The 57,671-nt window shown below is 39.3% G+C and carries 53 protein-coding genes; 24 read left to right on the top strand and 29 right to left on the bottom strand.

Translation table 11 applies throughout. The features are described from left to right. Nucleotides 1–85: 85 nt before the first annotated feature. Nucleotides 86–454, bottom strand: a complete 369-nt coding sequence (locus tag L1283_RS16340) for a MerR family DNA-binding protein (RefSeq protein ID WP_286850212.1) — start codon at nt 452–454, stop codon at nt 86–88. A gap of 123 nt (nt 455–577) precedes the next feature. Here L1283_RS16340 and L1283_RS16335 point away from each other — a divergent pair, with 123 nt between their 5' ends. Then, nucleotides 578–1,465, top strand: coding sequence for an alpha/beta fold hydrolase (locus L1283_RS16335; RefSeq protein WP_120334570.1), 888 nt, complete (start codon nt 578–580; stop codon nt 1,463–1,465). 104 nt (nt 1,466–1,569) lie between these two features. Here L1283_RS16335 and L1283_RS16330 read toward each other — a convergent pair whose 3' ends face one another. The 4 genes from L1283_RS16330 to L1283_RS16315 all read right to left on the bottom strand — a co-directional run bounded on the left by L1283_RS16330 (nt 1,570) and on the right by L1283_RS16315 (nt 7,406). Continuing rightward, the gene (locus L1283_RS16330) at nt 1,570–4,260 is read right to left on the bottom strand and encodes a hypothetical protein (RefSeq protein ID WP_312352746.1); all 2,691 of its coding nucleotides are present in this window, start codon (nt 4,258–4,260) and stop codon (nt 1,570–1,572) included. Next, on the bottom strand, nt 4,241–5,017 hold the full coding sequence (locus tag L1283_RS16325; RefSeq protein ID WP_286849076.1) for a GLPGLI family protein: 777 nt from the start codon (nt 5,015–5,017) through the stop codon (nt 4,241–4,243). Before L1283_RS16325 ends, L1283_RS16330 begins: the two co-directional genes overlap by 20 nt. Nucleotides 5,018–5,084: 67 nt before the next feature. Further along, nucleotides 5,085–5,399, bottom strand: coding sequence for a hypothetical protein (locus L1283_RS16320; protein ID WP_286849075.1), 315 nt, complete (start codon nt 5,397–5,399; stop codon nt 5,085–5,087). A 1,074-nt stretch (nt 5,400–6,473) separates the two neighbouring features. Beyond that, entirely contained in the window at nt 6,474–7,406 is a 933-nt protein-coding gene (locus L1283_RS16315) for an SPFH domain-containing protein (RefSeq protein WP_286849073.1), read from the bottom strand. 285 nt (nt 7,407–7,691) lie between these two features. On the opposite strand from L1283_RS16315, the gene L1283_RS16310 reads away from it, so the two are divergent. From L1283_RS16310 to L1283_RS16295, 4 genes are read left to right on the top strand one after another with little or no spacing between them, the layout of a single operon-like run. Beyond that, complete coding sequence (locus tag L1283_RS16310; protein WP_286849071.1) at nt 7,692–8,093, top strand: PAS domain-containing protein; 402 nt, start codon at nt 7,692–7,694, stop codon at nt 8,091–8,093. A gap of 36 nt (nt 8,094–8,129) precedes the next feature. Then, on the top strand, nt 8,130–8,348 hold the full coding sequence (locus L1283_RS16305) for a histidine kinase dimerization/phospho-acceptor domain-containing protein (RefSeq protein WP_312352745.1): 219 nt from the start codon (nt 8,130–8,132) through the stop codon (nt 8,346–8,348). Then, nucleotides 8,320–8,625, top strand: coding sequence for a hypothetical protein (locus tag L1283_RS16300; RefSeq protein WP_286849069.1), 306 nt, complete (start codon nt 8,320–8,322; stop codon nt 8,623–8,625). Before L1283_RS16305 ends, L1283_RS16300 begins: the two co-directional genes overlap by 29 nt. Continuing rightward, complete coding sequence (locus L1283_RS16295) at nt 8,570–8,842, top strand: ATP-binding protein (protein WP_376747323.1); 273 nt, start codon at nt 8,570–8,572, stop codon at nt 8,840–8,842. Before L1283_RS16300 ends, L1283_RS16295 begins: the two co-directional genes overlap by 56 nt. 59 nt (nt 8,843–8,901) lie before the next feature. On the opposite strand, the gene L1283_RS16290 is transcribed toward L1283_RS16295, so the two are convergent. From L1283_RS16290 to L1283_RS16280, 3 genes are all read right to left on the bottom strand, one after another. After that, nucleotides 8,902–9,702, bottom strand: coding sequence for an inorganic diphosphatase (locus tag L1283_RS16290; protein ID WP_286733434.1), 801 nt, complete (start codon nt 9,700–9,702; stop codon nt 8,902–8,904). 115 nt (nt 9,703–9,817) lie between these two features. Further along, the gene (locus tag L1283_RS16285; protein WP_286849068.1) at nt 9,818–10,069 is read right to left on the bottom strand and encodes a hypothetical protein; all 252 of its coding nucleotides are present in this window, start codon (nt 10,067–10,069) and stop codon (nt 9,818–9,820) included. 3 nt (nt 10,070–10,072) lie between these two features. Beyond that, nucleotides 10,073–10,273, bottom strand: a complete 201-nt coding sequence (locus L1283_RS16280; RefSeq protein ID WP_312352744.1) for a hypothetical protein — start codon at nt 10,271–10,273, stop codon at nt 10,073–10,075. Between the two features lie 269 nt (nt 10,274–10,542). Between L1283_RS16280 and L1283_RS16275 the strand changes: the two genes are divergently transcribed. The 5 genes from L1283_RS16275 to L1283_RS16255 all read left to right on the top strand — a co-directional run bounded on the left by L1283_RS16275 (nt 10,543) and on the right by L1283_RS16255 (nt 15,563). Beyond that, nucleotides 10,543–11,040, top strand: a complete 498-nt coding sequence (locus L1283_RS16275; RefSeq protein WP_286849064.1) for a DinB family protein — start codon at nt 10,543–10,545, stop codon at nt 11,038–11,040. 88 nt (nt 11,041–11,128) lie between these two features. Continuing rightward, nucleotides 11,129–11,725: a DUF4142 domain-containing protein gene (locus tag L1283_RS16270; protein WP_286849063.1), complete on the top strand. Its 597-nt coding sequence runs from the start codon at nt 11,129–11,131 to the stop codon at nt 11,723–11,725. 286 nt (nt 11,726–12,011) lie between these two features. Continuing rightward, complete coding sequence (locus L1283_RS16265; RefSeq protein WP_286849061.1) at nt 12,012–12,827, top strand: alpha/beta fold hydrolase; 816 nt, start codon at nt 12,012–12,014, stop codon at nt 12,825–12,827. Between the two features lie 134 nt (nt 12,828–12,961). After that, nucleotides 12,962–14,686 carry an NPCBM/NEW2 domain-containing protein gene (locus tag L1283_RS16260; protein WP_429626344.1) on the top strand — a complete coding sequence of 575 codons (1,725 nt, stop codon included), beginning with the start codon at nt 12,962–12,964 and terminating at the stop codon, nt 14,684–14,686. Between the two features lie 277 nt (nt 14,687–14,963). Continuing rightward, complete coding sequence (locus tag L1283_RS16255; protein ID WP_286851004.1) at nt 14,964–15,563, top strand: DNA-3-methyladenine glycosylase; 600 nt, start codon at nt 14,964–14,966, stop codon at nt 15,561–15,563. A 20-nt stretch (nt 15,564–15,583) separates the two neighbouring features. Here the strand turns inward: L1283_RS16255 and L1283_RS16250 are convergent, their stop codons facing one another. After that, nucleotides 15,584–16,036, bottom strand: coding sequence for a hypothetical protein (locus tag L1283_RS16250; protein ID WP_286851005.1), 453 nt, complete (start codon nt 16,034–16,036; stop codon nt 15,584–15,586). Between the two features lie 535 nt (nt 16,037–16,571). On the opposite strand from L1283_RS16250, the gene L1283_RS16245 reads away from it, so the two are divergent. The 3 genes from L1283_RS16245 (at nt 16,572) to L1283_RS16235 (ending at nt 19,862) form a co-directional block, all read left to right on the top strand. Further along, a complete protein-coding gene (locus L1283_RS16245) occupies nt 16,572–18,452 on the top strand; it encodes a DEAD/DEAH box helicase family protein (RefSeq protein ID WP_429626343.1) in 1,881 nt (626 codons plus the stop codon). A 42-nt stretch (nt 18,453–18,494) separates the two neighbouring features. Next, nucleotides 18,495–19,244, top strand: coding sequence for a hypothetical protein (locus tag L1283_RS16240; RefSeq protein WP_286851008.1), 750 nt, complete (start codon nt 18,495–18,497; stop codon nt 19,242–19,244). A 75-nt stretch (nt 19,245–19,319) separates the two neighbouring features. Continuing rightward, nucleotides 19,320–19,862 carry an SMI1/KNR4 family protein gene (locus tag L1283_RS16235; RefSeq protein ID WP_286851010.1) on the top strand — a complete coding sequence of 181 codons (543 nt, stop codon included), beginning with the start codon at nt 19,320–19,322 and terminating at the stop codon, nt 19,860–19,862. A gap of 11 nt (nt 19,863–19,873) precedes the next feature. Here L1283_RS16235 and L1283_RS16230 read toward each other — a convergent pair whose 3' ends face one another. From L1283_RS16230 to L1283_RS16220, 3 genes are all read right to left on the bottom strand, one after another. Then, a complete protein-coding gene (locus tag L1283_RS16230; protein WP_286851011.1) occupies nt 19,874–20,446 on the bottom strand; it encodes a glutathione peroxidase in 573 nt (190 codons plus the stop codon). 339 nt (nt 20,447–20,785) lie between these two features. Next, entirely contained in the window at nt 20,786–21,658 is an 873-nt protein-coding gene (locus tag L1283_RS16225; protein ID WP_286851012.1) for a glycoside hydrolase family 71/99-like protein, read from the bottom strand. Beyond that, a complete protein-coding gene (locus tag L1283_RS16220; RefSeq protein WP_286851013.1) occupies nt 21,655–22,074 on the bottom strand; it encodes a hypothetical protein in 420 nt (139 codons plus the stop codon). Before L1283_RS16220 ends, L1283_RS16225 begins: the two co-directional genes overlap by 4 nt. Nucleotides 22,075–22,560: 486 nt before the next feature. On the opposite strand from L1283_RS16220, the gene L1283_RS16215 reads away from it, so the two are divergent. The 5 genes from L1283_RS16215 to L1283_RS16195 all read left to right on the top strand — a co-directional run bounded on the left by L1283_RS16215 (nt 22,561) and on the right by L1283_RS16195 (nt 28,960). Then, entirely contained in the window at nt 22,561–23,382 is an 822-nt protein-coding gene (locus L1283_RS16215) for an ATP-binding protein (protein ID WP_286851014.1), read from the top strand. A 24-nt stretch (nt 23,383–23,406) separates the two neighbouring features. Further along, nucleotides 23,407–25,149 carry an ABC transporter ATP-binding protein gene (locus L1283_RS16210; protein ID WP_286851015.1) on the top strand — a complete coding sequence of 581 codons (1,743 nt, stop codon included), beginning with the start codon at nt 23,407–23,409 and terminating at the stop codon, nt 25,147–25,149. Further along, a complete protein-coding gene (locus L1283_RS16205) occupies nt 25,149–26,954 on the top strand; it encodes an ABC transporter ATP-binding protein (protein ID WP_286851016.1) in 1,806 nt (601 codons plus the stop codon). The genes L1283_RS16210 and L1283_RS16205 overlap by 1 nt, the downstream gene beginning before the upstream one ends. A gap of 176 nt (nt 26,955–27,130) precedes the next feature. After that, the gene (locus L1283_RS16200) at nt 27,131–28,027 is read left to right on the top strand and encodes an SDR family oxidoreductase (protein ID WP_286851017.1); all 897 of its coding nucleotides are present in this window, start codon (nt 27,131–27,133) and stop codon (nt 28,025–28,027) included. 9 nt (nt 28,028–28,036) lie between these two features. Then, a complete protein-coding gene (locus L1283_RS16195) occupies nt 28,037–28,960 on the top strand; it encodes a helix-turn-helix domain-containing protein (protein WP_286851018.1) in 924 nt (307 codons plus the stop codon). A gap of 154 nt (nt 28,961–29,114) precedes the next feature. Here the strand turns inward: L1283_RS16195 and L1283_RS16190 are convergent, their stop codons facing one another. The 8 genes from L1283_RS16190 to L1283_RS16155 all read right to left on the bottom strand — a co-directional run bounded on the left by L1283_RS16190 (nt 29,115) and on the right by L1283_RS16155 (nt 37,487). After that, complete coding sequence (locus L1283_RS16190) at nt 29,115–29,468, bottom strand: YtxH domain-containing protein (protein ID WP_312352735.1); 354 nt, start codon at nt 29,466–29,468, stop codon at nt 29,115–29,117. A gap of 198 nt (nt 29,469–29,666) precedes the next feature. Beyond that, complete coding sequence (locus L1283_RS16185) at nt 29,667–30,182, bottom strand: hypothetical protein (RefSeq protein WP_286851020.1); 516 nt, start codon at nt 30,180–30,182, stop codon at nt 29,667–29,669. A gap of 259 nt (nt 30,183–30,441) precedes the next feature. After that, nucleotides 30,442–31,308 (bottom strand): AraC family transcriptional regulator, encoded by an 867-nt coding sequence (locus L1283_RS16180; protein WP_286851021.1) that lies wholly within the window; start codon nt 31,306–31,308, stop codon nt 30,442–30,444. Between the two features lie 132 nt (nt 31,309–31,440). After that, nucleotides 31,441–33,321 (bottom strand): MGH1-like glycoside hydrolase domain-containing protein, encoded by a 1,881-nt coding sequence (locus tag L1283_RS16175; RefSeq protein WP_286851022.1) that lies wholly within the window; start codon nt 33,319–33,321, stop codon nt 31,441–31,443. Nucleotides 33,322–34,084: 763 nt separating this feature from the next. Further along, entirely contained in the window at nt 34,085–36,025 is a 1,941-nt protein-coding gene (locus L1283_RS16170) for a family 43 glycosylhydrolase (RefSeq protein ID WP_286851023.1), read from the bottom strand. Between the two features lie 256 nt (nt 36,026–36,281). After that, a complete protein-coding gene (locus L1283_RS16165; protein WP_312352734.1) occupies nt 36,282–36,707 on the bottom strand; it encodes a hypothetical protein in 426 nt (141 codons plus the stop codon). A 1-nt stretch (nt 36,708) separates the two neighbouring features. Next, nucleotides 36,709–37,053, bottom strand: a complete 345-nt coding sequence (locus tag L1283_RS16160; protein WP_286851025.1) for a GIY-YIG nuclease family protein — start codon at nt 37,051–37,053, stop codon at nt 36,709–36,711. A gap of 17 nt (nt 37,054–37,070) precedes the next feature. Beyond that, nucleotides 37,071–37,487: a MarR family winged helix-turn-helix transcriptional regulator gene (locus L1283_RS16155; protein ID WP_286851026.1), complete on the bottom strand. Its 417-nt coding sequence runs from the start codon at nt 37,485–37,487 to the stop codon at nt 37,071–37,073. A gap of 181 nt (nt 37,488–37,668) precedes the next feature. Between L1283_RS16155 and L1283_RS16150 the strand changes: the two genes are divergently transcribed. Further along, a complete protein-coding gene (locus L1283_RS16150) occupies nt 37,669–38,136 on the top strand; it encodes a hypothetical protein (RefSeq protein WP_286851027.1) in 468 nt (155 codons plus the stop codon). 95 nt (nt 38,137–38,231) lie between these two features. Here L1283_RS16150 and L1283_RS16145 read toward each other — a convergent pair whose 3' ends face one another. From L1283_RS16145 to L1283_RS16115, 7 genes are all read right to left on the bottom strand, one after another. Continuing rightward, the gene (locus L1283_RS16145) at nt 38,232–39,698 is read right to left on the bottom strand and encodes a sigma 54-interacting transcriptional regulator (RefSeq protein WP_286851028.1); all 1,467 of its coding nucleotides are present in this window, start codon (nt 39,696–39,698) and stop codon (nt 38,232–38,234) included. A 6-nt stretch (nt 39,699–39,704) separates the two neighbouring features. Further along, nucleotides 39,705–40,826 (bottom strand): vWA domain-containing protein, encoded by a 1,122-nt coding sequence (locus L1283_RS16140; RefSeq protein WP_286851030.1) that lies wholly within the window; start codon nt 40,824–40,826, stop codon nt 39,705–39,707. Between the two features lie 273 nt (nt 40,827–41,099). Further along, nucleotides 41,100–43,187 carry a DUF7594 domain-containing protein gene (locus tag L1283_RS16135; RefSeq protein ID WP_429626342.1) on the bottom strand — a complete coding sequence of 696 codons (2,088 nt, stop codon included), beginning with the start codon at nt 43,185–43,187 and terminating at the stop codon, nt 41,100–41,102. A 268-nt stretch (nt 43,188–43,455) separates the two neighbouring features. Beyond that, the gene (locus tag L1283_RS16130) at nt 43,456–45,333 is read right to left on the bottom strand and encodes a RagB/SusD family nutrient uptake outer membrane protein (protein ID WP_429626341.1); all 1,878 of its coding nucleotides are present in this window, start codon (nt 45,331–45,333) and stop codon (nt 43,456–43,458) included. Nucleotides 45,334–45,347: 14 nt separating this feature from the next. Continuing rightward, entirely contained in the window at nt 45,348–48,698 is a 3,351-nt protein-coding gene (locus tag L1283_RS16125) for a SusC/RagA family TonB-linked outer membrane protein (RefSeq protein ID WP_429626340.1), read from the bottom strand. Nucleotides 48,699–48,775: 77 nt separating this feature from the next. Next, nucleotides 48,776–49,903 (bottom strand): FecR family protein, encoded by a 1,128-nt coding sequence (locus tag L1283_RS16120; protein WP_429626339.1) that lies wholly within the window; start codon nt 49,901–49,903, stop codon nt 48,776–48,778. A gap of 67 nt (nt 49,904–49,970) precedes the next feature. After that, nucleotides 49,971–50,522, bottom strand: coding sequence for an RNA polymerase sigma factor (locus L1283_RS16115; RefSeq protein WP_336834774.1), 552 nt, complete (start codon nt 50,520–50,522; stop codon nt 49,971–49,973). A gap of 293 nt (nt 50,523–50,815) precedes the next feature. On the opposite strand from L1283_RS16115, the gene L1283_RS16110 reads away from it, so the two are divergent. Then, entirely contained in the window at nt 50,816–51,232 is a 417-nt protein-coding gene (locus L1283_RS16110) for a DUF1801 domain-containing protein (protein ID WP_075992087.1), read from the top strand. A gap of 27 nt (nt 51,233–51,259) precedes the next feature. Here L1283_RS16110 and L1283_RS16105 read toward each other — a convergent pair whose 3' ends face one another. Then, nucleotides 51,260–52,072: a class I SAM-dependent methyltransferase gene (locus L1283_RS16105; protein ID WP_429626338.1), complete on the bottom strand. Its 813-nt coding sequence runs from the start codon at nt 52,070–52,072 to the stop codon at nt 51,260–51,262. Between the two features lie 216 nt (nt 52,073–52,288). Here L1283_RS16105 and L1283_RS16100 point away from each other — a divergent pair, with 216 nt between their 5' ends. The 4 genes from L1283_RS16100 (at nt 52,289) to L1283_RS16085 (ending at nt 57,164) form a co-directional block, all read left to right on the top strand. Then, nucleotides 52,289–53,113 (top strand): helix-turn-helix domain-containing protein, encoded by an 825-nt coding sequence (locus tag L1283_RS16100; protein WP_429626337.1) that lies wholly within the window; start codon nt 52,289–52,291, stop codon nt 53,111–53,113. A gap of 74 nt (nt 53,114–53,187) precedes the next feature. Beyond that, nucleotides 53,188–54,495 carry a serine hydrolase domain-containing protein gene (locus L1283_RS16095; protein WP_429626336.1) on the top strand — a complete coding sequence of 436 codons (1,308 nt, stop codon included), beginning with the start codon at nt 53,188–53,190 and terminating at the stop codon, nt 54,493–54,495. Nucleotides 54,496–54,699: 204 nt separating this feature from the next. Beyond that, nucleotides 54,700–55,923 (top strand): hypothetical protein, encoded by a 1,224-nt coding sequence (locus L1283_RS16090; protein ID WP_429626335.1) that lies wholly within the window; start codon nt 54,700–54,702, stop codon nt 55,921–55,923. 182 nt (nt 55,924–56,105) lie between these two features. Then, entirely contained in the window at nt 56,106–57,164 is a 1,059-nt protein-coding gene (locus tag L1283_RS16085) for an alpha/beta hydrolase (protein ID WP_317667185.1), read from the top strand. Nucleotides 57,165–57,180: 16 nt separating this feature from the next. On the opposite strand, the gene L1283_RS16080 is transcribed toward L1283_RS16085, so the two are convergent. Further along, on the bottom strand, nt 57,181–57,606 hold the full coding sequence (locus L1283_RS16080; protein WP_429626334.1) for a hypothetical protein: 426 nt from the start codon (nt 57,604–57,606) through the stop codon (nt 57,181–57,183). Between the last annotated feature and the right edge of the window lie 65 nt (nt 57,607–57,671).

Genomic DNA, 57,671 nt, shown 5'->3' with positions numbered 1-57,671 from the left:
ACGGTTGACAATCCAATAGCAATTTTGTATTCTTTCATCTTTTTCATTTCAATGAGCTAGGAGTAGGTAAAGCCGGAAACATAGGTTATCGACTTAAACCATTTTGGATATTGCTTTTACATTGTTCGATTTGCTTTTTCATTACTTTAAGTTCCCTTATCTTAGCATCTATCTGTTTCAATTTAAGATCGAGCACTTCCATTTTACTTGTCTGAGTTAGCTCTTTTTGATACCATGCATCAATAACCTGCTTAATTTCGGCTAACGTAAAACCTACAGCTTTTGCCATCTTTATGAACCTCAGTTTTTCGGTTACTTCATCATCATAATAAACGTAGTTATTGGATGTTATATCCTTTTTTGTCTTGCCAGAAATGAGTCCACTCTTTTCATAAAAACGTATAGTTCCAATAGGTATGTTCGCTTCCCTCGCTAGTTGACCAATTAATTTCACTTGATAATCAATAGTTTAAAAAAATATCACAAGTATAAAGTATACTTCATACTTGTTGGTTGTAAAAATACAGTTTAAATTTGTCTATAGAAAATCAATGGTCGCTATAAATATCTTTTTATCATGAAAACAGCATATTCCGACAAAGAACTTATTAAACTTGTACCCGGCTTCACAAGCAATTTTATCGTAATAAATGACATTTCAATCCATTATGTTCACGGAGGCAAAGGAGACCCCATAATTCTTATTCCGGGTTATCCAGAAACATGGTGGGCGTATCATCATGTAATGCCTATATTAGCAGAAAGCAACCAAGTATTTGTAGTTGAAATTAGAGGAATGGGTAGCTCAGATAAACCGGAAAATGGTTACGACAAAAAGAACATCGCCAAGGATATCTACAAATTAGTAAAGCATTTAGGCTTGGACAGCGTTTTTATTGCAGGTCACGATATCGGTGCACATGTTGCTTTTAGTTTTGCTTGTAATTATCCTCAAGCAACTAGTAAATTGATACTGCTGGATACACCACATCCAGACCCAAGCATGTATCAGCTTCCTATGCTACCTGTTTTGGGGGGAACTTATCTATATCCATGGTGGCTAGCTTTTAACCAAGTCAAAGAATTACCGGAAAGGTTACTTGAGGGGCGCATGTCAATCGTCATCTCTTGGTTATTTGACAACCTGCTGATTAATAAAGATAGCATAAGCCAATTTGATAAATCTGTTTATAGTGAAGCTTATGACAATAAAGATGCTATTCGTTGTTCCAATGCATGGTATCAAGCCTTTCCACAGGATATTAAAGATTACGCGAGCTACAGTAAATTAGAAATGCCAGTCCTGGCGATTGGTGCAAGTGGCTATGACCTACTTCTACATTCTTTACCGGAAATCACCCGTAATCTAACACTTAAAAAAATTGAAAACTGTGGCCATTTTATTCTTGCGGAAAAACCTATTGAAACCGCTGAATTGATCAAAGCGTTTTTATTGACAATCTAATTTCGGATGAAATCAACTTGTAATAAAAAGCAACGGTTGCAGGCCTATCCTGAAATAATTATTCATCTTCGAGGATATGTTATGTCCTGGTTTCGAGATAAAACTTAAAAGCTATAATCTACCCCAAAACTGATATAACCCGGCAAAAGTTTATATTCGGTGCTGGTATTATAAAGGTCTGTCAATTCAGCATTTCTGAAAAAGCGAGTATTAAAAATATTTTTTGCTGTCATAGTAAATCTTGTCCTATGTTGCGGCAATTCATAAGATAAAGAGAAATCCGAAAAATAATAGGTCTTGGAATCCTGCCCAAGGAAACTGCCAAAGCGATAGGATTCATTCTTTAGATTACACTGTATATTTTTTCCCATATTCAAAAATACATTCAGAAATCCGCGGCTATTATTGAGTGTAGTTTTGCTATCTGACCGATAAGTAACCGACTGCAGGGCATAACCTGTATAAATATTCAATCTGGATTTCCATGCACTTCTAAACGATAGTCCATAATCGTATGTCTCTGTGTGAATTTGACGATTGCCCACGCCCACCACCAATGTTTCGTAATCTGCCGTGTTTGCACCTAAGTCCAGACGGAAATTTCCACCTACAAATTTCAGGTAATAATTGAGATCTGCCTTGTAATTGCTGCTCTTTTTGTTTTTAAGCAATACTTGTTGCACAAGGCTAAAATTGGGGTCTAAACTGCTTTTTGTACCAACATAATCAAACAAAATCTGATGTCCGGCCGAGAGGTTTGCAAAAAAACGATCTGTCATGCTGCCATAGGTGTACATCAGCGTGCCACCAGAACTACTTAAGGTCGCTAGATTATCCGTTCCCCGAATAAAGTTTCGAACCCCTGTCGTATAATAATGGGGAATTAGCTCGGTGAGTGAGGTATTCTGTTGCTGAAAATAGAGATCTGTTTCCAGTCGCCCTTTTGGGTGGATAACCCATTTTCCCGATAGTCCTGGAGAAAGCAACAGGTTATTTTTATGTTTGGGTTTCCCAAAATCTGTAAACCTGTTCTGTACAAGACCTGCCTGCAAGCGGGGTGTCAATTCCCATTTATTTCGTTTAAAGGTATACTTGGAAATAAGGTTCGTCTGAAACACGTTTAAGTCCATCGCATTGGAAAATTCCGAAGGAGATGCTGCTGTCCCACCCAACTCGTCTGGATTTGATAACAACTTCAATTCGGTGTTGAGCTGTTGCTGCTGGTAGGCCATATTGAAGGCCAACTCAAAAAAATCGCCATTTTTCTTTCGGCTTACATAGTGTGTAGTAGCACCCAGATACTGCAGATTATTTTCAATATGTTGTTTTACCGCATGGATATCTTTACCTCCAAACAAGTCTTCATAATAGTATTGATTGATACTGTAGTCCAATGGCGACTGCTGCTTTATCCAACGTAGTGAGCTGACCAGTACATCCCGCTCCGAAAATTTGTAGCTATAACTCATACTATGGTTGGTCAAATATCCTTTACTTTTGGTCAGTTCCTCACTTTGAACACCATTAAACAGTAATGCACCCAAATCATTTTTTCTCAGAGAACCTAGTGTGCCTGAATAGCTCAACAGTGTGCGCTTATTGGGCTCCAACTGCAATTCCAGTTTCGTGAAGTAGTTATCGATGTTTCTGGTAAACTGATAATCTTCGGTATTGGTAAATTGAATATCCTCCAAATGATAATTCTGCACGGTATTTCGATAAAATGATTTTTTAGTAGGATTTGCAAAACCCAGCCATTTGATCTTTAACTGTGGGGTCGGACTTAAAATGGTATTCAAGGACAACAGCTTATCGTTATTGAAATTCGTTCTTTTATAATCAAAACCGGGCAAATTTGGCGTATTATCTATCAAAGTAGGTGTTGTTATTCCGACACCAATCTGACCTGGTTCATCAGGAGAACCAGACTGGATCAGGTGGTTAATACTGCTTACGGCATCGACTCCATTATTGTTAGCAGCACCTAATAGGTAATATTTGTTCTTTTTTCCAAAATTCATCAAGTTCGCATTGGCCTGATAATATTTTGGACCGATGGGAACCACCTGCGCATCCACCGAGCCAAGCCACTGTGCCCTGCTTTCCTCCTTAAGTTGCAGATTTAGTGCAATTTTGTCCGAATTTTCGATACCTTTCAGCTGTTTATTATTAGAATACCGCTGCAATATCTGAATTTTTTCCAAGGGACGAACGGACATACTTTGTGTCAGCAGGCGATAGCCCTTTTCAAAAAAATCGTCCCCTTCCACCATCACTTTTTCTACTTCTTTATTGCCTATTTTGATACTCCCATCGGTCCCCACCTGAATGCCGGGAATCTTTCGAAGAAGATCCTCTACTGTACGCTCGTCACCCTGCAAAAAGGATTTCACAGCAAGCTCAATGGTATCTCTGCCCCGGCGGTAGGGGCCTTTGGAATGGACAATCACTTCCTGCAATTGCTCCACCCCTCCTGCTGATAACTGTACATCAATCAGCGTGTCGGCCTGCGTAGGCGTAATCGAAAGGGAAGCTGGCTTAAAGCTCAGCGCCTTGAATAGCAATGTAAATGGTCCACTTTGGGCCGTTTGCACATGATATTTGCCTTGGCCGTCGCTAAACGTATAAGCCAACATTTTGTTATCGCCATCACGCCGTAAATCGATACGTACCCCTCCTAACGCTTTTCCCTCAGTACTAACGCTTCCATGGATAACAACCTGTCCATGTACGGCCATAAACAACAGACAAAAGCTGAATAAAGCCGCTATCCGCTTATTGATGCTCCCATTCATACACTTGCTCTACACTACCTCTAACTTTTTGCTTATCAACGCTTACACCTTCCATCATTGGCATTTTGCTGTACATAATACGCATTTGCTCTTCATTGATCTGGTCGTCTTTCTTGACAAATTCTTCCAGGCTCAATTTGGGTAAAGACTGGATATATTTATCATTTACGGGAATATTTCCCGCATAGGGATAATTTACCTCCTTCAGGTACCAATAGTTCGGATTGGCACTTTCGTTATACAGCATCACAATAAGGCCCGGCAAGCCACCAAATTTCGATGGTCCCACAGGTACGGGAATATCATTGGTATAATAAGCGACCAAAGTAGTTCCACGATAAGAGGCCGTTGCTTTGTGGCATACATGTTTGCCTAACGTATCCACATCGGTGTAATCGGTATTCCAGACCAATGCCGGAAATTTGTCCGTCACCAAATAGTTAACACCTTGAATGGAACGGGTTTCTAGCTGTTGGTCAGCCTTATTTTGATGGATCACGACCCTGTTATACCTCTTGCCAGATCCGATTGTTATCGAAAATGAGGACGCTACTTCATCATCGCCATCTTTGTTGAGCTCCTGCTTGCGTATTGGCATCGAATCACGAACAGCAATCTTCACTGTTCCATCATAATAGACATCTTCTTTAAAAGTAGCCATGGCTGATGGGATGTATTCATATATCGCATGAAGCCGCTGTGCAGAAGATAATCTGGAAAAGAATAGAAATAAAAAGAATATATAATATTTACGCATGATAATTTAGTTTAGAGAGACGGGGTCAAAGCCCCGCTTTTATTTTTGTGTAAGAATGAATAAAGGTTTAGTTGTTTGCAACCCAGTCATGCATTGCTGCAAAGAAATTAGCACAGCCGCCAGCTGAAGAAGCATAATCTGTGTAGACAGCGCTGCCTAATAAAACACCATCACAGCTATAAATACTTACTTTAAAATTACAGCGTACGAATGCCGCATTCGTTTCTTTGGTTGCCTCGGTAAACCTAACCGTATTGTTAGCCAGGCGCTGGGAAGTTGTTTTCACAGATGTATTTCCGTTGACTATTGTTGCGGCTGTCTTGGCCGAAGCAACAGATGATAGCATCACCATTGCTACCAAACCCATCATTAATCTTTTCATTGTCTTTAAATTTACTTGTTAAACCATGGTATGTTTTGAAGGCATACCCTTGTATATGGCAGTAAAAATAAAGACACATTTAATTATTTAAATGATGATTAAATATCTGTAAATGGTCACTTAGAATTCGTAGCTTATTAGTTACTATTCGCAATGGGCTTATCACTGAATAACTTGAATTATGGAGCAAATCGTTTTGAGGTAACGAAGTAAAAGCTCTCCTAAATACCTGTTGAGGGAAGCTAAATAAAATTTTCTCGATAATGACCAATGCTCGGAGCATCTGTCGTTATGATATTCTCATTTTGGTCAAAAGTATAAAAGGCCTAAAATACTTGCCCTAAGGCAAGTATTTTAGGCCTTTTATACTTTAGTTTTATAAGATATATGCTTTTTAATCATGCAGAATCTATTTATAGCTATTACAATAAGTTGTTTTGTATTATTTTGGTTCGCTGTACGCCACAAACTTTCTACGCGAGTTTATATCATTTGGTCGCTCTTCATATCATTTGCCGCTGTTGCAGGGTTCTTTATACAATTTCCCCCATCGTTCGCCTTAATTCTATTGGGTACAGTTATAACAATCGTCTGTTGTTCGATACTATTGGTTAATACAAAAATAAATATGTATTTGCTTTTGGCGATCCATATCTTGCGTATTCCAGTAGAATTTATTCTCTATGCTTTATACAAAAAAAAAATGCTGCCGCGAGAAATGACTTTTATTGGCTGCAATTATGATATAGTTTTCGGAATTACTGCCTTAATATTTTTGATAACGGGCATATTCTTTCGTAAAATTTTCAATTTCCAGATTTTCAGATTATGGAACATATTCGGTATTTGCTCAGTTCTCATTGTTGTTCTTCTAGGAATACTGTCATCCCCAATTCCTATACAATTGATCGCTTATGATCAGCCAAATATTGCTATGTTAAAATTTCCATATGCTTTATTGCCCAACCTGGTGGTACCCTTAGTAATCTTATCCCATATCCTGCTTTTGAGGAATTCAGTTACATCAATATTTAGATAATACGTCTATGGAAGAGCTTCTTCGGATTTCTATCCCTAAAGACCGCCATCTTTAGGAATTTCAGGCAATTGCGCACTATTATGTCCATCAATCTTCTGTGCCGCGGCCATTGAAACTACCAAATCATTCAGCATAGTGCTTGCTGCTGTTGGCGAATTTGGAAGCAAGACCAAATTGCTTCTGCTATTGGCTCCAATGGCATTCAGCGTGTCATAATGTTGCGTCACAACAATTAATGCAGAAGCTTCCTGTGCATTGATATCGGCCGCATTCAGCATTTTTACCGATTCTTCCAGTCCCTTCGCAATCTCTCTTCGCTGGTCTGCAATCCCCTGCCCCTGTAATTTTTTAGATTCTGCTTCAGCTTTTGCAACGGCAACAATTCGTATTCTTTGTGCCTCAGACTCATATTCTGCGGCAGTTTTTTCGCGTTCAGCAGCGTTGATCCTGTTCATAGCATGTTTCACCTGTTCATCAGGATCAATATCTGTCACTAATGCTTTAATAATATCGTAACCGTAGCTTTGCATCGCATCCTGCAATTCACTTTTTACGGCAATGGCAATATCATCTTTTCTTACGAAAACGTCATCTAATTTTGTTTTTGGAACCTCAGCACGTACAACATCAAAAACATACGATGTAATCTGATTTTCGGGATTCTCCAGACGATAATACGCGTCTTTTACATTATCTCTGATTACCTGATACTGAACAGAAACTTTCATCTTAATGAAAACATTATCCAATGTTTTGGTATCAATTATGACATCCAATTGCTTTATCCTAAGATTCAGCCGCTTAGCGATCTGATCCAAAAACGGAATTTTTAAATGCAAACCAGCATGACTTACTTTTAAAAATTTACCCAGCCTTTCTATCACAGCCGCAGATTCTTGTTTTACCGTATAAAATGAAGCAAATAATGTAATAAGTCCCAAAAAGACCAGAATTCCTAAATATAGCATAACCTTAAATTTAATATTGGTGATATACAAACTTACATCTTTACATTGTCATTCTTCTACTTCTTACATAATTTTTCGATAAAGTTCCGAAACTCGGTTATCCATCCTAAAGATAGCCCAACAATACATTTTACTGTGCTAGCCAAGGCTGTGTTCTTTGCAATCTTGGCATAAGCCTCCGCGATGTCCTTGCAAAAGCTCACTTGCAAAACGAAGCCGCTGCTATTAAAATAGCTATCAAGGTTAATTGGCGTTTAATATTTACTCTGGTTGGATAATGACATAATGGATAAATTGAAATTCGGTTTTAATGTGTGTACGGATGCGGGCAATTGCTTCGGTAATATCTTCTGTATCAAGATCATCCTTAAAATCAATGATAAGCATCAATATAACGTCTTCAGGAGACTTGCAGTCATTGTTAACTCATCCTATGACGCGATTATCGGAAAAACACTAGACGGTATCATAACCAGCTGGAACGACGCTGCGACGAATCTCTTTGGCTATTCAACCGCGGAAATGATTGGTCAGTCCATCCTAAAATTAATTCCACGATATATGCATTCTGAAGAAGATTATATTCTGGGGCGAATCCGCATGGGGCATTCCATCAAGCATTTTGAAACTGTTCGGCAGACAAAATCAGGCAAATTGATCGATTTGTCGCTGACGATATCCCCATAAAAAACAATCTCGGCGAGATCATTGGAGTATCAAAAATTGCACGGGATATCACCGAAAAAGCAGGAGGAGAAGCGAAAAAATGCGTTTATATCCGTAGCAAGCCACGAACTCAAAACACCGCTCACCACAGTCTTGATGAATACGCAGATGATGCAACAGCATGCAACTATATTTGGTGAAAAAAGTGCCCAGATAGGAACTAAGATCGAATCTCAAAGTGAGAAAAATGATGCTCACGATTGCGGATTTTCTTAGTATAACGGAGGTAGACGAAGGAAAATTGCAACTTCACCAAACCACTTTTCAGCTTGACAAATTAATGCGGGACTGTATTAATGATTTGGGAACGAATTGGCACAGCATTGAACAGCGTTGTGATCCCACCGTTCATATTTTAGCTGACTGGCCCAAAATGGATCAGGTTTTTGCCAACTTACTTAACAATGCCATAAAATTACTCTCCCTATGGTGGGACGATCATTATTGGCACGCAGATAATAGGCGAAAAAGTACGTATATATGTTCAGGATGAAGGGATTGGAATCGAGCCCAAACATCAAAAGAATATTTTTAAATCATTCTATCGGGTGGATAACCTAAATACTTCTAACATATCTGGATTTGGCATCGGCCTATATTTGGTCGCAGAAATCCTGCGAGAACATGGTTCACAGATACACGTTCAAAGCGCCAAGAATAAGGGATCTATTTTCTATTTTGATTTCCCCTTCACCTACGCTTCAAGCTAAATAGCATTTATAAGCCTACTGGTCTACATTCCAGCAGATCTACAGTATTAATCTAGCGACTAGAGTAGCCCGACCTCACTTTGCCTAATAACTAACTCTTTTTGGGCAAATTGTAATTCGAGTTTTTTCTTGAATTGTTTCCAGTAGGCATGGTCGATTTCAGCAACCATGATTTCATAAACCACATTCTCGTCTTTAATTGGCTGTTTTTTAGGATCGACCCATATACCAATGGCAGGGGCACGCGTATAAGCTGTTATCCCGCCAAAGTCTTTAATGAGCTGCTTACTAATATCCTGAAATAGTTGAGCGGAGAAGGGTGTTCCCGACGCATCGTAGAGTGGAAGAAAAAGTTCAATTTTTTTGATGGCCTGGCTGTTACTTTTTGCTTTTTCTATCGCCTTACATGCATCTTTAGCACTTAGAATTTTCAAAGGCTGGAAATTTTTGCCTTCCTGTTTATTATAATTTATGAAGAACTGTTGCAGTTCATCGAGCACGGTTTCAGGCAATTGGGTGACACGATGAATGTGACCAAAGACGGCTGAAGCCTCCGGTACAACCAAAAACCGGTCATTTTCGACAGTGTCCCCATCTTTATCCTGCTGTATCGCCTTTATTGCACCAATTATTCTGCATTTCAATATACAGCCAGGAAACGTCCCTTGTTCCGAAATAACGATAATATCCAAGGGGTCACCATCCTCTCCTACGGTGCCCGGGATAAAACCGAAATCATAGGGGAAAACTGAGCCCAAAGGAAGGTATTTTGCCAGAACAAATCCGCCACATTTTGGCTCATAATTGTATTTGGCATTTGAATTTTTGGGGGTTTCAACTGTACAGAATATGTATTTCATTGTCATTTCTAAAATGGGTTTCGGCTCAATATCGACTTATTAAAACTAATGAGTTTTATAGTTGAACAGCAGCAGCTACAATTTCGTTTACGATTTTATAACAAAAAAAAAGCGCCTAGGTCTTTACACCTTTTGCCTTTTTGATAACTTGCTCTACCCTTTCCAAACGCTTTCTCCAAGCCATGACTTGCGGTTCTTCATATCTTGGAAGGCCATCCTCGTGCATTAATCCCAGTACTTTGGCCAAACGCTGACTTAAGTCGGCTGTCCCACCGTTAAGCTTCTTCCATTTGCGCTGATCTTTCAACAGATCATTTTCATAGGCAGCGAGCGCCTTCTTTATCGTACTTAGCTCTTTTTTGTACATTTTCTACCTATGATATACAATCATGAGCCGATTATATGCAGCGGTATGCAGCTTATCTTTTGCGATAACTGTATGATAGTTTTTGACAGCATCCTCCAATTTCTCTTCGGATTCTAACAATTTAGCCTGTTTAATTAATTCGTTGACAGACAGACGTGCTGTGGATCTTTGATCAGCCATTTCAATACGAGTGTTCGGGACCATAAAACGCGGGTATGAGCCCGGATCATAAAGCGATTGCCTTTTCTAGGAAATCTCGATAGAAGGACACGATTCAGCAAATAATAGTTTGTCTACTGATTACATCTTCCCTAAAACCTTTTCACACCGCAACTATTCCAGCGTTGCTAGCTGAAATTCTTCAGTACAATGTTAGCATTTTAAGCGAATACACAATTGGTTAAAACTAATTCCTGTATAGTTCGGTTTAATTTCTAAAGTCTTAAACTTAATCATTTTAAAACTAAGTCATTATGAGCACTATTCTGATAAAAGATATCATTCAGCAATTAAAGGATGTGGAGTACGCCGATCTATGGATCGATGAAAATTTTGAAAAAAAATTAGCTACGGTTACCGAATCATCTGTTTATGAGCGTCCTATCCCAGAAATGCATAGTGTAGCGGAACTGATGTCGCATCTCATTGAATGGCGTAAGGAGGTTGTGAGCCGTTTGAAGGGAAATCCACGGGGACTCGAAATGAACGAAGCTAGGAATTGGCGAACGAATGACGAACTGAAGACAACAGGCTGGAAAAAGCTGTTGGAAGATTTCAGGGATAGTCAGCGACACGTTATTCACTTTCTCAACGGCAAAGACGATTCCTTCCTCGAACAACCCTATAAACATGCGAATCCTGATTTCCCGCATAACCTCAAATACCTCCTGACAGGCCTTATCCATCACGATTTTTACCACTTGGGTCAGCTGGGTATCACTATTAAATTTTTGAAGCTAAAAAACGCGTGAATGTAATATGAAATAGTTGCGTTGGTCATTTTTTTGAAACGATACTGTTTTGACCACTGTTTATCTAGAAATCAAAACTCATAAGATCATGAAAAGAATATTTTTGACCCTAGCAATTGCATTTTCTATTATTGCTGTCCAAAGTTGCGGCAATGCAAATAACGACAGCAAAAAAACAGCAGACAGTATCAACGAAACAAAAGCACCAGAAAACATAGACGATAATAATACGGCAACGACGCCTGTTGCTGTCAGTGAAGACGATGCAAAATTCGTTACTGAAGCAGCAAACGGTGGCATGGCTGAGGTAGAACTTGGAAAACTGGCAAAGGAAAAAGGCCAGCATGTGGAGGTAAAAGCCTTCGGCGAAATGATGGTTAAAGATCATTCCAAAGCAAATGATGAACTTGCAACGCTTGCACAAGCAAAAAATATCACGCTACCAGCCACCTCGGGTAAAGATGAACAAAATTTGAAGGATGAATTGTCCAAAAAGTCGCCCAGAGACTTCGATAAATCGTATATTGAAGATATGGTTAAAGACCATGAAAAGCATATCAAACTGTTTGAGGACGCTAGTAAAAACCTTAAAGATACCGAGCTGAAAGCGTTTGTAGATAAAACTCTACCAACACTTAGAAACCACTTAGATCATGCTAAAAGTGTAAAAGATAAGTTGAAATAATAGCAAAACACAGGGGCTGATATTGGATATTGGCCCCTGTCTTTTTTAATTACAACTCAACTGCCCTAACGATACGAAATCTTCCCCTCGGTATTATCGCGCTCCAATCTTTTTTTAAGGACTGTCTGCTTGCATTTCTGACGCAATCGCCCCTATATTTGTCGTATTTCCACAGGATCTTCCTGGGAAATCGTAATGATATTTGTCACGTACATTTTAAATAAATTCGTTATGAACACACATATCAAAACCAAATACTATTTTTAAATCATTACTTTATATCATTATGATGACTACTGTTATGCAATCTTATGCCCAAATTAAACCCTCGGCTCAAGGTTTAGTACACCTTAAGGACAGAAAGGTATATTATGAAGTTTATGGTACTGGAAAACCGATTGTATTATTACACGGCGCTTTTATGACCATCAGCACAAACTGGAGTCAGCTCATACCCGAACTGTCAAAAAACAGGAAAGTCATCGCCATTGAACTGCAGGGCCATGGCCATTCACCCTATTCTGATAGAAAGTTTGACCACGCCATACTTGCAGCTGATGTTGCCAAAGTGATGGATTATCTGAGAATTGAACATGCTGCAGTGCTTGGCTACAGCTTTGGAGGCGCAGTAGCCTACCAATTTGCCATTCAGTACCCGAAGCGCTTAGATGAATTAGTCATTATTTCTGCTACCTATAAAAGTAAGGGATGGATGCCGGAAATTAACAAAGCCTTTCAGAACATGAAACCAGCACTATTTGAAAATAGTCCGATGCAGCAAGCCTATGAAGCCGTTGCTCCCGACAAAACAAAGTGGACAAAATTTTTAGAACAGATGATCTCTTTGGCACAGCAACCATTTGATCTGGGAGACGCAAATATTGCCAAAATATCTTCACCTGTACTCTTGATTGCTGGAGACAACGACGGTCTAGATAAGATCGAGCTGGTAAAAACATATCAATTATTGGGCGGTGCAGTAGTTGGTGACTTTGGACAAATGCCGAAATCCCAATTAGCCATTATCCCAGCACAAAGCCACGTCAGCCTGATAGGCCAAACTGGAAGCATTTTAGATTATCTGAATAGCTTTTTAAAATAAGTCCTGTAGAGGGAGAAGAACTTATGCATATTATTGAAGAAAACTATGCTGATTTTATTTAACTTAGTGTATAGATAATATAAAACCTAGATTAAACCTAATTGAATTCAATAGCGATCGTATATTCACCATGTATGAAACGTCAGCCAAACTTCCTCTGGATAATGCTGTCTATTTTACTATTAACACTTAACCAATTCGCTCAAGGAGCAATCTCAACAAATAAAAATAAACTGCTTCATACTGTTAAGGTTGTTTATTTTTATCCTGCTGACGCAAAACTGTCTTCCGATTGGAAAAATCGTCTCGACCGAACATTGAAGGATATCTCCTCCTATTACAAAACTGAGCTTGGAAATTCGGGATTTAAAAGTGATGGTATCCCTTTTGAGGCAGAAGATTCGGGTTATCAGTACCACTTGGTTCAAGGGTCGAAACCCTCAAATGATTATACAATAAATTCAGGGCGTGAAATAGAAAATGAAATCTTCGAGAAACTGACGCCTGCTATCAATCCAAACACCGAACATATCCTTGTTATTACTGCCTTAAGCCATAAAGATGAAAATGGGACCTACGTATTTCATTCGCCATACTATGGCAGGGGCTCTGCTTCCTCGGGCTTGTGCATGGTTGCAGACTGCGACCTCCTAGATCCGGCATTACTCACGGATGCAAGCACCAAAATAACTTTTACAGAGATGTTTGCCACAAATAAAGCATGTACTGTAGGAGAGTTCAACAGTTGGTACCTCGGTGGGATAGCACATGAAATGGGCCACCTATTCGGATTACCACACGATCATGGTTTTCCAAATGAGTTCAATCGAAAAACGATTTCCTTAATGGGAGAACATGGTAGCAGGCACTACAAAGTCGAAAAATGGGGTGGTTTAAAATCAGCTAAATTTTCCAAAGCCTCAGTCTTTCAACTAAGTAGTCATCCCATATTTACACAGCGACCAAAACCTATCCAACAAAAAAACGAATTCCTATTACAATCATTTATGCTATTTCAAACCGAAAATACGACAAAATTAAAGCTTCAGTACCATTCAGGTACAGTACCATATGGCGTTGTCGCGTTGATCCACCCTTATAATACCTCCGAGTATTTGAGCAACAGCTTTACCGCTGTAGTCAACCAGAGCAATTCTGTAGAAATTGATATTGCTCCTTTTGAAGGCAATATACCCTATGAAATTAGAATGCTGTTTTTATTTGACAACGGATCAGTTAAAGAATACCGAAAAATGGTTAGCCATAGTAACGAAGGAGATTTCCTAACCATTAATAATTTTGGTCAGGCTACCGTCAATGACCTGATTAGAGTAGTAGAAAATGACAGCCTGGATAATCAAAAACAGGCCAAGTTGAGTGTCTTAAATCAATTGTTGCAGGACGACCAACCCATCAACCTTAAAACCATAAAAAAGGATAGTATCTTTCTTTCTGACGCAGCATGGGAAGAAGCTTACGTAGGTTGGGAAAACCCAGCGAGAAATTATTACACAGCAGAATCTAACGCTTTATTTTTTCTAGAAAACAGCGCTAAGGTATATCGCAAAGGATTATATGCCCATGCACCATCCCTATATAAGTACAAGCTTGCAAAAAAGTGGCGGCAATTAAAAATCATCGCAGCTTTACGTGACGGCGCTCAAAAACCAGAGGGCATTCAATTTATCATCCGTGGTAATAGTAAAATCCTTTCTTCCCATAATGTCAAGCCCAATGAACAGTATCTTTTTGATCTAGATATCACAGGTGTCGATGATCTTGAGCTCCTTACGCAAGATCAAAGTGGCAACAACTTTAATGCGTGGTCAATTTGGTGCAACCCATATCTTATAAAATAAAAAAACGACTCCCCCTATTCATCTAGTTCGCAAAGGTATTTCCAGAAGGTTATATATTCCCGGAGCTGGCCAAACAATTTGATCTCACTGCTATGTCTACCAATTGCGGCTGTTAGGCCTCATGAAAATTAGGATAAACAGTTTTTTGCGCCTATTACGTAATTTAAGTCTAGAAATCATTTTGCTTAACTATTCTTTCGCCGTCAATGATGATTTTCCCTATATTTAATCACCGTCATGCGACGAACATACTCTTTGACAGTTAGAAGGATAAAAAATGGTTAAACTACCTCAATCTTATTACACTAATACAAATACCATATTCCTGGCGGAAGATCTGTTAGGAAAAGTTCTCTATACGCAAAAAGATGGCCTGGTAACAGCGGGTAGAATTGTCGAGACCGAAGCTTACTTTGGCATTATGGATAAAGCATCCCATGCATTTAACGGAAAGAGAACATCGAGAACCGAGCCGATGTACAAGAAAGGTGGCGTCGCCTATGTATACCTCTGTTATGGGATTCACCATCTGTTGAATATTGTGACTTCTGGAGCAGACGATCCCCAATGCGTTCTAATTAGAGGGATTGAACCGCTGGTTGGCATTGACGTAATGGCATTGCGGAGACCTGTGCGGCCCGAAAAACCCTCCTTCTCCAACGGACCGGGATCTACGGCTAAAGCTTTGGGAATTGACGCCTCATTTAATGGCGTATTATTGACCGGTGATAGCATATGGATTGAAGATCAGGGAATAAAATACAGTTCAGCACAAATCGGAAAAGCAGCACGAATCGGTATCGCTTATGCTCAGGAGCACGCAGTCCTACCCCTGCGTTTTTTTGTAAAGGACTGTAGATACGCCAGGAACGGATAACATAAAAATGCGGTTTATTGCTAAACTTTCGGGTCAGCCTGCTGTTTTTCGATTATTTTTCTGAACAGGACAAATTCTAAGACGGTGCTGGCTAGATAAACAACAGAAAAAAGGAGCAGCATTTTTAACGGGTCGAGAACCATATTATATTTATAAACTCCAGCCAAAATATAAATAATCAGTAAGACCAGACAAACAGCAGGTATTCCCGAAAATGTCAAAAACGATAATACTTTATTTTGGCGAATTTTTTCGATGTGATTTAGAAAAAATAGTAAAGAACATAAAATCACTACGAAAAGGTAAATTGTTGAAAAACCTAAATTGACAACAATGTCCAGTATAACTATAATCGTCTCCAGAAATCCTGTAGCAGCCGTATTCGTCTCTGCAATAACAAGTCGGTATAGGATAAATAGCGCGACACTTATCAGTACATTAACGAACCAAAATCTGAATATAATTTTCCCCATATTACCCGTATTTTTATAATTACTGTTGTCTATTCATCGATAACACTTTTAAGTACGCTTACAAAGATATCAAGTTATTTTCCGGGAGTGATGTACGAATATAAATTCTGTCTCCGCGAATAATAATTGTTCCGCTGTCCAATAAGCCTAACGGAGGATGAAACGATGCCAAATCCCGCTCGTCCAGAATTAATCCAAAATTAACCAACTGCTAAAATTAATCGCTTGAAACTAGCCCGTTTTTGAAGGATGTACGGATCAAGCACGGATATAACACTGATCAGGCACAAGGGACTAGTGCTTTTAAAATGCATTAAACGTACTTAGGAGGCACCTCCATTTTGGATAAAACGGCTATTTTTCCTCTTCGGAAAGCTTACACGGAATTTAACTTAAATAAAATTTATTCAATATATAACTTATATTCGAGGTCAATAGAAGGAATTATACGAGTCTTCTACTGCAAATCGTATTTGCAACCAAAATTGGTATATTGCGCTGCAATATAGTGTAAATTTTAAATTATCCGGATCTATTGACTGAATACCCTAAAGCAATTAAATTCAAATATTCATGGCGCAAGTACCAACAACGGGTACTTGAAGAATTACAAGAGCATCTTAAAGATGGTCATTTACATGTGGTGGCACCTCCCGGTTCAGGTAAGACGGTTTTGGGGCTTGAAGTCGCTATACGCATCAATAAACCAACCCTAATTCTCGCACCGACGCGTGCAATCCGTAACCAATGGATACAACGGTTCTGTGAACTTTTTCTTCAAACGGACACCATGCCGGACTGGATCTCCAGGGATATCCGGAATCCAAAATTTTTCACCGTAGTAACCTATCAGGGACTGCATGCTGCCTGCAATGATCAGGATGCGCCGGAGCTCGGGTCAAACCTTGAGCTTATCCTAGAGGAATTGAAATCGCAAAAAATCGGTACGATTGTCGTCGACGAAGCACACCATCTTAAAAATGAATGGTGGCATATATTAACCCATATAAAGAAAAAGCTGAAGCCAACGGTTGTTGGTCTAACAGCAACTCCACCTTACGATGTCAACCCAACAGAATGGCAGCGCTACATGGATCTCAATGGCCCCATAGATGCAGAAATTTCCGTCCCCGAACTTGTCATTGAGGGAGATCTATGTCCACATCAGGATTATATCTATTTCACCAGTCCTAGCCAAAAGGAAAGACAGTTTATTGCCGATTATAGGGATAGCATGCTTAAACTGTTTAAGGAATTAAGCAGCGACAAAATCGTACTTCAGGCAGTCCAAAATCATCCGATATGGTTAAACCCGATGGATGATCTCGACTGGGTTTATAATAACCTGAAATATTACTCAGCATGCTTAATTTTTCTCCATGCCAACCAAATTCCAATTCCCGAGCTCCATATGGAGATCATCGGTGGCAAGGATTTTAAAATACCTCACCTGGATTATGAATGGCTCGAAATTCTACTTGAATTTTATCTGTACCAGGAAAAGGTACATTTCAATGCGTTTGAAGAACACCGCAACATGCTAGAAAATAGATTACAAAGGCATGGTGCCACGGAAAGAAAACGGGTGAACTTTTCCCAAAATAGCCGTGTCCGACAATATTTGACATCCAGTATCAGTAAAATGGACGCTATTACAGCGATTGTGGATTTTGAATATGAAAAATTGGGTAAAAACCTACGGTTGGTAGTCCTTTCGGATTTCATCCGAAAAGAATTCCATGTAAGCACCGACCACAATACGCTTGAATTGAACAAAATAGGTGTTATCCCTATTTTCGAAAAATTGAGACGGGAAAATAAGAATAAAAAGAAAATCGCTGTACTTACAGGATCCATGATCATTATTCCGGCAAGCACTTACGCTGCATTTCAAACCACTGCTGCAAAGTATGATATTTATGACAGCGCCGCGAGCCCTGTTCCTTTTGAAGCAAATTACCTTTTAATAAACCAGACAGAGGGACTTAAACACGATATCGTTCACATCGTCACACAGCTATTCCAGGCTGGAGAAATTGAAGTCCTACTGGGGACCAAGTCATTGTTAGGTGAAGGCTGGGACGCTCCGGCAATCAATGCCCTGATTTTAGCGAGCTTTGTCGGCTCATTTGTACTTTCCAATCAGATGCGGGGTCGGGCTATCAGAGCACAACAGGGCAATAAGGACAAAACGTCAAATATCTGGCATTTGGTATGTGCAGACTCCACTTCCGCAACGGGCGGTGATGACCTTAAATTATTAAAGCGACGGTTCAAAAGTTTTGTCGGCGTCTCGCTGCGACAAGAACCTGAAATTGAAAATGGTATAGGCCGTTTTGATCTACCCGAAAACATAAACAACGTTGGGGAAATTTCACGGAAAAATGCGGAAATGTTGCTATTTGCTGCCGACTGAGAGAACCTCAGACAGCGGTGGAATGATGCGCTTAGCAAAGGAGTGAATCTCGTCGAGGAGATCAAGATACCTTTTGCAGAAAAACAAGATTATCAACGTGTAAAATCATTGTATCTCAACAAAACAATTAGAAACCTACTCGCGACAGTGGGCGCTGCCTGGCTTAGTTTTGGACTTGACAATGTGCAGGGATTTTTTAGGCCATTAAAAAATATGCAAAGCCTAAAAGATTTTTATATTTACATGGCCAGCTTGGGTGCAGTCGGAATGCTGCTTTTCGGGAGAAATACCGTCAGATCACTCAGACTATATTTGAAATACCGAGATATTTCCAAAGATCTCAACCAAGTGAGTTATGCGCTCTTAAATGGCTTGCTAAAAGCTCATATCATACGGACTGATCGAAACGAAGTACGCGTAGAAATGCAAGTTGACCGCTCGGGTTCCGTTTACTGCCATTTAGAAGGGGGTACAACATACGACAAATCAATATTCATCAATGCATTACAGGAGATTATAGCGCCGATCAATAATCCGCGTTATGTGATTGTCAGGAAAAACAAATTTGCTTTTTTTGTCAAGCAGGAAGATTATCATGCTGTTCCGGAACTGCTGGCACGCAAAAAAGAGTTCGCCGAATATTTTAGCAATCAGTGGGAAGCACACGTAGGGAATTGTGATTTAATCTTTACCCGAACAATTACTGGCAGAAAATTGATCTTAAAAGCACGGGCGAAATCATTAGCGGCACAACTGGATGAAAACGTACTGCAGGTAAGTAAGTGGCGGTAAAGTAATAAATCAAAAAAAAATCAACAATAGGCAGGAAATTTTGAATCGTAATATGCGAATTTTTATAAAAACGTTATGCTAAATAATACCTTTGATCTGCAAATAGAAGGTACACCTTCTGAATTTGGGGATCAGTCAATTCTCGAGAATTTTAGATTCCCAAATGGAAAAGCTTTTCCTAAATCATACAAATCCTTTGTAAAAAACTATGGATACGGATTAGCATTAGGTGAATTTCATATTTATATTCCGATGGGCAACTATGGAGATTCATTAACTGTTAGATCCGATGAAATTAGAAATACCTATATTGATGATGTTAAAAATGATGATATCTGGTTTGAAATAGGTCCTGACTGCTCGCTGCCAATCGTAAAGCGATTGTTTCCCTTCGCTTCCAGCGACAATGGCTACTATCTCTTTTGGGACTATGAAATTGATGCAGCAGGCGAACTGGATATTTATATAACAGATTTTAAGGGTACAGGATTTAGAAAAGCTGGCAAATCAATCGATGAACTCATTAGTAATTTGACTGGCCGTTCTATTAAAGAATTTCTCCCATTCTGCAGCCATCCACTACCGCGGACTTTCAAATGTTTAAAGAAAATTGAATGAGCACTATCTAACTACTCGAGCGCCGCCACAATTGCAGGATCCTCGGGATCTATTTTTGGAAGAAAATGCTTCACAAGCCTGCCATTTTCATCGATTAGATATTTCTGAAAATTCCACAAGACAGCAGAACTTTCTACGCCGTTCAAGCTTTTGTTGGTCAACCACTGATAAATAGGCGCCTGCCGTTTTCCTTTAACATCAATCTTTGCTGCCATCGGAAAAGTTACGCCGTAATTCCGTTGACAAAAAGCAGCTATTTCGGCATCCTTACCAGGTTCTTGGTCTAAAAAATCATTTGAAGGAAAACCTATAATAACCAACTTATCACTGAATCTTTTATATAAGCGTTCAAGACTCTCGTACTGAGGTGTAAACCCACATTTAGAAGCGGTGTTTACAACGAGTATCTTTTTACCTTTAAATTGCGCGAAATCAATGGACGAGCCGTCCAACCCCTTAACTTTAAATCTATATAGCGTAGCTGATTTCAAAGCCATATCTACATTAACGTTACCATTGGTGAATAAATAATAGGCCACACCTGCGGCGACTACCGCAACAATGAATAAAATTATAAAGAGCATTTCTTTTATTTTTTTTTGAAACATGACAATCGATATAAGCACGAAACCATCCCAGAATCGTCTTTACTTAGGTCGATGAACACCCTTGGACTTGCGACCAAGGACGATACATAACAACCTTGCCGATCAACGTTGTACAAGGCAAAACGTATTCTGCAAAGTCTTATAAACGATGAGTTCAGCGTTTACAATGGATTAAAGTTACTAAAGAAAGTCTGAATTGGAAATGAAAAATGCTTTTCTGATCGCATAATAAACAGTATAAAAACCGAATCTTCATGACAAAGATTCGGCTACACTATTAAACTATATAAACCAATTGTGTACGTTAAAGTTGACTCATTGAGGGGATGTTGGCCTATTTGGGCTTAGCCCTATCTGTCCCTTTAGCATCTTCCCACCATCCATTGTAATCCGGAGATAATAATCTGAAGAACAAACAGTCCCATCTTCATCCATAGATTTAATCCCCAGCCCAACAGGAACATCCTGTTGAGTTGCAGCTGTCTTCGCTATCTGATTGGATTCGTTGTACTCATCAAACATGGACACATACATACTCTTGACACCAAGCGCGGTCAAACTATAGAATTGTCGCCACATAAAATCACCATGTTTTCGTTGCCCCTCCTGCAGTGACCCCGGCAATACACAGGGCTGATAGTCTATGTTATTTAAATTGCAAAACTGTAGATCAGCATTTTGGATATGCTGCGCATAATGATCCACGTCTGCAATGGTTCCGATGCGGCCTACCATCCAAGGTGACAACATATCAAATGATTTGTAGACATCGATATAGCCTTGTCTCGAATCTCCTCCTGTTTGTGCCAACCTCCAGTGTGTTGGCGTACCGCCCATGACATAGCAGCCTTGATCGCGAAACCACTGAATAACCTCCAGACAAACGGCTGCTGACCAGGGATGGTTGTTGTCATTAAAACCGAATCCCCAAATACCGACCACAGGCTTCCCGTTCTGTTTGGCATAGGCAGTAGACTGGGTATATTGTTTCATCAGATTTAGCCAATCATTTTTTATTTCAGCCTGCATATTAACCCAAGCCGACACATCATACATGATATAGAATTTGATACCATGTTGCTCGGCGGCAGTTTTAACTTTAGCCGTAATCGCATTACGAATGGGACCTTCTATCCCTGTGGGATTAAATCGCTGCAATGCCGCCGTGTGGATACCGTAATCCTTCATCCATTTAAATTGGACATTGACTGTCTGATCGTCAAATGAAGAAAACAGAGATGCAGGCGAACCATTGCCCAATGCCGGTAAATTGGTATTGTATTTTTTTTGTATTCGCTGTTGTCAGGCCAAGAAGGAATATGGAAATTACCTTGGGTCGGGGTCTGCTGCCAAGCCTCAGTCCAGTGCCACCAATGTGTTCCCATGGGTGAATTGTCACCCGCACAGGAAAACCAGCCCTGGTATCCCACGGTAATCTGCCCAACGACATCGCCTGTCGCGGAAAGCCCATTGTTGCCATTCGCTTTTTTGGCCTCCCCTTTCGGGATAGATTCTTCAATCTTCTTTTCGCTCTTTGAACAGGACATCATCAAAGCGATCAACAAAAAGATAATACATACTATTTTTTGCTGTCTAATACTCATAATTAAGTGTTTTTTTATAAATGGTTGAAAATGGGTTTATACATATTGGTTTATTTCAATGTTGGCCCCCATACCTTCCCGATGTTCCGGAAGGCTAAAGTTTTACTGGGGTTATTCTTGAAATCAAAGTTATTATGTACCATTAATGAACTATTAACAAGAAATTAATGGCTTCCATAAATCTGTATAAAATGAAAAATTATTTATAAATACGTTTAATGTGCGTACAATAATTTTGCTGTATATTGAAAATAAATGCTGCACCAGTTTATTTATAAAGAAGTAATCGAGCTGAGCGATCCGATGAGGTTTTCTTTCGAAAAAAGAAAACAATACGATCTAAATTCTGTATATTAAATGAACTCAATGGTCGATTTTTTTCTTGACTACAACTATTTCTTCTTTAGCGGAAGACCAAAGTTCCCTTGGGTAATCGTTATTTAATTCGAATAAATTAAACTAATATAAATCTCAATCCGATTTTCAATGAAAATTACGTTAACATTAACCCTTATCATGTTTATACAAGTCCTATTTGGACAGAAGTCTTTAACGCCTCAATGGCAATCGGACACCACCCTAAGATCTCCAGAGTCCGTTTGGGTAGATGCCAAGAACAAAGTACTCTATGTTTCAAATACGATCGCCTTCGAACCTAATACTACAGCATTCATCAGTAAACTGGATATGGACGGAAAATTTATCAAAAGAGATTGGGTTACAGGACTCAATGCTGTTTTGGGTATAGGAATCCACAAAAACCGGCTCTATGCGGCTGAAGCATTCTCTAAATCCATTGCCGTCATCGATACGGATAAAGCAAGCATCGTCAAAAGAATTACCATTGATGGCGCTGAGCTACTCAACGACATTACCGTTGACTCAAAGGGTATCGTTTATGTAAGTGATACGCGACTTGGAAAAGTCTATCGCATTGAAAACGAATCTCCTATGCTTTATGCAGAAAACCTAAAAGGTGCAAATGGGTTGCTGGCTGTCGGCAAAGACTTGTATGTGCTATCGGATGGCGCGCTTGTTAAGATAGATCAGGATAAAAAAACTACCGTAATATCGAAAGGTATGGAAGGCGGATTGGACGGTGTCGTACAAATTAAACCCAACGAATTTGTAGTTTCTGGCTGGCAAGGACTGATCTACCATGTCAAACCTGACGGCTTCAATGCTGTATTACTTGACACACGTGACAAAAAGATAAACGCTGCCGATATCGGATACGATAAATCTTCAGGTATGCTGTATGTGCCTACCGTTAGGAGTAACAGCGTTCAGGCTTACAAATTGGACTAGATGATTTAATGGATATACAGGCAGATGAAGCTTTCCACGTTTACCCCTTATACCAAGTCATTTAGAAAGGCTTTTTTGATTATTCCTTTTTTCGTTGTGATCGATGTATTTTGCGAGATTGTTCAACCCCGTCTGATGTCTATCATTGTCGACAACGGAATCTTGCATAAAGATATCAACTACATTTTGAAAATTGGATTGGCCATGATCGGATTAGCCATCGTTGCTATCGTTGCCAATTTATGCAACATCTATTACTCTGCACACGCGTCGGTGGGTTTTGCGACGAATCTCCGGACGGCCTTGTTTCGAAAAATACAATCCTTTGCTTTTGCGGATACCGATTATTTCAGTTCGGCCTCGCTTACAACACGGCTCACCAACGACACCAATATGATGCAGCAAGTCATGATGATGTGCTTGCGTATGCTTCTAAGAGCACCCCTTATGATGGTTTTTGCCATTATCTTTGCAGTTTCTATTAATAAGGATCTGTCCATCGTGATGGCCATTGCATTACCTATATTGGCCTTAAGTATTTTTATTTTATTACGCAAAGGACTCCCCTTTTTTATCAAGATGCAACAGGCAGTTGACCGTGTCAATAGTGTTGTGCAGGAAAATCTACTCAATGTGCGGGTAGTAAAAGCTTTTGTACGACAGGATTTTGAGAAAAAGAAATTCGACAAAGTGAATTTCGATCTGATGGATGTTGCCACCAAAGCTTCGAGCATCGTTGTCCTTATCATGCCTGTCATGCAATTGGTGATGGGTTTGTCGCTTGTTGCCGTGACCTGGTTTGGCGGACAGAAAGTAATGACCGGAACGCTTGCGCTGGGTGGATTGATGTCATTTCTAAGTTATATCACGCAAATCCTTATTTCTTTGATGCTGCTTTCATTGACTTTCATGATGATTTCAAGGGCAATCGCTTCTGGCGATAGAATTGAAGAAGTTTTAGAGAAACAACCCTCCTTAACGGATACTGCGGAAGGCCTCCAAAATAGATACGCCATCACAGCGGCACGGATCGCATTTAAGCAAGTCACTTTCCGTTATAACTTACAAAGTGAAAAACCCAACCTTGACAATATTAGCTTCGAAGTAAAGCCTGCGACTACCCTTGCAATCATAGGTGGCACAGGTTCGGGAAAGAGCACTTTGGTACAATTAATTCCACGACTATATGATGTGTCTGAAGGTGCCGTTTTAGTAGATGGCGTCGATGTCAGAAATTACCAACTACAGGAACTGCGCAGCCAGATTGCGATTGTGTTGCAGCAGAACCAACTTTTTTCAGGAACTATTTTAGAAAATCTCAAATGGGGAAATGAGCAGGCAACAGAAGAGGATATTTATGCCGCAGCTAGGATTGCCTGTGCAGACGATTTTATACGCTCCTTTCCCAGCGGCTATCAGACACTACTGGGACAAGGAGGCGTCAATGTTTCAGGAGGACAAAAACAACGCATATGTATTGCCAGGGCTTTATTGAAGAAACCTAAAATCTTGATTATGGACGACAGTACAAGTGCTGTGGACATCGATACCGATCGAAAAATACGTGAAGGTTTAAAAAATTATCTGCAGAACACCACACTATTAATTATCGCGCAGCGTATTTCGAGCGTCATGCATGCCGACCAAATATTGGTCATGGAAGAAGGCCGCATTGTCGGTTCTGGATCACACGATGTACTTCTGCAAACAAATACCAGCTATCAGGAAATTTATCAGTCACAACACCTGCAAAAAGAAGAAGCCTAATGAGTACCTCAAACAAATCCATTCCCGTGAGTTTACCTGGCCCCGGTAGTTCAAGACGCATTAAAAATGAAAAGCCTCAACAGGGATTTAAAGCTTTATGGCGATTGATGCGCTACCTTTCTTCGCAACGGCTGATGCTCCTGCTGATTTTAATTTCACTTTTGCTGGGAACTGCGGGGACACTGGCAGGCAACTACCTTTTACGACCTGCGATCAACAATTATGTCCTCAAAAAAGATATTGTTGGTCTAGGACATATTGCCCTGGTCATGATCGGAATTTATATCGCTACAGGAATTTTCAACATGTTGCAATACCGACTGACCATAAAGGTGGCACAGAAAACGATTTCTAACCTCCGAAATGATCTGTTCGACCGCATGCAGTACCTCCCTTTGCAATTTTACGATACCCATCAGCATGGTGATCTGATGAGTCGCTTCACCAATGACATGGATACAGTAAGCGATGCCCTGAATAATAGTATCACACAGCTTTTAATCAGCTCAATTACTTTGTTGGGGACACTCGCCCTCATGCTGTATATCAGCCCTATCCTGTCGATTATTGCATTGATCATGATTCCGCTGATGTTATATCTGGCGAAACTGATCATCAACAAGAGCAAGAGTTTTTTTGCCGCCAACCAAGCTGCGCTCGGCAATGCCAATGGCTATGTGGAGGAAATGATCAGCGGACAAAAGGTAGTGAAGGTTTTTGCCCACGAAAACGCTGCCATAGAACAATTTGAGCAGCTTAATCAGGTACTGCGGGAAAAAGCAACAAAGGCCCAGTTTTATTCTGGAATGATGATGCCTTTGATGGCGAATATGAGCACCATTAATTACGCGCTGACTACCATCGCAGGAGGTATTCTAGTGATCACACGTGGATTTGATTTAGGGGGGTTAACTGCATTTTTACAGTATGCACGGCAATTTGGACGGCCTGTAAACGAGATTTCCAGCCAATACAACAGCTTACAGGCAGCTCTTGCGGGCGCAGAACGTATTTTTGCCGTTATTGACACTGCTCCTGAAAGTGAAACGATAGATCCATTGCCAATGCCGGCCCCGATTCAGGGCCAAGTGACACTATCGCATGTAAATTTTGGCTATGTACCCGAAAAACAGGTTTTATTTGATATTGACATCGACGTAAAACCAGGACAAAAGATCGCTTTCGTGGGTGAGACCGGCGCCGGCAAGTCGACAATTATCAATTTGCTACCTCGCTTCTACCCTTTGCTATCCGGGGATATTCTTTTAGACAAGACATCGATTTTTAAGTTGGATCGCAATGAACTGCGTAAAAAACTGTCTATCGTATTTCAGGACACCCATTTGTTTACCGATACGGTCATGGAAAACATCCGTTACGGCAAGCTCACAGCAACGGATGATGAAGTGATAGCGGCAGCAAAGCTTGCTGCCGCAGATAGCTTTATCATGCAACTGCCACAAGGGTATAAAACCGAATTGACCAATGACGGGGCCAATCTGAGTCAGGGACAGCGGCAGTTAATTAACATCGCCCGGGCAACTGTGGCCAACACGCCAATCTTAATATTGGATGAGGCGACCAGCTCAATCGATACACGCACTGAAATTTCTATTCAGGAAGGTATTGACCGGTTAATGCAAGACAAAACAAGCTTCGTCATTGCCCATAGACTCTCGACCATAAGGAATGCCGACGTAATCTGTCTGATCGAAAAAGGAAGAATCGCCGAGTTCGGTTCGCATGCAGAACTCTTAAAGCAAAAAGGTAAATATTATCGTTTGTATATGGGACAGTTTGACTGATCATTTCGAGGTTTTAATACGATACTCCTTTCATGAAAGAAGCCTTGTTTCGAAAAATATTGCAGCTTACGAAATTCAAGTTCATCGATTTTCTGAAAGATGGCTACAACATTCTGACATTTGGATACATCTACGGGCAACTTTACACAGAACTTTGTCTCAAGAAAAAAAAGATTATGAAAGTATTTATAACCGGAGCTTCAGGCTTTATAGGTTCAGCAATCGTTCAAGAAATGATCGATGCGGGACATCAAGTAACTGGTTTAGCACGCTCAGAAAAATCAGCAGAGATAATCGCCAATTTGCGTGCTAAGGTAATCCGTGGCGATCTTCAACACTTGGATATATTAAAACAAGCCGCTTCAAGCGCCGACGCCGTCATCCATACGGGGTTTTCCCACGATCTGATGTTTGCAAATGAGTATGCAAAAGCTGCCGAAATTGATATCAATGCGATCAATGCCATGGGCGAAGTGCTGCTCGGTACACAAAAACCGCTTGTCGTTACAGCTGGAACCTTGGGTCTACCACTTATCAACGGGTTCGTCACAGAGGAAAGTACACTCCTAAATTCACCGAGAGGTTCAGAACCTTCGGCAATGGCCCTGGCAGCAAAAGGTGTCCATGCTTCAGTGGTTCGCTTACCACCCTCTGTTCACGGCAGCAGTGATCTTGGCTTTATGGCAGGCTTCACATCAAGTCTGATCCAATTTGCACGCGATCATGGTGTTTCGACCTATCCCTTAAATGGGGACAATCGTTGGCCAGCAGTTCATCGTTTAGACGCTGCAAAAGTTTTCTGCAAGGCGGCCGAGAAAGCCGAAATTGGGGCATTGTACAACGCTATTGGTGAAACTGGCATTAAAATCAGTGCAATTGCTGAACTGATCGGCACGAAATTACATTTGCCTGTTACTTCATTACGGGGTGAAGATATTGTCAAACATTTCCAATGGCTGAGCCATTTCATCACCTTCGATAGCCCGGCGACAAGTTTTGAGACACAGCAGCAATTAGATTGGTCGCCTACGCATATCGGTTTATTGGAAGATGTTCATCAGAATTATTTATAAATTTGTTATATGCTACAAAGTCGAACACAGCGTATAAAAACGATCAGTGAATTTCATCAATTAAGAGGTTTACCACAGCCTGAGCATCCATTGCTCAGTGTTGTGGACTATTCAAAGATGAAACGTTCTCCTTTGGATGATGCATCGGCCTTATTGTTTGATTTCTATGTCATTTCCAATAAAAGAGGCATCACAGGCAAAATGCGCTATGGGCAGCAGCTCTTTGATTTTGACAACGGTGTACTCGGCTTTATGTCGCCCAATCAATTGCTGAAACTGGAAGAAAATGACGCTGTTACCAACGTAAACCGAAGCGGGTGGATGTTGCTTATTCATCCGGACTTTTTATGGAATACCACATTGGCGAAAACCATTAAAGAGCATGAATTCTTCGATTATTCGGCAAATGAAGCTTTATTTCTTTCAGAAAGTGAAGAGAAAACACTAAACGATATTATTGAAAATATCCAACGGGAATATCGAGCAAATATGGACAAATTCAGCAAGAACATTATTGTATCAAACCTCGAAACATTACTGAATTATTCGGAGCGTTTTTACAACCGACAATTCCTGACGCGAGAGAAAGCCAATCATCACGTTTTAAATCGCCTGGAAGAACTGCTGAATGCTTATTTTTCTACAGATGGTTTGGTCTCAAAGGGTCTTCCATCCGTTCAATATATCGCAGATAGCTTAAATATTTCCTCTAAGTATCTCAGCAGTTTGCTTAAAGTAATAACGGGGCAAAGTACCCAACAGCATATTCACGAAAAACTGATTGAAAAAGCAAAGGAGAAATTGTCAACAACGGCACTTTCTGTTAGCCAAATCGCCTATGAATTAGGCTTTGAACATTCACAGTCATTCAGCAAATTGTTTAAAACAAAAACCAAACTTTCGCCCCTGGAATTTCGCGCCGGATTTCACTAAGCTACTGAAAGCTAACGAAAACCATAGAATGACCATTGGATATGGGAGAAATGATCCCGGTGGGCATGGACATTATAATTTAAGAGGTGAAGATCAAAAAAGAAACAGCAGACCGCGCAATGTCTATTGCCAGTTCTGCTGTTTGAATCAAAAGTTATTTTTCTTTTTGATCTTTAACTGCATCCTTAATCGCTTTTGTCTCTTCGGCAGTCTTAGCACTTATTTGATCTTTATACTTATCAAATTCATCAGAGACCTTATCAGCCATATGGCCTGCTGTCTCGCTAATTGAGGATGACACATGATCATACTCTTCTTTCACTTTATCGGCTACTTCTTCGTATTTATGTTTTGCCTGCTCTTTGAGATCCCTTGTTTTTGCCTTGATTTTCTTTCGCGTTTTTCTTCCACTATTCGGTGCCACCAATACACCGACCAATGTACCAATTGCCGCTCCCGCCACCATTGCCAGAAGTAATCCCGTTGAATTATTTTTTCCGCCGCACATCTTTAATTTCTTTAAACAATCGTAATTAAGCATATATTTCAAAATGATATGTTGTTAAAACTCTTACAAATTCTAACAATAAAAGCAAAAGATTAGTTTGTCATATTTAAAAAAATGTACAACAAACTAGATTGCAGCATCACATGAACCGAAAGACGCTAAAGATGAGCATTCAGTAAAGGCCTGGATCAAATAGCACTACTGGACACGACTTTTTAGTTCTGTCCCCAATTCAGTGTTGATTTTCCTTTGTTTGAAGTATTGAAAAATGACTGCAATAATAAAAAGCACAAAAAGTACAAAAAGGGTCTGTCCAATAATTGGATCATTTGTATCCTTTGCCAAGGGGTGTCCGATTGGAACTCTGGTAAAGGTCTCATTAATGGTGGGCACCAGCGACAAGAAAAAACTGAATGACCATAGAAAATTCTCAAAATACCGAGCCTTCGTACTACTTTTCTTTATTGCGTGCAGCCAATAGGCCACCGTGACAAGAACCAAGATGAAGAGTGAAAAAACATGCCCGGCATTGAAGCCGCCCTGTTTCGAAATTCCTAATGCCGTAAGAGAAGTGATGGATGTCGCATAAAAATATAACTTCCCCGATAATACTTTAAGATTGATCTTGCCATAGCTGATAAATCCTAATACAGCACCTAAAAGTGCTGTAAGACCAATAACTGTGTGGAAAACTCCTAAACCTGATAAATTCATTTTTTCTATTTTTAACGTTGATAATTTCAAAAAAATGTTCCTATAATGTAAGGTCGTTGTCACGCTTTCACGGCACAATCCATGGAATAACAACCCTTTAATGGAACACTACAAAGTTGCAATAGAATAAGAAAAATAGTTTTTTGATTTCGTTCAAAGATTTGATATTTTAGTTCAAATAACAGGACTACAATCTTATTGGAGAAAACTTGGTCCCCTCGATAAAAATGGAATACCATATACAAATAACCATTGGTTTTTAGTTGCTTTTAAGCTGTCGACGATAATTTGTTGGCGATATGTGGTATTTGTCACTAAAACTCTTTGTAAATGTTGCAAGGTCGTTAAATCCACAGTTAAAGGCAATTTCGGAAACACGCTGATCGGAAACCAAAAGGAGCTCTGCCGCCTTTTCGAGCTTCTTATTTTTGATGTAGCTGGCAGGTGTATCACGATATAATTTGGCAAACTCTCTTTTAAATGAAGAAACACTCAGATTATTCTGTTCCGCAAGCTGCTCAATGGTCAATTGGGAAAAGAGATTGGCTTCAATGATCTGTTTAAACGAATAGGTACTTGAAGAAAAAAGCTGTGATAATATCACCCGTATGACCGACGCGTTTCTCGTTTGGGACAGGAGCAATATAATTTCTTTTAATTTGAGCACCAGTATATCTTCATTGATCAATGAAGGATTTTCAAAATAGAACAGCAAGCCTTCGACATATTTCTGGATCAGGAAATCATTGTCAATTTTTTCTTTTGATTGGTTTGAAATGATATTTTCGGGTTCAAGCAGCAACGAGGGCAACTCTCTATCGTAAACTTTCTTCAAGGTATCGGGATAAAAAGTGACGATTAACAGCTGACAATCCTGCGTTGGATTCACATCGTGGATTCGCTTTCCAGAATTAATACAATTCAGCAATAAGGAATAATGCTTCGCAATAGTTAGCTCTTCGTCATTTGCTTGGTATTGCATCTCCCCTTCCAGCACATAGAGGAAGCAAGCCTGTTCCGCTACTGGAAATTCAAATGTAAATGGTGCCTTCAAAGCAATTTTTTGCATCATCGGTCTTCCAAATAGCTCATATTTTTTGTAATCGTTTACCATTGTGCCACTCAATTTCTCAAATTTAACGATTGAGTTCCGTATAATTAAAATGACCGTTGTGCAATAGAGTCTTATTTTCTAAATTTCCGTTAAAATAGATTCATCCAATCGATGTATTTTAAATTGGTTAAACACCTGTTGATATTAGTCTAAATTTACGTCTATTTTGACACCAAGATTCTTGCAGCTTACCTTTAAGACATGATCTACCCAAATGCATAACATAGGCTGTTTTCCTGGTTTGTTTTGATCCCAGTCTTCTTTCCAGACAATGTCGATCGTTTTACCATGATAGTCTAAGTTTCCGAGGTAAAAATAATCCATTTTGCCCGCAGGTATCAGCGGCTGAAGCTGAAAGCTGTTGTGATGGGTAGCCTTAAAGCCAATGAGATCTGCTATGATCATGTCAGGATAGGTTGAATGAAAATAATCACTCTGTCCACCAAATTGCTCGCCATCACTTGGTATATACCATTCACCGATATTTGGCTGGGCATAACCGTGAAGTCGGGTAAGCATCATAATTTGTTCGTAGAGGATCTCTTCGTCCTGCGCAGTGATTTGATTCTTATAATTTCTTAAATAGTTACTGTATGCTTTATAGACGACCGAGTTTTGAAAAGGCCATCCTCTGCCGTTCCAGGCATAAGCCTGCTCATTGTAATAGGGATGTTGCCTTTCGGCCGTGGTCATTCCTTTGTGGTTATTGAAACCTTTTTCAGAAGTAAACATCGCCCAAGCTACTTCATACTTCTTATTATCCTCAGGCGGTATCATATTGAAATACCAGGGGGTATAACCAACGGATTCCCGCACCCGAGCTTCGTAATCCCGAACACCATAGGCGTTGTCACCAGCTGTTAAGGTATTAAAAAATCCATCATCTGAATTCCAAAGCGTCCGGAGAAATTTTCGGCGTATTTCCTGACTTCTGACCTTATAGTAATCTGCTTTCGCCTTATTCTTAATCGAAGGATGTTGTTGCTGTTCCAGTCTATAGAGATTGTACAATGCGTTGTTATTTCCAAAGGAATAACTTCCAACGGATGGGCGCACCAAATAAAAATCAGGATAACCTTTGGTAAATGCTAATGGAAAGTCCTTCGCTGCAGTCGTATTTGCTGCCTTGTCTGTCGTCCCCCAACCTAAATAAAGGTCTCTCCAGATACTATCGGTATAAATAGCATAGGGCCCTTTACTTTCAATTAAGCCAAGTACCGCCGAAAGGCTGAACTCCATGCCATCATACAGATCCAGAATTTTGTACATGCCGTCGGTCTTCGCATTTGCATTTTTTACAGTGAATAGGCTATCCAAAAGGTGCTGGTGGGTCTCCATCGCCGGAAGCATCTTTTGCGTCCAGGCCTGATCGGGATGAATTTTTAAAAATGATTCAATACCATCGACCATCCAGCTGGAAAAATGAACACTTTCGGGCCTGCTCAAATGGGTCAAAAAATTACCGTTTTCCCTTTGATTTATTTTGGAAGCTGATCCAAGCATAAAATATTCGGCATAAGATCGAAGGTATTTTGGATCACGAAGCCAACGTACATCGTAAAACTGATGCGCTGTTGGGCAGGTAATCGCTCCACTCAAGGATCCCCAGGCGGGATACCCGAAAAATTCTGTTATCACCCAATATTCCTTTGAATCATGTGGATCGTAATAATCCCGAAGATGCTTGCTGATCATCCACCAACGATAATTATAAACGCGACTTAGGGTATCGTTGGAACTCTCAAAATACGGAATGTTATTGACCAAGAATTCTTTGTTGTTGGATTCGTCAAAAGCACCGTCCGATTTTGGCCGGTGCTCGTAAGCATTGAACTCCTTTATATTGTCTGTTAAGTTATTTTTTGCCACTTCCTTTAAACGATCAAGTTCATGGCGATATATCGACTCCTGCTTACCCAAAAATCCTCGATTACTCGAACAGGAAAAAAGAGCACCTAGAACCAAAAAGGCTGTGCTGCTTAAAACAATAGATTTTAGAAAAACGGAGCGACGTTGTCTTTTCATGTGGTTATATGGAATAGAACGAATTTATAGTTGATCTGCTATAACTTAAAAAATTAGCATTAACGTCCATCCGAAGGAATCAACAGGAGATTGATAGGCTTTCATCGCCGTAATTTTCTACAGGACAATTCTTGATGAAGTTAAACACAAGATCTAATCCAAAACTATAACAAACAAAGGCCTAATCAACAGAATTTTTATGACAATTCAGCATGTTGGAACAAATCGGCGTAAAATTGATACAATGTATCATATTGTACTAATTTGAGCTCGTACTTTATAGTTCACAATAGATAACAATACGCTTTATCGCCATCTGAATTTCATTGTTTTTGGCCATACTCAGATCTATTAATTCGACAATGGTAAATTTTTTCCTGGATAAATTTTTCGATATTCCAGGCTTGAGCCTAAAATATTATGAAAGAGGATGGTATTTTTTTTGCAAAAAACCAAATATTCCCATTTTCACATAAAAAAGTATCTTTTTCATATTCTTTCTACTGCTATTCTAAGTTACATTTGCCTTATAAGTAAACTTGACTCAAAAGAAGTAATTGCTGAAATGAATGAAGATGCCTATCTCATCATTTTAAATTTCTGAATTGATTCGATAAGAATACTGTAAAAAGAATCCTACAATACTACACTGAAAAACATTTTGTGGAACGATGCTGTCGTTCCACATTTTTCATCTATTAAATCGGTCTCCACCCAACCTTCTACGGCAGCCACTTTAGCTTGCTCGCCGTCTTTTCATACGTTAGTCCCCGGTAGTTCCTTCCGTTGTCATTTCAATTTTATGGATTGTACCGTCTGCACGGTAATTTAGGGTATCTATGCATATCGAACGGCTAAAACTGCCTCCATCTGGGTTAATCCCCCCATTATGGTAAACGAAATACCATTGGTTTTTAAAAGGGACAATTGCTTGATGGTTCGTATTGCTATTGCCTGCTATTTCATTCAGAATCCCTTTATACACATAGGGACCTTCGATCTTATCGGCCATGGCATAAGCGATCTTCTCCGGAAATTCCGTGGCATAACTCAAATAATATTTTCCATTGTGCTTGTGAACCCACGGTGCTTCGGTAAAAGCCAGTCCTTCAAAATTCAATTGCTTTACTTCGCCATCAATCTCAACCATATTTTCCTTGAGTTTTGCGTAGTAGCACTCACGGTTACCCCAGAAAATCCAGGCTTGGCCATCATCATCAATAAAAACAGCCGGGTCGATACAGGCCCAAGAATGGGAAGAAGCAAAACAGTCCTTATTGGTCAATAACGGTTTCCCCAATGCATCTCTAAAGGGACCTTCGGGTCTATCTGCGACAGCAACACCTATTCCGGACCAATTAGAGCTGATGTACCAGTAATATTTTCCATTACGTTCGGTAACGTGTCCCGCAAATGCATCGCCGCTTTTTGCCCAGGTAAAATCACTTATTCTCAAAGACACTGGATATTCCGTCCAATTTTTTAAATCCGTTGTAGAATAAACAATCCAGTCTTTCATCTTATAGCCTTGCTGACCTCCTGCAAAATCATGGCCTGCATACAACCAAAGTGTATCCCCCTTAACCATTGCTGCTGGATCAGCCGTAAAATGATGCTTAATAATCGGATTTCCCTTTGCGGTAAAACGATACCTGTCATCCCCAACCTCTGGAGATAGTAATTCACCGGGTACACCACCCCATTTACTATTCAGAAGACGAGACTCTTCCTTGCTAATTGAAATCACACTTCCATGTCGCGGGTTAAAATTTTTACGCAAAGCCTCAGGTTTCGAGGAGAAATTAAAAAGATCATCTGTGCGCTGAAATTCATATCTTCCATTCGCATACAGATCATACATCAAGATATAATCGTCTGTTCCGTTCAACTTAAAAAGACTCGATCCTTCGACAACAACAGAAGTGTCTGCATAGGCATCGAGATACCGGAAGTCTTCTTTCCATGGTCCTTTTAGGGATTTACTTGTCGCCTGCTGAATCCCATTTTTCACTTCTTTGCCCGCACCATCTTTTGTATTGCCCTTAAAGAAAAAATGGTATAACCCATCTTTATAGACGATATCGCCATCAATACCGCCAAATTTTGGACTGAACAATAAAGTAGGTTCCCTTTCAAATCCACTAAAATCTTTATTCGCATAGGCTGCATAAAAATCAAGTTTATCGTTCTCATATGATTTCACCGTAAAATATACAAGGTATTTTTTCGCAACTGGATCATAGATCGTCTGTGGTGCCCATACCCATTTTACGTTTTTAAATTTTTTAGGGTATAATTTTGCCAGATCAACAGTATTGTGTTTCCAATCCGTCAGGTTATCAGATCGCATCAGAATAATACCAGGATTACTTCCCCAACCATTCTTGGCGGTAAACATATCAGTTGCGACCATATAAAATGACTTTTTGTCCTCTCCCCTAAGGATGTGCGGATCACGAATCCCTCCCGTTTGGGATATATCCGCGGATGACAAAACAGGTTTATTGTTATTTAATGCAACCCAGTTTTGCGCATCCTGACTGACTGCAAATCGCAATTGCTCTTGTGTATTTTTATCCCCCGAACCCTCAAAATAAGCAAAAAGATAACCCGCCGCCTTATCTGCATTGTATATTTTTTGCGCTATGACATTAGTAAAACTCATTAATGCAATACTCAATACCCCCATTTGTTTTAGTTTCATGTCGGATCAATTTTTAGGTTTTTCTAAATGTTTATTTGTCAAGCAAACCTTCTTTATTAAAACTTAACCATGGATTGTTTAATGCACAAATTCCAAATTATCTTGATCTCGAAAGGATATTCAACACGAATTTAAATTTGCTCAAAAACGCTTTTCCACGATGCTTTAGTAGAATACGATACGAGGCTTACTTTTTATTAATGTTAAATATACACTTATTATTCAAATAGGCGGTATTTTTTATGATAAGTATCGTTTAAAACGGGACATTTTCCAAGGGTAAAAGTCTTGAATCCGAGATAGCTGCAATCCGATGCCCTATAATCTTCATATAAGCTGGATTTTGTTCAAATGAAAAAAAATCGGACACACTTTTCTGTTTAATCAGCATACAGATATCCCACTGTTCCTGATCGGGCCCTATCAGAAACCGATCACCATGCCCAATAAAAAGTAGCTCACCGCCGCTTTCTTCCACAAAAGGTTTGGCTAGCTTTATATAATTCATAAAAGCATCGTATCCCGAAATTTCTTTGATTGGTGCAATCTCCGGAAAATTAGTATAGTCCGCGATTTTCCTCAACTGAATTAAATTAAGATTTACAATAGGGCCTTGGATATTTTTCAATGCCAGATTCCTTCCGGCTTCATAACCGGGATACAAATACGTCTTTCTTGTCATATCAATAGATACTTGTTGTTTCACTCACTTTACTTTTCAACTCAGTTGCGGCGTGAAGTACGACTTTTTTATAAGCAATGATTTTGTCGTTTTCAAATGGAATAATAACTGTATTTTCAAACAGGAAATTTCCCTCACCCAATCGGTTCCAATCCGCCTGCAAGTTTTTGTTGTCAAATTGCCCCATGTTTAACATAAATCTGATTCTGTTGGAAAGAGCGGTTAAATTCAGGCTATCTGCGATATGTATTTTATTTTCGGCCATATTGTAAATTGTTAAAACTCCCATCAATGGTTTACTTTCCAGGAATTCGGATTTCAATTGTTTTTTATCTACTTTGTTCATGTGCTTTTAAATTAAAATTATAAATCACCACCCAATGATTTCAATTGCGCAGCAAAAATAAGGAGATCTGTTACGGCCATTCCGTCCAATAGCTTATTGGCGATGTGCTCAGCTGTAACAGTAGCCTCATTAAAAATTCGATCACCAGCCGCAGTAAGCTTCACATAGCTGACCCGGGCATCTCTATCATTGTGTTCTTTTACAACAAGCCCCATCTTTTCCATAGGTGAAATAATCCTTGTAATCCCTGAGGCCGTTAAACCGGTACTTTCAGCCAGATCAATTCGCCGTAACCGGTTCCCGGAAGCCTGACTTAAAATATGTAGGATCATAAAGTCTGTCAGACTTAGTCCATGCAAGCTCAACCCATCAAACTTTTTGGTGATGACAGATTGAACTTTTATAATGTTCAAAATCGTATTAATTGCGGTCATATTATTATTTGCAAAATACTTGACTGCTCAAGTATTTTGCAAATATAATAGTTTTATTTAAATGGTTGAACAAAATAAACAAAAGATTCTGCGAACGGGGTGGTTACACTAAAGCGCATTAATTCTATTTCTTTCGTGGGAGAAGGAGATTTGTATAAAACTACACTTAGGTGTAGCATTGATGCATACTATCGTAAGTCATATTTTCCATGTTGAAGATAAATATGTAAGTTATTACGAATCCCAACATTCAACAACGGGCTCGATATATCTCTTGATCCAAAGCCATTATAGATATGTCAATATCATGATAGGATTGTTTATCGCTTTCTGGGCAAAGCTATTTTTCAAAAAATATGGTTTTAATCTTTTTGAAATTGTTATCCTATTGTGTTTTATTTTGGGAATGACGATGTTGATCTATACCGTTTTTGCAATAATTGAGGGTGTAACCCATACGAGCGTTATGGTACAGGCGAGCATTGTCGCTATGTTATATAGCGTATGGGCTATTGGGCAATTTTTCGATCCCTACAAAATACCGAGTTATTTAAAGGCACTCGCAATTTATATTTTAGGATATGTATCATTTACAGTAGCAATCTTTATTATCGGTCTATCAATTGACTTAATTTTAATGAAAAGATAGTTTATGCACTCAATTTCCTTCCTTATGAGACCTTGATAAAAAGCAGATGGGTAACTTTACACGATAAACTTACCCATCATGCTGCTAGTTGCCTGTTACAGATTATTTCTCAGATATCCCTGGAAGTTGTCTTGAAACTGAAGGCCGGTCCCCAGCCTATATTTACTTAATTTATTGTTGAGCGTAAGTCCCCATAATACAAATTCGGTCAGAAAATGGAGATCTTCGGGTTTCGTTTCTGGCTGATATTGCTGAATTAAAGCATGTATAGGCTTCACTTGATCCAAAACCTGCTTATACGTTGAATCGTTGAGTTCATCAGATAATTCGATCCCCTCTGATTCTGAAAACCAACGAACAATGTCGTCGTAAGGATAACGTTCGTTATCTCTTTCCAGTTTCTCAATTTTTGGAAATAAAATCGGAAAAAGGTTTTTAATCGCGTTTTCTATCAGCTGCAGTGCGACGATACCCGCCCCTTCCTGCTCGCCTTCATAAACGAGCTCAACTTTACCTGTTATCGCAGGCACAATACCCATAAAATCACTCAGCCGTACTGCAGTTGCTTGCGCACCACTTCTGAGCATGCGCAATTCAGCGGTGCTTAATAAGTTTTGAAATGCCGTAATGCTCATACGCGCACTCACGCCACTCTTTTCATCAACATATTCACTATTTCGTGCTTCAAAGCTTATCTGCTCAATCAATTCCCTAGCCAGTTCGGGGACGTATATCTGCTCCTTCTGGGCCGCTTCCAAGTTCGCTTCCTGCGCTGTAATTGCCTTTGCTATCTCAACCGATGCTGGGTAATGTGTGAGTATCTGCGATCCTATGCGATCTTTCAGCGGCGTCACAATACTCCCTCTATTGGTATAATCCTCCGGATTCGCAGTAAATATAAATTGTACATCTAACGGTAAGCGTAACTTAAAACCACGGATCTGAATATCGCCCTCTTGCAATATATTGAAGAGAGCTACTTGGATTCTAGCTTGAAGATCAGGCAGCTCGTTAATGACAAATATGGAACGGTTTGCCCTTGGAATCATACCAAAATGAATCACACGATCGTCTGCATAGCTCAGTTTTAAATTTGCGGCTTTGATGGGATCTACATCACCGATCAAATCAGCGACCGTCACATCTGGTGTGGCCAGCTTCTCCGCAAAACGATCACCTCGACCAAGCCAGCTTATCGGTGTATCGTCGCCTTTCTCCTTCAGAAGTTCTAGCGCATAACGCGATATGGGGTTAAACGGATCATCATTAATCTCTGAACCCTGAACCACTGGCACATATTCATCCAATAAGTTGACCATGAGCCTAGCCAAACGTGTTTTCGCCTGACCGCGAAGGCCTAAGAAATTAATATTGTGTTTGGAAAGAATTGCTCTTTCAAGTTCTGGAATAACGGTATCTTCATAACCATGTACTCCATTGAACACGGTTTCGCCCGCCTTTATTTTTGTAATCAGATTATGACGCAATTCTTCTTTTATTGTTTTAGGTTTATAACCCGAAGTTTTTAATGCACCAAATGTTGTAATCTTCGTGTAATCCATATATTCTTATCGTATTCTTTTTTTTCGATTTTCTTCGTAATCCTCAAAAATCATTTCGCCTAGATCCCCAAGTCCCGTGTAATAAGCCTTCCCTTGATTTGAAGCTGTAAACTCGTCGACAAATTGCTGCAGATAAGTATCCGAAGCAATCATAAAGGTTGTAATTGGTATTCCCAGCTTCCGGGCTTGCGCAGCCATACTATAGCACTTGCTAGTGATAAAAGGATCCAAGCCCATAGGATTTTTATAATAAGTACCGTCCGGCATATTTAAACAGCTCGGTTTCCCATCGGTTATCATAAATATTTGCTTATTCGCATGCCGTTTTCGCCTTAGTAAGTCCAACGCTAGCTTTAAACCTGCGACCGTATTGGTATGAAATGGTCCAACTTGCAAATAAGGCAGGTCTTTTATCGCAATAGGCCATGCATCGTTTCCGAAAACAATAACGTCAAGTGAGTCTTTCGGATATCGGGTCAAAATAAGTTCCGATAAAGCCATCGCTACTTTTTTTGCAGGAGTGATCCGATCCTCGCCGTATAAAATCATACTATGGCTGATATCGATCATCAACACTGTACTCATCTGCGACTTAAACTGTGTATCTTCTACGACGAGATCATTTTCTGATAAGGCAAACTCGCCTATCCCATGATTGATCTGTGCGTTTTTCAAGCTCTCTGTCAAAACTATTTTCTCCAGGCCATCTCCGTACTGATAATTTCTGAAATCGCCCATATTTTCGTCACTCCGTCCCTGGTGATTGGTTTTATGATTGCCTGATATCCCTTTCCTCATTTTCCCAAAAATCTGGTCCAAGGCATGCTGACGCAAGGCTTTCTCCAGCTTTGAGGTAATATCTACTCCACCTTCACCACCAAACTCCACTTTTTCTCGGATATAACCTTTATCCTTCAGATCCGCAATAAAATCATCTATCGTATAGGCTGGAGTCGTCAGTTTGAACTCTTTATCCAATTGCCTAAGCCAGTCAATGGCTTCATCAAAATCACCAGAGGTATGGGTAATCAGTTCTTTGAAAATGTCAAATAATTTATCAAAAGGCGTTTGAAACGGCTCTTCATATTGCTTGAAGAGAAAACCTTTACTTCGTTTCGTGCTTTTCATGCATTCCTTTTATTAGTATGAGGAAGCTATCCAAATAGTGTATCGGATGCTTCATAGTATGAATTTACGAAATAATAATTTTTGTAAGCACCTTATGTCCATTTAACTTTAAAAACTGGCTATAGTATGACGCACGAGCGACAACTTCCACTGAGGAATTAGTTTCAGGCCTTTACGCTCTCCCAGTCAAAAGCCGCAAAGAATTGGTATTCCTTGCGGCTTTTTGATTCGGTCATTCTAAATACAAGAGAATTACCCTGAAATAAGTACCGTTTAATAAAGCAGTTCCAACGTTGGCTTATTGGTGGTTGCTTCCCTGCTACTAAAAGACATATCATTTGTAGAAGAAGCCGCAGCTGTATTTAAAAATAGAAAGGATACTTTACGATCAGTACCGGTAAGCAATCTGTTAATGGCCGAGGTGACGTCGATGGTCTGTAAACCTATCCCTGAAACAGAAATCTTACCGACAAGTACAGTATCCATTGGTGCATTGTTCCAATTAATGCTATTTTCCAACCAAGATGTCGTGGAGGTCGTATAAATATTAATAGTCCGTTGTGGTGCTGTATTCACTCCTGCAACATACATTTTTAATTTTGCCGAACTCACTTTAGGTTTAGTAATCATCGCAATATCAAATTTAGCGTATGCTTTACGCGCGTAAGATGTAGTGTCGGATTTGATGACAAGATCAGCTGTAGTTCCATAATTTGTACTCGCATAGGTACCGTTACGGACATAGGCATCGGCAAGAGAACTTCCAGCATTGGCTACAACAGCATGCTGAAACGCTCCAACATCTGGATTACCCAATGGCAGCGCATTTCCAGCAAAATCCTCGCCCCCATTGTTACTTATAAATACACCAGCATTAAGGGCAGCCGAACCGGAACCTACATCATAACCTTTTGCAGCGTCAAGGCCGTTTCCACCAATTGGATTGACAAATACCGGATCTTCATAAAAATTGTTTTTCCGCACGGTAGTTCCCCAGTTCAATGATGTAAATGTACTTGACGGAAATAAACAATTATTGTTAAACTTCAATCCGTTATCGGCCTGGGTAGACAGACTGCTAATGGTCGAGGTCGTGTAAAAAATATTATTTGAAAATGTTGCATAAGGCTTTCCTGAACTCATGCCATTCATGACGTTAAACAGGCTGGCGGTCGGATTTTTGATAAAGAATACATTATTATAAATCTCACGGGAATCGTATGTTGTTTTTTCGATCAAAAAGAGCTTCTTTAACCTTGTTGTACCGATATCGTTGACAGAAACGTTGTAGCGGACTTTAATATTCTTAGACTGGTTCATAAAAAGCATAAATCCGCCGTTATTATCATGCGAATAATTGTATTCGAAGATATCTCCATCGGTTACTGAATTGGTATCATAGCCATCGGCATCGAACGCGACTCCGTCGTTGGCCCCTCCGCCTGTCATACCATAAACCTCATTATAAGCCACCAGCGTATTCAAGCTGCCAATTGTCCAAATACCGGCATAATTTTCAGAGCCTGTGTTCATACATGCCTTATAGACCGTATTGTGTGTAATTTTACTTCCTCCCGTCACACCAGACATAACGATACCGTCGCCGTAGATATATTCAATCAAATTGTTATCGATAATAATATCTTTTGATCTTGCCGCCATAGCCCTATCGCCAGTGGTCCTTATCCCTTCAACGGAACAATTGGCGACATGACAACTTTGTACCAAAGCCCCGTATATTTTACCGTCTAAGATAATCCCGCCAGAACTTTTGTTATAATTGGTCTGTCCATCGATAGCACCATTGACGTCATGGACATAACAATTTCTAATGGAGACATTGCTGATTGCTGTTCCTGCAGAACTGCCTCCAATCACGCGGATCCCCGTGGCAGCATAACTTGTCCCGCTTGCGATTGTATTCGTCAGTTCGAGGTTATTTACTTCAAAATAGGATACCTTATTAAGGTATAGCGCATTTGATCCATTCCTCTTTCCACCCCCGTTGATAATCGGACGAACATCACCGCCATATTTATCTATGATAATGGGAGCTTCAGCCGTTCCCGAATTTTTCATATGCAAAGTGTCATTCCATACGCCTCCGCTCTTGAATAAGATACGGTCGCCGGGGCCAAAAACCGAGGCATTAATTTTGGCCAATGTTCTCCATGCTGTAGTTGTGCTCATTCCTGTGCTATCATCGTTTCCGCTGGGATCTATGTAGTAAGTATTGCCCACACTTGCCAGATTCGCCTTCGCTTTTATTTTTAGCGATATCGGAGAATCTAGTTGAACGGATTTTTGGCAGCTCAGTAGCCCAATGACTCCAATAGAAATCGCCGTCATAAATTTTCTCATAATGTTGTTTTTAGTTTTATAATTTGTTATAATTTTTACAGACGTATTCTAATTCCGACGAATACGAATTTTATAATTTGATTAATAACATTAAATTATAAATAACCCATCAACCACAAGGGGTAAAATCAAAAATAAAGAGGGGTAAAATTTTAAATTAGAACCTGAAATAGAAATTCAACATATTCTTTATAAAAGAATATGCCGCATAGCTGAAAAACTAAGCAGCATATTCAATAAGTATTGAAACTGGATTGCTTTTTAATACTTATTTCCAGCCTGGATTTTGGACTAAATTTGGATTCTTATCAATCTCCGTTTGTGGAATTGGAAACCAATAATTCTTTGCTGTAAATATGCGCTTTTGATAAACTGAGCGTTTGAAAAATGCTTTAGGGTTAGATTCATTATCATCCTTTTCTGTACCAGAAAAATTCATTCCATAGAAATTTCCATTTAACACAGCTTCACCAATTTTCCAGCGTCGCACATCACGATACCGGATACCCTCATTATTTAGTTCTACCCGACGCTCGTCTCGAATTGCTTTGCGCATCCCCTCCTGCGAAGATGGTACAGGTAAAGCATCTTTTCCCACACCATATTGTGGTACACCTGCGCGTATCCTTATCAAATTGACATACTTTAATATATCAGGATGATTAGCGTCGGACTCATTTAGTGCTTCGGCGTAGTTCAGATACACTTCGCCAAGCCGATAAAGTATTCCTGGTCTATAGGGATTTGTTCCATTGCGGGGGTCGTGATCTGGATGGACTTTCTTACGTAAAAGATACCCATTTTGCGGGGCGTCATGTGTAGGTCCCCCATCCCAGTTACCACTATAAAATTCGGTTGTCCGATTTTCTCTTCTATACCAAGCACCATTATACAAAACCGAAATATAAAATCGTGGTTCACGATGGGTATACATATTATAGGTACCTTCCAAAGTCACCTTTCCATTTCCCTGAGATTCTGTCCAGCGTGTATTTCGTACTTCTGCCGTCTTTGAGAATCCTTTTTCCTGATATCCTGATAACGGGTCATCAATCCTCCGGCCATTCTCCATGAAAAAGGCATCCACTAAAGATTGTGTAATTCCCAGTCCTCCGTTTCCTCCAGTACCTCTTGGTTGTGCGTGCCTATCATATTCCCAGATATTGCAATCAGGGCGAGCAAAAAGAATCTCATCATTCCCATCTTGAGGTCGTCTAAACAACATATTTTGATACGAGAGAAACGGATCTATAGACCCATCAGCATTATATTCAATATATAATTTATGACCAGCTGATTCAGCTTTTTCCAATAGTAATTTTGAGGCCGCTGCTGCAGTTTTCCATTTATCTACACTATAGTTCCCGTTGAATATGGTTTCTCCCTTATTATTTACAAAACCGGTGTATGCGGTATTACCATTGACTAATGGGCTTGCAGCAAATAGTAGAAGACGAGCTCTGACTGCCAAGCACATAATAGACGTCGCGCGACCATATTTCTGAGCGGCACTATATTTAGCAGGTAAAATAGCAGACAAATCCAATAGCTCCTTTTCTGCCCATTGCACGACCTGATCAAATGGTGTCTGTCCAATCATCAATTCTTCGGCCGATGCATTCGGATCGGTCAATCCAAGATGGAACGGTATAGCACCATAGGTTTCTAGCAGAAGTGTATAATAATAAGCGATCATAAAGCGAGCCTCAGCTTTCATAAGATTTACCTCCTCCTCGGTCACCAACTGCGCAGGGTTTGGTTTTACATTGTCTAGAAAAATATAAGCTGAACGAATACGTTTGGGAAGTTCTACCCAATAATTAGGATCCCATGAGGTACTGGGATTCCAATTGCCGGTCTGCATCCCTATAACTGACCAGCCAAATTGCTCCCAGCCCGTAGACGGTGCCATATCATCCGAAAGTGGATCCCAGCCAAGTGTTCGCGTATTTCCCCAATATGGATCTGGTACATTGCTGTATATTCCTGCTAGCCAGTCCTCTGTTCTAGTTTTGTCTTTAAAAATCATATCTAAAGTAAGCTGATCATCAGGGCTCTTGTCCAAATATTTCGAACAAGAGGTCACTGTGGAACCCAGCGCAACAAGTAGTAATATACGGGTAACATTATATTTTATAGTCTTCATTGTATAAGTTATTTCTATTTAAAATTCAATTCCAATCCCATAGAAACAGATTTCATGATCGGATAGCGCATACCATTATTAACCCCAAGCTCTGGATCCCAAAGCTTAAAATCACTCACTGTTAGCAGGTTATTACCACGCAGAAATATTCTAAAATTACGGATAGCGAGATGATCAAGAATTTTTGATGGTAAGCTATAGCCCAATTCAATATTACGTAGTCTTATAAAACTCATGTCCCTAAGCCACCATGTGGAGGCCAAATTATTATTCGCACTTTGATAATCAGAAAGCCGCGGATAGAAGACGTCCTGCCTAGGATTATCCAAAGTCCATCGATCGGAAACATTGTCGAAAATATTTCCCATTGCTCCATTGGCACTTCCGGGAATAAAATTTGAACCACCAATGATCCTGTAGGTACGAGAGACACCCTGAAAAAAGAAACCGAAATCAACAGCTTTGTACCTTAGGTTGGATCCGAAGCCAAATACAATCTGTGGATCTTCCGTTCCACCGATAGCATTTCTATCGAGGGCATCTACCACACCATCACCATTCAAATCCCGATATCTGATATCACCTGGACGCACCGGTCCAAAAGTATGTCTTGGTATATCTGATCGAAGAGTACCATTAGCAATATCTGAAAAATCTGCTTCCGTAAATAGGCCTTCGTCAATAAAGCCAAACAGTTGGCCGATCGGCTTTCCGGTAGAAGACCTTGAGGTACCGATCACTGCGCTGGGTTCGTCCTGTTCTAAAATCTTGTTTAAGGCATAAGTAAATGTGCTACGAACTGAAAGGAATAGGTTTGGATTTAATTGCCGGTTCAATTCAAGCGACATATCGATGCCTTTATTGTTTACGCGTCCAAAATTTGCCCAGGGCGCATTGGTAAAACCACTCGAACCGGGTATAGAACGACGTTGCATAAATATATTTTTCCGGTCCTCATTAAACAGGTCAAGCTGAAATTCCAGTGTTTTCCATAAGCCTAGTTCGAAACCGATATTGGATTTAGCAACTGTTTCCCAAGTAAGTCCACTGTTACCTTGATCACCTTCCATACGACCACTACGTTTAAAATCGTTATTTAGTCCCCATGAATATCCACCGGTCTCATTAATGGTGGTGATATAGGCAAACCGACGACCATCTAACTTATCATTCCCCACCAATCCATAAGATCCGCGCAGTTTGATTTTGGAAAATGTATTTTTAAGACGTTCCATAAAAGGCTCTTCGGAAATATACCAGCCTAAAGCAAAGGAAGGAAAGAACCCATAACGTTTTCCTGGAGCAAAGTTTTCGGATCCATTATAACCAAAATTAAATTCCCCAATATATCTGTTGCTATAATTGTATGAAAATCTGCCTGCGATTCCTTGATTCCGATAAGGCAAAAGATCTCCATTATCGTAATTTCGCTGATTGTATAAAAACATTCCCTCTACGTTATGGCCACCAAAAGATTGAACATAATTAATAGCTCCCTCAAGATACATGCTTTTATCGCCCCAGTCTGAATTTTTTTCATAGCCTAAAAATTCCTGTCCATAACTATCAATGACTAACTTTAATTTTCCATTTTCGTCCCTTCCGATAGCTGGATTATAGTAATCGGGACTTTTACTCCTAACGACCGACGTATTAGAGTATCTATCAAAGGAAAAAAGCCCCCGAGCCTTTAATCCCTTCAACCAAAACGACAAGTCCTGTTCTACGGCGAATAAAGATTCGATTTTACTTGCGCTAATACGTTCATATCCGCGTTGAGTCGCCAATGCCCAGGGGTTTGTCCGCTGGGGTGTCCGAGGTATTTCACCAGAGGAATAGATGGTGGGATGTACATAGGGAGGAATAGTGAAAGCCTCCTGAAATAGCTCATCAACACTTTGGGGAGCTCTTGTTCTATCTTGGAGATATCCGCCAATATTCAACCGGAAGAGAGTGGTTGGACTAACATTGATATCTACATTGGAACGCACATTATAACGGTTTAACCGTGAAGATGAATTCCAAGCCTGTTTTTCATCGCGTTCAATCAACCCACCTTCTCGATAATATGAAGTTACTAAGGAATAACGCAAAATATCAGATCCTCCATTGACACTAACATTCGCCCGTGAATTTCCAGCTTGGTCCCGAAGTACTGCATCCAACCAATTGACATCAGGATAAAGGTCTGGATCCGTATGATTACGGATGTTTTCGATACGCTCTTTCGAATATAAGCCTTGCTCCCCACGTTCCTCCCGAATACTATTCATTACCTCCAAATAATCAGCTGCACCAACAAATTTAGGCAGCTGTACTGGTGATGTGATCCCCTGCTCAAAACGAGCAGAAACATTAGGCTTTCCCACTTTCCCTCTCTTTGTATTGATCAAAATCACTCCATTTGCCCCCCTTACACCATAAACTGCACTCGCTGCCGCGTCCTTCAATATCGAAAACGACTCGATTTCTTCGGGATCCATATTATCCAAAGACCGCTCCACACCGTCCACAAGAATCAATGGGCTTCTGCTTCCACCGAAAGTACTGATACCACGTATCCAAAAGTTTGAATTATCGTACCCCGGTTCTCCAGATCGTTGTACGGCAATAATACCTGCAAGCTGTCCTGCAAGATTGTTACTCATTGAACGAGATGTTCCTATTTGCAAGCGTTTGGGTTCTATCGTCGTGATCGCCCCTACTACAGAGGCACGCCTTTGGGTACCAAAACCGACAACAACGACCTCGTCCAGTGCGCTGATACTATCAGTTAATATCACCGTATATTCCCCGTTTGTTTTGAGTGGTACACGCTGACTTACATAGCCGACAAGACTAACCATGAAATAACTGTCCTGCGGGTCTAGCTTGAGTGTAAACTGGCCTTGGTCATCTGTCGATGTACTATTCTTGCCAAGGCCTGTCGTGACAGTAGCATTTGCCAGGGCCGTCTGTCGCTTATTAAGAACCCGGCCCGCAATGACGCGGCCTTCTTGTATTGAAGCTTGTTGAAGGCCACGCTTCACAATAATTGTATTGTCATTTAACGTGTAAGAAATCTTTAAACTTGAAAAGATCTTATCTAGAACAGTCTTTATCGGCTGCTCTCTAAATGTCATAGATATACGCTTCGACTCGTCGATGTCATTTGGGGAATAAATAAATTTTAAACCGGTTTTACTATTTAACTCTTTAAAGACCTGCTTAACCGGAATATTATTAAAATCGATTGTTATGTTTTTCTGCACATCAAAGATTGGCTTGGCCGAGCTAAATAACCAGACAAGGCTGCCAAAAAAAAGGCACAAAAAATTGCGTGCAAACTTATTTTGTTTGCGGGATGTCATAAGTAATTTATACATTTGAAAATTGATTAATAATTGATCATTACCAAAAGCCGTTAAGGCGCGATTAGGAATGTAGCAGCATTCCTAATTTTTTATGGATTTGCTTCTGTTACATATATTGTTCCTTTCCTTTCTATATAGTTTATATTATTGGTCATCTTAATGATCGCCAAGACCTCGCTGATATTTTCATATCTGCTGATCATTCCTGTAATGGGAAGTCCTGCAATTTTTGAATCTATAACGATTCGAATTCCGTACCATTGTTCAAATTCGAGAGCAACTTCAGCGAGCTTCTCATTATCAAAATAAAACAAACCTTTACGCCAGGCATTTGCTTTTTCGATATTTTCAGATTGAATAAGTAAGATTTTAGGTTTATCTTTTTCCAAAAAAGCCTGCTGCCCCGGCTTAATAAGCACCTGTGTTCCATAGCGATTATGCGTAAGACGAATACTCCCTTCTGTAAGCAATACATTTTCTTCGGAATTGCCCGATGTATTTACATTGAATTTTGTTCCCAATACCTCAATGGTCTGCAAGGCGGAGTGGACTGAAAACGGAATCCTTTTACCTGCAGAATATTGTTTATGAACATCAAAATAAACCTCCCCAGTAATATGGACAGAACGGTTATTCTTATTAAAATCAGGTTCAAGTTCAATTGTTGCCAAATAATTAAGCCACACCTGTGTGCTATCGTTCAGTAAAACAGAAAATACATTTCTCGAAGGATTTTCTATGCGCAGTTTACCTAAATCTGTCCCATTGGCAACCGTGCTTAATGCGAGTACTTTTTCATCATTGATGGTTGTATAATGAGCTCCTTGTGGCAAGGTATCTAACAAATCAAACCGTTTTTCTTTCCCGATTATTAACGACGGATTATGATTAGTGACATGAAGAACTTTGTCGCTTGTTTTTGAATTATCGATAAGCCTATAGGATATAAATATCCCAAAAAGGATTATAATGCATGCTGCAGCATACCCTATTTTGGGTATATGAAAACTTAAAGTACGCTTTTTAATACGATGATGAACCTTTTCTTTAATCTCCTCTCCGATGCAGTCCATATCATTTTGCACCTCTCCCTCCCTGTCCATTGCATCGTACAGGTATTCAACAAATTGTCGTTCTTCAGGATTGGTATCTCCCGAAATATACCGATCGAGAAGATCTTTTAAGACTGTGCGAAAATGACGTTTCCTTTCAGACATATAAGATGGTTTATATTGGTTCCTTTCTTATATGTCGTTGTGACTAATGATAATTCCCAAAAAAAAATTAAAAAAACATAAAAAGAATTTTTTGGATTAGAAGCTTAAGTGTATTTGTCGTATTAAGCAATTGATTTTGAACAGTTTTTGTCGACAGGCCCAATAATTTCGCAATTTCCTTAACAGTTTTATCCTCATTGTAGCGAAGCAAGAATATTTCTCTGCGTTTATGTGGCATACGTGCAATCCAGTTATGCAGCATAGATTCTAATTCAGTTTGAATATAGTTGCCATCGGCGGTTGATCCATCGCTTAGCTCTTCAACCATTGTTTCTAATTCTTCAAAATACCTCTTTTCCTTTCGAAATCTGTCAATCACTTTAAAACGGACGGCTTGGCAAAGGTAATGATCGACATCTTGAATTGTTTTCCGATGCCGCTTCTCCCATAAATCAATATAAAGATCCTGAATAACTTCTTTTGCTGTGTTTTCATGTTGTAGGCGTCTGAGAGCAATTTCATACAATTTTTTCCAAGTTCGATGATAAAGTTCGTCAAATGCATCTTCATTCGACTCTTTCACCAAAAGAAAAAGATCCTCAAGACTACTATTGCACATAACTGAAGATTTATATTGTTGAGAAATTAAATGTTGGTTTAAAATTGATAGATGCAATATATAAAATCTAAACGGAACTTCCTATAAGTGTCATAGTACAACAATAGGTCCGAATCGACACAAAATATGTTTACAACACGATATTAAGGTAGCCGCAGAATTATTCCACCGCGAGAAAATCCTCAATAATTTCTTTTACGCAATCCTTAGCCATAACCCGTCGAATCTTTTTCTGCTGGCCTACATCGATATAAAAGAAAATTTAATATTTTTAGCGAACAACTACAGCTTTTATGGACAATAAAAAATTAATGGAAATAGATCAATATATTGATACACTTTCAGACACTGAGCAACAAATAATTCGTCAATTTCGGAAAGCAATATCAGAAAATGACAATACCGTTTCGGAAAGCTTTGGAAAATTCATGTCAAACCCTAATGCAATCAGCTTTAATGAACAAGGCGTATTTAAATACGGGTTAACAGTCGCGAAGAATTATATTTCATTCCATTCCTTGGTCATCTATACTAACCCCGAATTAATGGAAGAACTAAAATTAAAAATACCAAAGGCCAAGTTTCAAAAAGGCTGTATTAATTTCAAAACTTTGGATGAATTTCCCGCCTCAGTATTGGCAGAACATATTCAGGTTTCATCCAAAATAGATTTTAGCCCCATGATAAATCGTTATTTGAAAAAGAAATAAGTACCAGGTCGATTCCCAGAATTTTATTTATTTACTTTTACGCGCAACAATAGCATAGACCATCGGAATCTTATTACCCAAATGGGCTATTCTGAATTTTTTAGGATCTAGCTCTGTCATGTTTTTAAAAATGGGATAAGGTGAATAGTCAAATTCGTTCAGGTCTTGAATGTTCAGCCCATTATGAAGTAAAGCACCAACGACCTCACTCATACTATGATTCCAGGTGACATAGGACTGCGAAATAGCGGCATCTTTATCGGCATAGGTTCCCTGCTCTGTTTCAACAATTGGAGCAATATTAAAATAATTATAACCAATTTTATCAAAATTGTCATCAAACATCCAAACAACTGGATGAAACTCGACAAAAATAAACTTCCCTTTCGGTTTCAAGAAACGTGAAATTATTTTCGCCCATTTATCTAAATCAGGTAACCAAGTAATCGTTCCGTAACTTGTAAAGACTAGATCAAATTGTTCATCAAGATGATTCTCAAGCTCATATAGATCACAACAGATAAACTGCACATCAGCATGCGTATCTTTCGCAATTTCCCGCGCACTTTCTATAGCCTTGTCAGATAGGTCAACACCAGTAACTTTTGCGCCAAGTCTACTCAAAGAAATTGTATCCTGTCCAAAATGACATTGTAAGTGTAATATTTTTTTCCCACTAATATCACCCAATAATGCTAACTCAATTGAATTCAGCGAAGTCTCCCCTTTTAAAAATCCTGTTAGATTGTAAAAATCTGATTTTAAATGCGTATCCGTTCTGTTATTCCACGAGTGTTTGTTTATTGCGATGTAATTCTCTTCCGGGTTCAAATCGTTCATTTTGTTTTTTAATTAAACGGTTAATTAGCTACTAAAGTACAATAAAAATTAATTTCTATCGGATTCATCCTTTCCTCAATCTAAAAATAAGTGTTTTAAGAAATAAAGCTTGGTGAAAATTATCATAAAGGTTGTCTATATTTAAATCGATTATCAAATACTTTCAAGTTTAAAAGGATGAGGCAAGAACAAAGCCTATTTATATGAAGAAAAGAGATGACGATAAAAATATATAGACCAGAGAGCTTACTCCTAAAAAAATATATTGAATGCTTCTATATACTTGAGAAAACTGACGAAGAAAAAGCGACGGCATATTTTACATTTCCGAGTATTTACACCATTGTGACGATAAGTGAGCAGACCCAAACGACGGTAAGCCAAAATAAGGTGATTACGAAGCATTTTCCATCCAATTCGATAGAAACAAACCTTGTATGCAATTTTAACGAACCTGTTTTAGTGTGTTACGAGGGGAAAATAAATGAAATTACCACTTACTTCAAACCTCTTGGGATAAATGCTTTTATACCCAATGATTTAAGCGATTATAACAGCGGAACATTTCCCGATTTTAACCCACACCTGGATTATAAAGATGCTATGAGATCCATCCTGTCCATAGATGACCAGGACGAGCGAATCAAGGCATTAGAACACTATTGGATATCAAAATTTTGGCCATTTGAAAATGCGTTGCTCGAAAACATAATTACCGAAATGTTAGATACAAGCAATGTCAATCAATCGATGTCAGAATTTTCGCTAAAAACAAGAAGATCGAGAACAACCATAAATAAACAATTTGATCAACATATCTGTAAAACACCCTCTCAATTTAAAAAAATCATCAGATTTCGAGCTGCAATTCAAAGCCACCTCGAAGATAGAAACAAAATAGGTCTGTCTTATAACCTGGATTATTTCGATCAGTCCCACATGATTAGAGATTTTAAAAAATTAACAGGATTTACACCAAAAATTTTCTTTTCCAAAATAGCTAATCTTGAACGGAGCCAGATAAAATGGATTTTTATTTAGCGGGTTTACAAAAATACAATCACACTATGTTATTAAACAGTAACATTGCTCCATAATTATTTACACAATACGTTATGAAGCTTTTAATCCTACTTATGCTTTGTCCAGTTTTTCTTGTGGCCCAAGAAAAAACATCAGCTAAGCTTGCAGCCTATATGCAGGCACAAGCTGATGTAAATAATTTTAGTGGAACAGTTCTTGTCGTGAAAAATGGTGCTATTTTATTAAAAAAAGCCTATGGTTTGGCAGATTATGAATGGAATATAAAAAACACGTTAGACACTAAATTCCAGTTGGCATCGGTCACAAAACAATTTACCGCAGTCGCTATTTTACAGCTCGTCGACAGTGGGCGATTATCCCTATATGATAAACTCAGTAAATTTTTCCCCGATTATCCAAAAGCCGATAGTATCAGCATCCACATGTTGCTGTCACACAGCTCCGGACTTGCTATGGGTTTCAAAGAAATCGCGTTAAGCAGCATAAGTCGCGATTCTGCTTATGCCGCCATCAAGAAAATTCCTTTCGAATTCTCACCGGGAGCAAAGAGCGCCTATAGTAATATCGGTTATTATTTGTTAGCAAAGATTATTGAAAAAGTCTCCGGTGAGCATTACGCTACTTTTTTAAAGAAAAATATATTTGATAAAGCTGGGATGAAGAACACCGGAGTTAGTAACAATGAATTCATCGTGACGAAAAAAGCAAAAGTATATTATCATAATGACCAAGGTTTTATCCATAACCCCTATATCAACTGGGAGATCAACCTAGGTCACGACGGTATTTATTCAACCGTGGAAGATCTAGCCATTTGGGACCAAGCACTTTATGGAACAACAATCCTATCAGCCGCGATGAAGGAAAAAATGTTTACACCATATAACTCCGAAAATTGGGGCTATGGATTTATCATCAATCCATTTTATAATCACGGACATTATTTGATTGCACATGATGGCGGATTCTTTGGGACAATGACTTCTTTTAATCGATTTACTGACGACAAACTCTTTGTCACTGTCCTTTCTAATAACGGCTCAGCCTCCCATATCATAGGTTACGGACTTTCAGCAATTGTCTTTGGTAAAGAAGTAGAAATGCCCTACAAACATCATCGCGCCAAAATAGATACGACCATATACAATAGCTATGTGGGTGAGTATGGAAAAATACGGATATTAAAAATTGGTGGCAAACTCTATTATAATGATGCGGATATTGAACTCATTCCCGAGTCTAAAACAAAATTTTTCAGAGCAGACGACAACGACAGAACGATCGAGTTTGTTGAAGACAAAACAGATGGCTACAATTCCATTATTTTAACAAAAGGTGGAGTTAAGGAAGTTTTCCCACGATCCAATAGAAATGAATGAAACGCTATGCATGCTGCTGGAATAACGATTTTAATCTATTATTTGAAACCTTAAAGAAAAAAGTTAAATTACACCTATATCGGTCCAGCGTTAGATCGGATATAGCGTAAACTAAATTATAAGATATTGCAACAGATAGATCAGGAACCGAAGAAAGCCAAAAAGAAACTGTTATCGAAGTCTTTTATATTATGCCTAATCTTTATGACGGCATATCTCATCAGTTTTTTCGTTTTTGATCTAAGCAGCAGTGAAAAGTTGAGTTATATTATTTTTTCACCGTTTGTTTGCGTACTGAGCTGGATATTTTTCCATTTCTTTTTGCTGGTAAAGGATACACGCAATTTGAAGTACTACTTACTGGGATGTGCCCTGATCGCATGCACTATTATTTATACAAATGGTATTTTTGATATCGATATTAGGCTTCAAAACTTTTTCCACTCCTCAAAACTGCCAAATGAATACAGCAAATATGATGACATTAACAAGCTAAAAAACCAGTTTGGGAAACATGAAATCATACTCTTCAAGGCAAGTGACCGCCCTATAGATCAGTTCTTGACTAAAAACAATGAATTAATCATTCATTGTTTAACCGATGCACCCCACACTGACAGTCCATCAACAGTTATTCATACATTCTATAAACTGGATAAAGATGGCGATCAGATTGATGAATACTCCTTTAAGCAGGACAAGGATGAGGATTCAGAAGTTTTATTTGAAGGGTATTTGATCAACGTTTCCAAACATTACTTTCGCAGCTGGCCATTGAACGGAGATACTACAAAAAAAACAATTGAAGTATTCAACGCAAATCTCAACTGGCCCGCAGATCAACAAGGCCAAAAACTAAATGATATTGAAAGTAAAGCCATTTATCTGCTGTCAGAGAAAATCTATCATTCCGATCAAAGCAATTCGAAAAGCTATACGAAGCGAACTTATTTTATAGACGATAACTGGTATGTATTCTACGAAAACATATCGGATGATAATAATTTAGTCCCACAAAGCTCATCTAAGGGCCGTACCGTAAATGATCTTTTCGGTCACTGGGATAAGAATGAATGGGTAACGAATACTACTCCCCCTAACATTAGATCAGTTTATTATCAGAAAATCAAACGTGTTCGCAATAAACATGACGTCAAAACGGGGAAATATGAAAAAGGAGACCTTTGGCAAGGCTGCCTATTCTCACAGCTTATTGTCGAAAATGACACCTTAAGATTTAAAGACAGCTTATACCTGGACGATAAATGGCATTGGTCTCAAGTCGACATCAACAATAAAAACATCGGCACACTAACCTTTGAGAATACCGACCAATTTAATGCATATGGCTTTTATGCAAATCCAGCTTTAAATTATCAACTTTTCACCAACCAACGCAACAAACTTTATTTAATCACAAAGAAGTGATTTGTAGCTTGGTGCCGCTAAATTTCGGCAAACATGAAGTGTTCAAAATACAAACCTACTTTTCGCTGTCCAAAATAATGACTATATTAGAACAAATCGCTTTTTTGTGAAAATATATCCAATTTAGCAGCCATTGGATCCTAGTTAAAAATTAAATTCTGGAATAGTAGGAAATAAATCATATGAACAAAAGGTATTTTTTCTATATTATCATCGTTATCAGCTTGTTCACTTCGTGTGGCCTTATCCATAATCTTCCCGATTCGGCTTCCCCCAATACCGGCGTAGATCCTAACCTGTGGTACTCATTTGTGGATCAAAATGGTAATTTCTACCCCGACAATTGGAAGAAAAACTATGGCATTCCTTCCAATAAAGCAGCTCGAGATCCCTATTCGCTTATGAAAATTGCCACCGACAGAGGTGACCGTGAACAATTACTCGCTTTTGAACGCAGTAACATGCTGCGTCTGTCAAAACGTATTGCTCCAAAAAAACGTGTGTTCATTTTAGTCCATGGCTTCAATGCTGATGAAGAATCTGTTGTAAAACAATATAAATATATTTCCGATCATATCGTTACAAACCCTAAAAACGATGAAATCATTCGATTTTATTGGGATGGTCTACGATCTACCTCCCCTTTTCGTTCCGCCAAAAACTGGTTTTCAGCGGCCTCTTTTAGCCAGATGGCCGGTGAATTTGGATTAAGACGTATACTGAACAATATGGCCGATAAGGATGTCTTCATCATATCACATAGTCGTGGAGCATCTGTGGTTATGAGCGCTATTTCAAATCCTGAATACAATAGCTCATTTTCAGCACAAGCAAAAGACGTTCACAATGTTGATATCGAGCGGGCAAAGCCATTGTTAGAAAACAAAAATAGAATTACCTGCATTATGCTGGCTCCAGCGATAGGACTTTCCGAGTTTCAATATACGGATACGGTAAGTAATACAAAAAAATTTGTAAATCTCAGCTCACAAGTCAAGAAAATACACATCACTATCAACGGAACGGACAAGATGTTGAAGAAGTTTTTTGGATTCTTATCGAACAAACTTAATCCAACTGATCTTGGATACAAAGAGGAAAGTTATAACGCTCTTAAGAAAAATTACAGCATCTTTTCTATGACTGATTTTACAGGAATGTCAAGCCATGATTTTAGTCGTTATATCCGAGACCCCAAATTCAAACAGATGCTTCGGGAAGAATCAATCCAAGTGCAATAAGATGTTTACTCGCTAATTAAGTCAACAAGCTATGAATCGAAACTATTCTCTCAAAACGGCCATGGTTACTTACAGAAACGGGTAAGTGTGTGCCGCTATCTTTCACAATGATGCTTGGTATCCCCTGAGCATCTTTAACAATTTCACCTTTTTCGATTTCTACAATATTGCCTAAATGAACTAATTCGCCAACTGCGATGGTATGTATAAAATCAGGGCAAACAATAGTCTTAGTGTAATACCTCTTCCCTTCGCAGATGACTTCTCCCCTTGCGTTACAAGAAGACCGTTCAATAACTGAACATAGCAATCTTTTAGGCATATATTTCCGAATTCCTGTCTGTCTATTCCATATTTTATAGGCAGCCTCTTTCATGCTCCATAAGAGCCAAACAACAATTTCGGGATCAGGTGGATATACTTGAACAAGCTGACCCCTCAAAATTGAATTAGAATTAGGGATGCGTAGTGCGTTTAAAGCTGTTATTCAACTGCCATACTGGCTGA

The organism is Sphingobacterium sp. HSC-15S19 (genome assembly GCF_050433745.1).
Lineage (GTDB): Bacteria > Bacteroidota > Bacteroidia > Sphingobacteriales > Sphingobacteriaceae > Sphingobacterium > Sphingobacterium siyangense.
Note: the sequence above shows the minus strand (reverse complement) of the source record. Positions and strands in the feature narration are given on the sequence as shown.

Coding starts and splice junctions, on each gene's coding strand:
- L1283_RS16335 (WP_120334570.1), top strand. CDS start 578: ATGAAAACAGCATATTCCGACAAAGAACTTATTAAACTTGTACCCGGC.
- L1283_RS16330 (WP_312352746.1), bottom strand. CDS start 4,260: ATGAATGGGAGCATCAATAAGCGGATAGCGGCTTTATTCAGCTTTTGT.
- L1283_RS16325 (WP_286849076.1), bottom strand. CDS start 5,017: ATGCGTAAATATTATATATTCTTTTTATTTCTATTCTTTTCCAGATTA.
- L1283_RS16320 (WP_286849075.1), bottom strand. CDS start 5,399: ATGAAAAGATTAATGATGGGTTTGGTAGCAATGGTGATGCTATCATCT.
- L1283_RS16315 (WP_286849073.1), bottom strand. CDS start 7,406: ATGCTATATTTAGGAATTCTGGTCTTTTTGGGACTTATTACATTATTT.
- L1283_RS16310 (WP_286849071.1), top strand. CDS start 7,692: ATGGATAAATTGAAATTCGGTTTTAATGTGTGTACGGATGCGGGCAAT.
- L1283_RS16300 (WP_286849069.1), top strand. CDS start 8,320: ATGATGCTCACGATTGCGGATTTTCTTAGTATAACGGAGGTAGACGAA.
- L1283_RS16290 (WP_286733434.1), bottom strand. CDS start 9,702: ATGAAATACATATTCTGTACAGTTGAAACCCCCAAAAATTCAAATGCC.
- L1283_RS16285 (WP_286849068.1), bottom strand. CDS start 10,069: ATGTACAAAAAAGAGCTAAGTACGATAAAGAAGGCGCTCGCTGCCTAT.
- L1283_RS16280 (WP_312352744.1), bottom strand. CDS start 10,273: ATGGTCCCGAACACTCGTATTGAAATGGCTGATCAAAGATCCACAGCA.
- L1283_RS16275 (WP_286849064.1), top strand. CDS start 10,543: ATGAGCACTATTCTGATAAAAGATATCATTCAGCAATTAAAGGATGTG.
- L1283_RS16270 (WP_286849063.1), top strand. CDS start 11,129: ATGAAAAGAATATTTTTGACCCTAGCAATTGCATTTTCTATTATTGCT.
- L1283_RS16265 (WP_286849061.1), top strand. CDS start 12,012: ATGATGACTACTGTTATGCAATCTTATGCCCAAATTAAACCCTCGGCT.
- L1283_RS16260 (WP_429626344.1), top strand. CDS start 12,962: ATGAAACGTCAGCCAAACTTCCTCTGGATAATGCTGTCTATTTTACTA.
- L1283_RS16255 (WP_286851004.1), top strand. CDS start 14,964: ATGGTTAAACTACCTCAATCTTATTACACTAATACAAATACCATATTC.
- L1283_RS16250 (WP_286851005.1), bottom strand. CDS start 16,036: ATGGGGAAAATTATATTCAGATTTTGGTTCGTTAATGTACTGATAAGT.
- L1283_RS16235 (WP_286851010.1), top strand. CDS start 19,320: ATGCTAAATAATACCTTTGATCTGCAAATAGAAGGTACACCTTCTGAA.
- L1283_RS16230 (WP_286851011.1), bottom strand. CDS start 20,446: ATGCTCTTTATAATTTTATTCATTGTTGCGGTAGTCGCCGCAGGTGTG.
- L1283_RS16225 (WP_286851012.1), bottom strand. CDS start 21,658: ATGAAGGATTACGGTATCCACACGGCGGCATTGCAGCGATTTAATCCC.
- L1283_RS16220 (WP_286851013.1), bottom strand. CDS start 22,074: ATGAGTATTAGACAGCAAAAAATAGTATGTATTATCTTTTTGTTGATC.
- L1283_RS16215 (WP_286851014.1), top strand. CDS start 22,561: ATGAAAATTACGTTAACATTAACCCTTATCATGTTTATACAAGTCCTA.
- L1283_RS16210 (WP_286851015.1), top strand. CDS start 23,407: ATGAAGCTTTCCACGTTTACCCCTTATACCAAGTCATTTAGAAAGGCT.
- L1283_RS16205 (WP_286851016.1), top strand. CDS start 25,149: ATGAGTACCTCAAACAAATCCATTCCCGTGAGTTTACCTGGCCCCGGT.
- L1283_RS16200 (WP_286851017.1), top strand. CDS start 27,131: ATGAAAGTATTTATAACCGGAGCTTCAGGCTTTATAGGTTCAGCAATC.
- L1283_RS16195 (WP_286851018.1), top strand. CDS start 28,037: ATGCTACAAAGTCGAACACAGCGTATAAAAACGATCAGTGAATTTCAT.
- L1283_RS16190 (WP_312352735.1), bottom strand. CDS start 29,468: ATGTGCGGCGGAAAAAATAATTCAACGGGATTACTTCTGGCAATGGTG.
- L1283_RS16185 (WP_286851020.1), bottom strand. CDS start 30,182: ATGAATTTATCAGGTTTAGGAGTTTTCCACACAGTTATTGGTCTTACA.
- L1283_RS16175 (WP_286851022.1), bottom strand. CDS start 33,321: ATGAAAAGACAACGTCGCTCCGTTTTTCTAAAATCTATTGTTTTAAGC.
- L1283_RS16170 (WP_286851023.1), bottom strand. CDS start 36,025: ATGAAACTAAAACAAATGGGGGTATTGAGTATTGCATTAATGAGTTTT.
- L1283_RS16165 (WP_312352734.1), bottom strand. CDS start 36,707: ATGACAAGAAAGACGTATTTGTATCCCGGTTATGAAGCCGGAAGGAAT.
- L1283_RS16160 (WP_286851025.1), bottom strand. CDS start 37,053: ATGAACAAAGTAGATAAAAAACAATTGAAATCCGAATTCCTGGAAAGT.
- L1283_RS16155 (WP_286851026.1), bottom strand. CDS start 37,487: ATGACCGCAATTAATACGATTTTGAACATTATAAAAGTTCAATCTGTC.
- L1283_RS16150 (WP_286851027.1), top strand. CDS start 37,669: ATGCATACTATCGTAAGTCATATTTTCCATGTTGAAGATAAATATGTA.
- L1283_RS16145 (WP_286851028.1), bottom strand. CDS start 39,698: ATGGATTACACGAAGATTACAACATTTGGTGCATTAAAAACTTCGGGT.
- L1283_RS16140 (WP_286851030.1), bottom strand. CDS start 40,826: ATGAAAAGCACGAAACGAAGTAAAGGTTTTCTCTTCAAGCAATATGAA.
- L1283_RS16135 (WP_429626342.1), bottom strand. CDS start 43,187: ATGAGAAAATTTATGACGGCGATTTCTATTGGAGTCATTGGGCTACTG.
- L1283_RS16130 (WP_429626341.1), bottom strand. CDS start 45,333: ATGAAGACTATAAAATATAATGTTACCCGTATATTACTACTTGTTGCG.
- L1283_RS16125 (WP_429626340.1), bottom strand. CDS start 48,698: ATGTATAAATTACTTATGACATCCCGCAAACAAAATAAGTTTGCACGC.
- L1283_RS16120 (WP_429626339.1), bottom strand. CDS start 49,903: ATGTCTGAAAGGAAACGTCATTTTCGCACAGTCTTAAAAGATCTTCTC.
- L1283_RS16115 (WP_336834774.1), bottom strand. CDS start 50,522: ATGTGCAATAGTAGTCTTGAGGATCTTTTTCTTTTGGTGAAAGAGTCG.
- L1283_RS16110 (WP_075992087.1), top strand. CDS start 50,816: ATGGACAATAAAAAATTAATGGAAATAGATCAATATATTGATACACTT.
- L1283_RS16105 (WP_429626338.1), bottom strand. CDS start 52,072: ATGAACGATTTGAACCCGGAAGAGAATTACATCGCAATAAACAAACAC.
- L1283_RS16100 (WP_429626337.1), top strand. CDS start 52,289: ATGACGATAAAAATATATAGACCAGAGAGCTTACTCCTAAAAAAATAT.
- L1283_RS16095 (WP_429626336.1), top strand. CDS start 53,188: ATGAAGCTTTTAATCCTACTTATGCTTTGTCCAGTTTTTCTTGTGGCC.
- L1283_RS16090 (WP_429626335.1), top strand. CDS start 54,700: ATGACGGCATATCTCATCAGTTTTTTCGTTTTTGATCTAAGCAGCAGT.
- L1283_RS16085 (WP_317667185.1), top strand. CDS start 56,106: ATGAACAAAAGGTATTTTTTCTATATTATCATCGTTATCAGCTTGTTC.